Here is a 56743-nt window from a genome sequence, read left to right on the forward strand (position 1 = left end):
TCGCCCGCTGAGGACGCGGGCGCGGCGCACCCGGCCGCCGGCCTCGAGCCCGGGTGGGTCCGTCCCGCTCTGCGGACACCGAGTGTCGCGCGGTGGGACGGGCCGGGGCGCCGCGCTAGATTCGAGGCCAGCCGGGCCGCGCGGTCGCGCGGGCCCGACCCACCCTGGATCACGGAGGACCATGCCCCAGCACACCGACGCCCCCACCGCACTCAAGGTCGCCCTGCTGGGCGGCGGGACCGTGGGGTCCCAGACCGCCCGGATCCTCACCGAGGACGCCGACATCCTGCGGGACCGCGTGGGCGCCGACCTCGAGCTCACGGGCATCGCGGTGCGGGACACGGGCGCGACGCGCGACTGGCAGGCGGACCCGGCGCTCTACACGACCGACGCCGAGGCGCTCGTGGACGGCGCGGACGTCGTCATCGAGCTGATGGGCGGCATCGAGCCGGCCCGCACCCTGATCCTGCGCGCCCTGGCCGCCGGCACGTCCGTGGTGACCGGCAACAAGGCACTGCTGGCCCAGCACGGCGAGGAGCTGTACGCCGCGGCCGCCGCCACCGGCGCGCAGCTCAGCTTCGAGGCCGCCGTCGCCGGCGCCATCCCGATCCTGCGCCCGCTGCGCGACTCCCTGGGCGGCGACCGCGTCACCCGCGTGATGGGCATCGCCAACGGCACCACCAACTTCATCCTCGACCGGATGGACTCCGAGGGGGCGGACTTCGACGACGCCCTCGCCGAGGCCCAGCGGCTCGGCTACGCCGAGGCCGACCCGACCGCCGACGTCGAGGGCCACGACGCCGCCGCGAAGGCCGCGATCCTGGCGACCATCGCGTTCGGTGCGCCGTACACACTGGACCAGGTGGCCGTCGCGGGCATCACCGCGATCACGGCCGAGGACAACGCCGCCGCCGCGGAGGCGGGCTACGTCATCAAGCTGCTGGCGATCGCCGAGCGCGGCCGCGCCGCCGACGGCGCCGAGGGCGCGGTCCTGCGCGTGCACCCCACCCTGCTGCCGCGGGAGCACCCGCTGGCCTCCGTGCGCGGGGCGTTCAACGCCGTCTTCGTGGAGGCCGACAACGCCGGCGAGCTCATGTTCTACGGTCCCGGCGCCGGCGGCGCCCCCACCGCCTCCGCGGTGATGGGCGACGTCGTCTCGATCGCCCAGCGCATCGTGCGCGGCGGCCCGGCGCGCCTGCGCACCCCCGTCACCGCCCTGCCCGCCCTGGACCCGGCCGAGGCCCACACCTCCTTCATGGTCGTGCTGCGCGCGGCGGACCAGCCCGGTGTGCTGCGCCGCGTCGCCGGGGTGTTCGAGGAGCACGGCGTCTCCATCGAGACGCTGCGCCAGGTCCCGTCCGAGCGCGAGGACGCCCCCGGCGCGTCCCTGCGGCTGATCACCCACCGTGCGCGGCAGCGCGACCTCGACGCCACCGTCGGGGCGCTCGCCGCCCTGGACGTCGTCCACGAGGTGGCGTCCGTCCTCCGAGTCGAAGGGAACTGACCCATGGCCCACCAGTGGCGCGGCGTCGTCCGCGAGTACGCCGACCGCCTGCCCGTCACCGAGGACACGCGCGTGATCACCCTCGGCGAGGGCGGCACCCCGCTCATCCACGCCCCCCACCTCTCCGAGCTGGTGCAGGGCACCGTGCACGTGAAGTTCGAGGGCATGAACCCGACCGGCTCCTTCAAGGACCGCGGCATGACCATGGCGATCACCGCCGCCGTCGAGGACGGCGCGAAGGCCGTCGTCTGCGCGTCCACCGGCAACACGTCCGCCTCGGCGGCGGCCTACGCCGCGCAGGCCGGGATCACGTGCGCCGTGCTCGTGCCCGAGGGGAAGATCTCGATGGGCAAGATGTCCCAGGCCGTGGCCCACGGCGCGGAGATCCTCCAGGTGCAGGGCAACTTCGACGACTGCCTCGAGGTGGCCCGCAAGCTGGCCGAGAACTACCCCGTGTTCCTCGTGAACTCCGTCAACCCGGCCCGCATCGAGGGGCAGAAGACCGGCGCGTTCGAGGTCGTGGACACCCTCGGCGACGCCCCGGACTACCACCTGCTGCCCGTGGGCAACGCGGGCAACATCACCGCGTACTGGAAGGGCTACCGCGAGTACGCCGCCCCCTACGTGAACCCGCACGAGGGCGCCTCGGACGCCGAGCTGCCCGCGGTGGCCACGAAGACCCCCGTGATGTGGGGCTTCCAGGCCGCGGGCGCCGCCCCGATCGTCCAGGGCCACCCCGTGACCGACCCGGACACGATCGCCACCGCCATCCGGATCGGCAACCCGGCCTCGTGGGAGCAGGCCGAGGCCGCCCGCGACGAGTCCGGCGGGATGATCGACTCCGTCACGGACGAGGAGATCCTCGAGGCCCATCGCTGGCTCTCCGCGAAGGAGGGCGTGTTCGTCGAGCCCGCCTCCGCCGCCGGCGTCGCCGGGCTGCTCAAGCACCACGCCGCCGGGAACGTGCCGGCCGGCAAGAGCTGGGTCATCACCGTCACCGGCCACGGCCTCAAGGACCCGCAGTGGGCCCTGCGCGGCGCCGACGGCGCCGACGTGACCCCGCGCTCGGTGCCGTTCGACGTGGTCACCGTCGCCCAGGCCCTCGGCCTGAGCTGAGCCATGGCCGCACCGCAGCCGCTGGCGCCCGGGACCGCCGCGTCCGTCTCCGTCCCCGCCACCTCCGCCAACCTCGGCCCCGGCTTCGACTCGATGGGCCTGGCCCTGGAGCTGCGCGACGAGGTGACGCTCACGGTCGTGGCGGGCCCCGACGTCGCGGAGGTCGAGGGGGAGGGGGAGGCCACCCTGCCGCGGGACGGCGCGCACCTGATCCTGCGCCTGGCGCACGAGCACCTGCGGGACCGCGGGTTCACCGCGCCGGGGCTGCACCTGCGCGCCGTGAACCGGATCCCGCACGCCCGCGGACTCGGCTCGTCCGCGGCCGCCGTCGTCGCGGCCTACGCCGCGGCCGAGGCCCTGCTGCCGGCCGCGCTGCGCCGGGCGCCCGCGGACCTGCTCGAGGCGGCCACCCGCTTCGAGGGGCACCCGGACAACGTCGCCCCCGCGCTCGTGGGCGGGGCCACCGTCTCCTGGACCCGTGACGACGTCCCCGGCCCGGCCACGGCGCGGCTGCGGCTGCACGAGCGCGTGGTGCCGGTGGTCGCGATCCCGGACACCGAGCTGTCCACCCACGTCGCCCGGGGCGTGCTGCCCGCCGAGGTGCCCCACGCCGTGGCGGCGGCCCAGGCCGGCCGTGCCGCGCTGCTCGTCCACGCGCTGGCGGAGGACCCCGCGCTGCTGCCGGCCGCCACACGGGACTGGCTGCACCAGGAGCCGCGCGCCGTGACCATGCCGGCCAGCGCCGCACTGGTCGCGGGGCTGCGCGAGCGCGGCCACGCCGCCGTCGTCTCCGGCGCGGGTCCCACGGTGCTCGCTCTGTGCGACGGCGTCCAGGCGGCCGAGCACGCCGCGGAGGCGGCGCGTGCTCTGACGGCGGACGGGGCGGCCGCCTGGCGCGTGCTGGTGCCGTGCGTGGCCGTGGACGGTGTTAGGGTGGAATCACTCCACCACGGCTGACCCCACCGCCTCGCGCGGCCCGGGTCTCCGGTGCCCGGGCCTGTGACGGCCGGACGCACCGTGCGCCGTCGGCCGGAACCCCGCCGCGATCCATCCCGTGCTGCGCACGGCCGGCGTGCGGGACCCCCTCCGGCTCGGTCGAGTCCGGACGCCTCCGCCCCGTCACGCAGCGACTGCGCACGATCAGGGGAGGCGCCACTGCTGAGTTCACACCATGAAACCCGGTTTTCTGGGGCGCCGCTGCGCGGCCCGACCGGATGCACACCGCAGCCCGACGCGCCACGCGCCGCCGGGCCGCATTCGAGGGAGAAGGAACCTTCGTGACCGAATCCACGGAACAGACCACGCCGACGAACGGCGGTGGCCTGGCCTCGCTCAAGCTCGCCCAGCTCCAGGCCCTGGCCTCCCAGCTCGGCATCGCCGGCGGCTCGCGCATGCGCAAGGCCGACCTGGTGACCGCGATCTCCGACCACCAGCGCGGCGGCTCCGTGGCGGACCGCGACGCCGCCGAGCGCGCGGCCCAGGCCCCCGCGGCCCCCGCCGCCGAGACCGCCCCGGCGGCCGCGTCCTCAGAGGACGCCGCCGCGGCCGCCGAGCGCCCGGCCCGCCGCCGCTCGCGCCGCGCCGACGCCGACACCTCCGCTCCGGCCGCCGCCCAGGACGGGCAGCCCCAGGCCGAGGCCCGCGAGGCCCAGACCGAGCAGGCCCCCCGGGAGACCGCCTCGGACCAGGATCGGTCCGGGGGGTCCGAGACCCGCGACGAGGGCGAGGACCGCCCGCAGTCCGAGCGCCGTTCCCGCGGCCGCCGCCGCGCCGGCGACGACGACGCCCAGCAGGGTCAGGACCGTCGCTCCGACGGCGCCCAGGGCGAGGACGGCGCCGACGCGGACCGCCGCGGCGACCGGGAGGACCGTGACGACAACGGGCGCGAGAACGGCCGCGGCCGCAACGGCCGCAACGGGCGGGACCGCGAGAACGGCCGCGAGAACAACCGGGACCGTGAGAACGGCCGCGACGGCTCGCGCGAGCAGCGCGGCGACAAGTCCGAGGACGGTGGCCGGGGCGACGGCGGACGCGGGGACCGCAGCCGCCGCGACGACCGCGACGACGAGGGCGGCCGCAACCGTCGCAACCGCCGCAACCGCAACGAGCGCGGCCGCAACCGCCGTGGCCGCGGCGGCCCCGAGGTCGACGAGACCGAGCTGACCGAGGACGACGTCCTGCAGCCCGTGGCCGGCATCCTCGACGTGCTGGACAACTACGCGTTCGTCCGCACCTCCGGCTACCTGCCGGGCCCGAATGACGTCTACGTCTCCCTGGCCATGGTGAAGAAGTACGGTCTGCGCAAGGGCGACGCCGTCGTCGGCGCCATCCGCGCCCCGCGCGACGGCGAGAAGCAGCAGCACCACGGCGGCGGCTCCAACCGTCAGAAGTTCAACGCCCTGGTGAAGATCTCCTCGGTCAACGGTCAGCCCGCCGTCGAGCACCCGCAGCGCGTGGAGTTCGGCAAGCTCGTGCCGCTGTACCCGCAGGAGCGCCTGCGCCTGGAGACGGATCCCAAGCTGATCGGTCCCCGCGTGATCGATCTGGTCAGCCCCATCGGCAAGGGCCAGCGCGGCCTCATCGTCTCCCCGCCCAAGGCCGGCAAGACGATGATCCTGCAGTCGATCGCCAACGCGATCAAGACGAACAACCCCGAGGTCCACCTCATGATGGTGCTCGTCGACGAGCGCCCCGAGGAGGTCACCGACATGCAGCGGTCGGTGGACGGCGAGGTCATCGCCTCCACGTTCGACCGCCCGGCGGACGACCACACCACCCTCGCCGAGCTGGCCATCGAGCGCGCCAAGCGCCTCGTGGAGATGGGCCGCGACGTCGTCGTGCTGCTCGACTCCATGACCCGCCTGGGCCGCGCCTACAACCTGGCCGCCCCGGCCTCGGGCCGCATCCTCTCCGGCGGTGTTGACTCCTCGGCGCTGTACCCGCCGAAGAAGTTCTTCGGCGCCGCCCGCAACATCGAGAACGGCGGCTCGCTGACCATCCTGGCCACCGCGCTGGTCGAGACCGGCTCGCGGATGGACGAGGTGATCTTCGAGGAGTTCAAGGGCACCGGCAACATGGAGCTGCGCCTGTCCCGCCACCTCGCGGAGCGCCGCATCTTCCCGGCGGTGGACGTCAACGCGTCCGGCACCCGCCGTGAGGAGGCCCTGCTCTCGCAGGAGGAGGTCAAGATCATGTGGAAGCTGCGCCGGGTGCTCTCCGGCCTCGAGCAGCAGCAGGCCCTCGACCTGCTCACCAACAAGATCAAGGACACCGCGTCCAACGCCGAGTTCCTCATGCTGGTCTCCAAGACCACGCTGGGGTCCAAGGGCGACGACTGACCGTCCCGTCGCACGGCCCCGTCCCGCCCGGGGGAGCTCGTCTCCGCCGGACGGGGCGGGGCCGTCCGCGTCGGACAGCCCGGCCCGTTGAGGCCGGAGGAGGAGAGGCACGCACGTGTTCGATTCGGACCAGCGGCGCGAGGCCGTGGATCGGCTCCTGGCGGAGCATCGCGAGCTGACGGCGCGCCTGTCCGACCCGGCGGTGCACCAGGACCCGGCACTCGCCCGGCGGCTGAACCGGCGGTTCGCCGAGCTCGGCGCCGTGGTGACGGCCCACCGCGCCTGGTCGGCGGCCGCGGAGGAGCTGGCCGACGCGCGGGAGCTGGCCGCGGCCGGCGACGACGACGCGGCGGCCTTCGCGGCCGAGGTGCCCGGTCTGGAGGCGGCCGAGGCGGAGGCCGCCGAACGGCTGCGCCGGCTGCTGATCCCGCGCGACCCCGACGACGCCCGCGACGTGATCCTCGAGATCAAGGGCGGCGAGGGCGGCGAGGAGGCGGCCCTGTTCGCCGGCGACCTGCTGCGCATGTACCTGCGCTACTCCGAGTCCCGGGGCTGGAAGACGGAGGTCCTCTCCTCCACGCACTCCGACCTGGGCGGCTACAAGGACGTCCACGTGGCGGTGCGGGGGAGCGCGGCCGACCCGGCCGACGGCGTCTACGCCCGGCTCAAGTTCGAGGGCGGCGTGCACCGCGTGCAGCGCGTGCCCGTCACCGAGTCCCAGGGCCGCATCCACACCTCCGCCGCCGGTGTGCTCGTGCTGCCCGAGGTGGATGCCCCGGACGAGGTCCACCTCGATCCGAACGACCTCAAGGTGGACGTCTTCCGCTCCTCCGGGCCGGGCGGCCAGTCCGTCAACACGACCGACTCCGCGGTGCGTCTGACGCACCTGCCCACGGGGATCGTCGTCTCCATGCAGAACGAGAAGTCCCAGATCCAGAACCGCGAGGCCGCGCTGCGCGTGCTGCGGTCGCGGCTGCTCGAGCGGCAGCGGGCGGAGCAGGACGCCGAGGACTCCGCGGCGCGCGCCGCGCAGGTGCGCACCATGGACCGCTCGGAACGCATCCGCACCTACAACTTCCCGGAGAATCGGATCGCGGACCACCGCACCGGCTACAAGGCGCACAACCTCGACGCGGTCCTCGACGGCGACCTCGAGGCCGTGATCGCCTCCTGCCTCGCCCTCGACGAGGAGCGCCGGCTCGCCGCGCTGGGCGCGGACGCGTGAGCGCACCGGCCTGGTCCGCGCTGCTGCGCGACGCCGCCGCCCGCCTGACCGCGGCGGGCATCGACTCGCCGCGCGTGGACGCCGAGCTGCTGCTGGCCCACGTGCTCGGCCTCGACCGCGGCGCGCTGCTGGCCCGGGTGTTCGCCGGCGCCGTGGCCGAGCCCGCGCAGGCGGCGGCGTTCGAGACCCTCGTCGGGCGCCGCGCCGCCCGCGAGCCCGTCCAGCACCTGACCGGCGTCGCGCACTTCCACGGGCTCGACCTGGCGGTCGGCCCGGGGGTCTTCATCCCGCGACCGGAGACCGAGCTGCTCGTGGAGACCGTCGTGGCCGACCTGGCCGTGCGGCCCACGGCGGGCGTGGTGGTGGACCTGTGCACCGGCTCCGGCGCGATCGCCGCGGCCGTCGCGGCGTGGGGCGAGGCACGGGGCCGCCCACTCGCCGTCACCGCCGTCGAGCTCGACCCGACGGTGGCCGACTGGGCCCAGCGGAACCTCGCCCCGCGCGGGGTCGACCTGCGACAAGGCGATGCCCTTGTCGCATGCCCGGACCTCGAGGGCCGCGTGGACGTCGTCGTGAGCAACCCGCCCTACGTTCCCGAGGCCGAGGTGCCCGCCCAGCCCGAGGCCCGACTGGACCCGGCGCGGGCGCTCTACGGCGGGGACGCGCCCGGGCTGCGGGTCCCGCGGGCCATCGCGCACCGGGCGGCGGACCTGCTCGCCCCGGGCGGCCTCTTCGCCATGGAGCACCACGAGACGCAGGGCCCGGCGCTCCTGGCCACCCTCGGCGCGGACCCCCGGTTCACGGGCGTCCGCGTGCACCAGGACCTCACCGGACGAGACCGGTTCCTGACGGCGCGCCGGTCCTGCGACGCCGCGGCGGGCGCGGAGGTGGAAGAATGACCGACGTGAGTGACTTCATCGACGTCTCGGATCCGGCCGCCCTCGAGAATGCCGTGGCCCGCGCCCGCGAGGTCCTCGCGGACCGCGGCTGCGTGGTCCTGCCCACGGACACCGTCTACGGCATCGGAGCGGACGCGTTCTCCCCGCTGGCCGTGGCAGTGCTGCTGGCCGCCAAGGGCCGCAGCCGCACCATGCCGCCGCCCGTGCTCATCGCGGACCGCCGCGTCATGGCGGGCCTCGCGTACGACGTGCCGGAGGAGGCCGAGGCCCTCGCCGAGCGCTTCTGGCCCGGCGCCCTCACGCTCATCCTCAAGTCCCAGCCCACGCTGACCTGGGACCTCGGCGAGACCCGCGGCACCGTCGCCCTGCGCGTGCCGGACGACGCGGTGGCCCGCGAGCTGCTCTACGCCGTCGGCCCCATGGCCGTCTCCAGCGCGAACCGCACCGGCATGGACGCCGCCACCACCGCCGACGCCGCCCGCTCGATGCTGGGGGAGTCCGTGGCCCTCTACCTCGACGCCGGCCCCCGCGAGAGCCGGGATCCCTCGACGATCGTGGACTGCACCGTCACCCCGTTCCGGGTGGCCCGGCAGGGCTCCGTGCCCCTGGAAAAGCTGCGCGCGGTGGTGCCGGACCTGCTCGCCGAGGGCGAGGAGCCGCCGGTCGCCGCCGAGCGGATCGCGGCCGACGACGCCGCCGCGGCGCGCCCCGCCGACCGGGAGGCCTGACCGGCCCCCATGCGCGCGTATCTCGTCCTGGTCGTGGTCACGGCCGTCGCCTGCGGGGCCCTGACGCCCCTCATGCGCCGGCTGGGGCTGCGCGCGCGCGTGTTCACCCCGCTGCGCCAGCGAGACGTGCACCGGCACCCCGTGCCGAAGCTGGGCGGCGTGGCCATGGCCGCGGCCGTGCTGGTGGGATTCGCCGTCGGGGGAGTCGTGCCGTTCCTCCAGGGGATCTACGCGGACGACGCCGCGATGCGCGGGCTCCTGGTCGCCGTCGCCGTCGTGCTCGTCGTGGGCATCGCCGACGACATGTGGGACCTGCGCTGGTGGGTGAAGATGGCCGGCCAGGTGCTGGCCGGACTCGCGGTGGCCCTGGGCGGGATCCGCATCGAGGCGATGCCGGTGGGCTGGATCCCGGTGGGGAACGAGACCACGCAGGTCATCCTCACGGTGTTCGCCGTGGTGCTGACGATGAACGCGATCAACTTCGTGGACGGTCTGGACGGCCTGGCGGCGGGCGTCGCGCTGATCGGCGGCTCGGCCTTCTTCGTCTACTCGTATCTGCTGACGCGGACCATCAACCAGTTCGACTACGCCAACCTCGCCACCCTGCTCATGGCCCTGCTCGTCGGCGCGTGCGTGGGCTTCCTGCCGTGGAACCTGGCCCCGGCCCGCATCTTCATGGGCGAGGTGGGGGCCATGCTCATCGGCCTGCTGATGGCCGCGGCCGCGGTCGCCGTGACCGCGGACGTGAACGCCCTGGACGGGATGCGCTTCCGCAACGTCCCCGCCTACATGCCGATCCTGCTGCCCGTCGCCGTCCTCGCACTGCCGCTCGCGGACCTCGCCCTGGCCGTGCTGCGGCGGACGGCCAAGGGCACCAGCCCCTTCTCGGCGGACCGCGGGCACCTGCACCACAAGCTCGTGGACGGCGGCTACACCCAGGCGCAGGCCGTCGCGCTGCTCTGGCTCTGGGCGTTCCTCGTGGCCTGGGGCGCGGTGTCCCTGAACTTCGTGGACCACAGGATCGTCCTGCCCGTGCTCGCCGTGGCCCTGGCCGGAGCCGGCTACCTCACCCTGCATCCGCTCGTGGAGCGCCGTCGCGCGGTCCGGAACGACGCCGCGGCCCACCCGGACGAGCGGGGGGACGCGTGACCGGGGCGGGAGGTCGCCGACGCCGGCGCCGCTGGGAGAACCGCCGTGGCTGGTGGGGGATCCTCGGGTGGTCCCTGGCCGCGGCGGGGGCTGCCCTGGCGATCACGTGCGCCGCGTGGCTGCTCCCCGCCGGCGGGGAGGCGGCCGGGAGCGCCCTGCTGGGCGGCGGCGCGGTGCTCGCGCTCTCGGCGCTCACCGGGGCGACGACGGCACTCGTCTGGGACCGGGCGCGCGAGGCGGCGCTGCCGATCAGCGTGGGGCTGTTCGTGCTCAAGATCGCGGTGTTCGCGGTGCTGCTGGGGGTCCTGCCCCGCCCCGACTGGGTCCGGCCGGACGCGGCGGCGATCGCCGCCCTCGTGACGATCCTCGTCTGGCAGGCCGCGGAGGTCCTCGTCTTCGCCCGGACCCGCCGCGGGATCTACGCCGATTGACCCGCCCGAGGGGCGAAGACACGGAGCTGCGGGCCATGCCGTGGGCCCCTTCTGCGGTACGGAGCACGGGTCACCGTTTGGTATCGTTGGCGGCGAACACTTCGACGGCGCCCATATGCCGCCATCCGTGTCTCGCATCGCACCGGTACCCCCGCAATGTCGCGGCGCCCGCCTGTGGTCCGGGGACGAGGCTGCGGTCCCGTCGACTGCATCACTTCGGAGAGGAACCGCGTGCTGACCCTCGTGCTGGCCAACGCATCATTCGTGCCCCCCACCATCTCTGATGGTCACCTCCCGGAGATCTTCCCCTGGGGTGCGGAGTACGGCACCGGCTTCGGCAAGCAGATGCTGCTCGTCCTGCTCTCCGTGGTGCTCATCACCGCCTTCTTCGCGTGGGCCATGCGCCGTCCCCGGCTCGTGCCCGGCAAGGCCCAGTGGCTCGCCGAGTCCGGTTACTCCTTCGTCCGGAACGACATCGCGAAGGACATCCTGGGCGAGAAGAACTTCAAGCAGTGGGTCCCGCTGCTCTTCGCCATCTTCTTCTTCGTGCTGCTGAACAACCTGTTCGGCGCCATCCCGGTGCTGCAGCTGCCGACCTTCTCCCACGCGGGCGCCGCCTACGGCCTGGCCCTCATCGTCTACGCGATCTGGATCGGCGTCGGCATCAAGCGTCACGGCGTGCGCTACCTGAAGCTGGCCGTCGTGCCCTCCGGTGTGCCCGGCTGGATCCTGCCGCTGCTCGTGCCGCTGGAGATCATCTCCAACTTCATCGTGCGCCCCCTGACCCACTCCCTGCGTCTGATGGCCACCATGCTCTCCGGCCACATGATCGTGATGCTCGCCGGCGCCGGCGCCGCCTACCTGATCACGCAGACCGGCAGCCTGGCCCTGCAGGGCACCGGCATCCTGGTCATCCTCGGCTCGGTGGCCCTGTACTTCCTCGAGCTGCTGATCATGTACCTGCAGGCCTTCGTCTTCACGCTGCTGACCGCGATCTACATCCAGGGCGCGATCGACGCGAACGACCACTGATCTTCCGGGGCCGCCTCGGGCACGACCCAGGCGGCCGCGGTACGGCGGGAGAGCCCGCCACCAGTCTTCCCGGCCCTCCGCAGGAGGACCACCCGGGAGGCCGACCCTCCACAACCCGGCCGGACACCTCGGCCTCGTGAAAGGAACACCATGGAACTGCACGGTTCGCTCAACATGATCGGCTACGGCCTCGCCGCCATCGGCTCCGCCATCGGCGTGGGCCTGATCTTCGCCGCCTACATCAACGGCGTCGCCCGTCAGCCGGAGGCCCAGCGCATCCTGCAGCCGATCGCCCTCCTGGGCTTCGCGCTCGCCGAGGCCCTCGCCATCCTGGGCCTCGTCTTCGCCTTCGTCATCGGCGCCTGACGCGCCGCGTCCACGGAGCGCCCGCACGGTGAGACCGTCGGTGCTCCCTCTCCACAGGACTCTTGACCGAAGGATGGTTGAAACATGATCAGCAACGGACTGATCCTCGCGGCGGCTGAGGGGGCCAACCCCCTGATCCCCAACCCGTGGGAGATCCTCGTCGTCGTGGTGGGCTTCGCCCTGCTCATGTTCATCGTCATCAAGTTCATCGTCCCGACCCTCGAGAAGTCCTACCAGGACCGTGTCGAGGCGATCGAGGGCGGTCTGGCCAAGGCTGAGAAGGCCCAGGCCGAGGCGAACGCGATGATGGCGGACTACGAGTCGCAGCTGGCGGACGCCCGCACCGAGGCGAACCGCATCCGCGAGGATGCCCGCACCGAGGCCGCCGAGATCGTGGCCGAGGCGCGCGAGCGCGCGACCGCCGAGGCGACGCGCATCTCCGAGCAGGCGCAGGCGCAGATCGCCGCCGAGCGTCAGCAGGCCGCCGCGCAGCTCAAGGGCGAGGTCGGCTCGCTGGCCACGACCCTGGCCGGCAAGATCGTGGGCGAGTCCCTCGAGGACGACGCCCGCTCGCAGCGCGTGGTCGACCGCTTCCTGGCTGACCTGGACCGTCACCAGAGCGCAGGTGTCGCCGAATGATGACGGGCGCATCGAGGGACTCCCTGGCCGCCTCCCTGGAGGCCGTCGGTCCGGTGCTGGACGAGGGCGGCGTGGCCCTGGCACGCGAGCTGTTCGGCGCGCTGGACGTGGTGGACGAGCACGGCGCGCTGCGCCGCGCCCTGACCGACCCCGCCTGGACCACCGAGCGCCGTCACGGCCTCGTCGACTCGCTGTTCGGCGCCCGGGTGACCCCCGGTGCACTGCAGGTCCTCAAGGACCTGGCCGGCCGCCGCTGGTCGGCGGAGCGCGATCTCGGGGACGCCCTCGAGACGGTGGCCGCGCACGCGGCCGCCGCGGAGGCCGCACGCGGCGGACATGCGGGCCTGGCCGCCCTCTCGGGCGAGCTGCTGGCCTTCAACCGCACGGTGGAGGACTCGCACGAGGTGCAGCGGGCGCTCACCGATCAGCACGCACCCCTCGAGGCACGGGCCGCTCTGGCCGGTCGTCTCCTGGGCGAGTCGGCCAGCCCGGCCGGCCGACTGCTGGTCGAGCGCGCCGTCTCGGCCCCGCGCGGCCTGAAGCCGTCGGCCGCGGTCCGCAAGGCCGCAGACGTCGTCGCCGAGCGGCAGCGCCAGTGGATCGCCGAGGTGACCGTGGCCCGGCCGCTCGAGGCCGAGCAGCAGGAGCGGCTGGCCCTAGGCCTGCGCCGCGCCTTCGGCCGCGATCTCGTCATGGACGTGACGGTGGACCCCCACGTGGTGGGCGGCATCCGCGTCCAGGTCGGCGACGACGTCGTCGACGGGTCCATGGCCTCGCGCCTCCACGACCTCCAGCGGCGGATGGCCGGCTGACGCCGGCTTCCGCCCGCATCCGGAACACCCACGAACGTAAGCATCATCGTCACGTCGATGATCACCAAGCACAGAGAGCAGGGACTGCAGATGGCCGAATTGACCATCAACGCTGACGATGTCCGCAATGCCTTGAACGATTTCGCGGCATCGTACGAACCGTCGGGCACCGATCGCACCGAGGTCGGCCGTGTCATCTCCGCGGCGGACGGCATCGCTCGTGTGGAGGGTCTGCCCTCCGTCATGGCGAACGAGCTGCTGCGCTTCGAGAACGGCATCCAGGGCCTGGCCCAGAACCTCGACACCCGCGAGATCGGTGTCGTCGTCCTCGGCGAGTTCCAGGAGATCCGCGAGGGCATGGAGGTGCAGCGCACCGGCGAGATCCTCTCCGTCCCGGTGGGCGACGCCTTCCTGGGCCGCGTGGTGGACCCGCTGGGCCAGCCCATCGACGACCTGGGCCCGATCGAGGCCGAGGGCCGCCGTGCCCTCGAGCTGCAGGCGCCGACCGTGACCGAGCGCAAGTCGGTCCACGAGCCGCTGCAGACCGGCATGAAGGCCATCGACGCCATGATCCCGATCGGCCGTGGCCAGCGTCAGCTGATCATCGGTGACCGCCAGACCGGCAAGACCGCGATCGCCGTCGACACGATCCTCAACCAGAAGGCCAACTGGGAGTCGGGCGACGTCGAGAAGCAGGTCCGCTGCGTCTACGTGGCCGTGGGCCAGAAGGCCTCCACCATCGCCGGCGTCCGCGCCACGCTGGAGGAGCACGGCGCCCTGGAGTACACCACCATCGTGGCCTCCCCGGCGTCCGACCCGGCCGGCTTCAAGTACCTCGCCCCCTACGCCGGCTCGGCCATCGGCCAGCACTGGATGTACGGCGGCAAGCACGTGCTGATCATCTTCGACGACCTGTCGAAGCAGGCCGAGGCCTACCGCGCCGTCTCCCTGCTGCTGCGCCGCCCGCCGGGCCGCGAGGCCTACCCGGGCGACGTCTTCTACCTGCACTCCCGGCTCCTCGAGCGCTGCGCCAAGCTCTCGGACGAGATGGGCGCGGGCTCGATGACCGGCCTGCCGATCATCGAGACCAAGGCGAACGACGTCTCGGCCTACATCCCGACCAACGTTATCTCCATCACCGACGGCCAGATCTTCCTGCAGTCGGACCTGTTCAACGCCAACCAGCGTCCCGCCGTGGACGTGGGCATCTCGGTGTCCCGCGTGGGCGGCGCCGCCCAGGTCAAGGCCATGAAGAAGGTCTCCGGCACGCTGAAGCTGGACCTGGCGCAGTACCGCGACCAGCAGGCGTTCTCCATGTTCGCCTCGGACCTGGACCCGGCCACCCGCCGCCAGCTCGCCCGCGGTGAGCGCCTCATGGAGCTGCTCAAGCAGCCGCAGTACTCGCCCTACCCGGTCGAGGAGCAGGTCGTGTCCATCTGGGCCGGCTCCAAGGGCCACCTCGACGAGGTGCCGGTGCAGGACGTGCTGCGCTTCGAGCGCGAGTTCATCGACCACCTGCGTCGCCACACCTCCGTCCTGACCGACATCGCCTCCACCGGCAAGCTCGAGGACGGCACCGTGTCCGCGCTCGAGTCGGCCGTCGCCGAGTTCTCCAAGGGCTTCCAGTCCTCCGAGGACGGCGGCGTGCAGGCCGGCCACGAGGAGCACCGCGCGATCGAGCAGGACCAGGTCGCGCAGGAGCAGATCACCAAGCAGAAGCGCTGACCGCCGGTCGGTGAGGGAGCGGTCCGGCGTCGGACCCCACGGGGACGACGCCGGACCGCCCTCCCGCCAGGGAAAGGACCACCATGGGAGCCCAGATCCGGGTCTACCGTCAGAAGATCGCGTCGACGTCGTCGATGAAGAAGATCTTCAAGGCGATGGAGCTGATCGCCACGTCTCGCATCACCAAGGCACGTGAGCGCGTCAGCGCGTCGCTGCCCTACGCGAACGCGATCACCCGCGCCGTCTCGGCCGTGTCGAGCCAGCACGACATCGATCATGTCCTCACCACGGAGCCCGAGAACCCGACCCGGGCGGCCGTGCTCATCATGTCCTCGGACCGCGGCCTCGCCGGCGCGTACTCCGCGAACGTGCTGCGCAAGGCCGAGCAGCTCCTCTCCCGCCTCGGCGAGGAGGGCAAGGACGTGGACGTGTACGTCGTCGGCCGCAAGGCGCAGACGTACTTCGACTTCCGCGGCCGCGGCTACAAGAAGCTGTGGACCGGTCAGACGGACGCCCCCGTCGCCGAGCGCGCCGCCGAGATCGGCGAGGTGCTCGTGGACGCGTTCCTCACGGACACGGCGGACGGCGGCGTGGACGAGATCCACGTCGTGTTCACCGAGTTCGTCTCGCTCGTGAAGCAGAACCCCCACGTGGTGCGCCTGCTGCCCCTCGAGGTCGTCGAGGAGGAGGCCGCCACCGCCGAGGACGTGCTGCCGCTCTACGAGTACGAGCCGGACGCGGAGGAGGTCCTCGACGCGCTGCTGCCCAAGTACATCGAGTCGCGCATCTTCAACGCGATGCTGCAGTCGGCGGCCTCGGAGCTCGCCAACCGTCAGCGCGCCATGAAGTCGGCGGGCGACAACGCCACGAGCCTCATCAAGGACTACACCCTCCTGATGAACAACGCCCGTCAGGCCGAGATCACCCAGGAGCTCACCGAGCTCATCGCGGGCGCGGACGCGCTCAACAACTCCTGAGCCCGTTCGGGACTCACCAGACTCGCCATCCACACACGATAGAAGTGAGAGAGATGACTGCCACCATCACTGACCAGGGCACCGGGACCCCCACCGGCGGTGCCACCGGACGCGTGTCCCGCGTCATCGGCCCCGTGATCGACGCCGAGTTCCCGGCCAACGCGATGCCGGAGATCTACAACGCGCTGACCACCGAGATCGACCTCAACGGCCAGCGCCGCACGGTCACCTTCGAGGTCGCCCAGCACCTCGGCGACAACATGGTCCGCGCCATCTCCCTGCAGTCCACCGACGGCCTGGTGCGCGGCACCGACGTCGTGGACACCGGTGCCCCCATCTCGGTGCCGGTCGGCGACGCCGTGAAGGGCCACATCTTCAACGTGCTCGGCGAGACCCTGGACATGCCGACCTCGCAGCTGCAGGCCGAGGACCGCTGGCCGATCCACCGCCCGGCCCCGAACTTCGCGTCCCTCGAGGGCTCCACCGAGATGCTGGAGACCGGCATCAAGGTCATCGACCTGCTGACCCCCTACATCAAGGGCGGCAAGATCGGCCTGTTCGGCGGCGCCGGCGTGGGCAAGACCGTGCTCATCCAGGAGATGATCACCCGTGTGGCCCGCAACTTCGGCGGCACCTCCGTGTTCGCCGGCGTCGGCGAGCGCACCCGTGAGGGCAACGACCTCTGGGTCGAGATGGAGGAGGCGGACGTCCTCAAGGACACCGCCCTCGTGTTCGGCCAGATGGACGAGCCGCCGGGCACGCGTCTGCGCGTGGCCCTGTCCGCGCTGACCATGGCGGAGTACTTCCGCGATGTGCAGAACCAGGACGTGCTGCTGTTCATCGACAACATCTTCCGCTTCTCGCAGGCCGGCTCCGAGGTCTCCACGCTGCTGGGCCGCATGCCCTCCGCCGTGGGCTACCAGCCGAACCTGGCGGACGAGATGGGCGTGCTCCAGGAGCGCATCACCTCGACCCGCGGCCACTCCATCACCTCGATGCAGGCCGTGTACGTCCCCGCGGACGACTACACCGACCCGGCCCCGGCCAACGTGTTCGCGCACCTGGACGCGACCACCAACCTGACCCGTGACCTCGCGTCCCGTGGCCTGTACCCGGCCGTGGACCCGCTGGCCTCGACCTCGCGCATCCTCGACCCGCAGTACGTGGGCCAGGACCACTACGACGTGGCCATCCGCGTGAAGCAGATCCTCCAGAAGAACAAGGAGCTGCAGGACATCATCGCGATCCTCGGCGTGGACGAGCTCTCCGAGGAGGACAAGATCACCGTGGGCCGCGCCCGCAAGATCGAGCAGTTCCTCTCGCAGAACACCTACACCGCCAAGCAGTTCACCGGCGTCGAGGGCTCCACCGTGCCGGTCAAGGACACCGTCGAGGGCTTCAAGGCCATCGCCGACGGCGACCTGGACCACGTCGCGGAGCAGGCCTTCTACAACGTGGGCGGCCTGGACGACGTCGAGCGCGAGTGGGCCAAGATCCAGGCCGAGGGCTGATCGATCATGGCTGAGCTCAACGTCGAGATCGTCTCCGAGGAGCGGTCCATCTGGTCGGGCGCCGCGTCGGCCGTGTCGGCGCGCACCGTCAACGGTGAGATCGGCATCCTCCCGGGCCACACCCCGATGCTGGCCGTCCTCGGCGACGGCGAGGTCGTGGTGCGGACCACGGACGGCGGCACCGTCACCGCGCAGGCCCGCGGCGGCTTCTTCTCCGTGGACCACGACCGTGTCGTGATCGCCGCGACGTCCGCCCGGCTGGGCGACGCCGCGGCGGCCTGACGCGGCGCGGCAGGACCTGACGGTGGAGGGCCCGGTGCTCATCGCCTCGGCGACCGTGGTGGCAGTCATCGTGCTGTCGGCACTCGCCCTGGTGATGCGGCGCCGGGCCCTCGCCCGTGTCACGGCCGCCTTCCCGGCGGTCCTGGAGCGGGAGGGCCCGGGGCGTGAGCGCGTGATCGGCGTGTACGACGAGTCCCGCCTGCGCCTCACCGGGGGCTGGCGCCTCTCGCGGGAGCGCTGGAGCGCGGACCGGAGCCGCCTGCAGATCGACCGCCTCCCGGCGGACGAGGCCGGCCGGGCCGTCCTGGAGCTGAGCGCCGGCACACGTCCGGTGCGCGTCGTCGTCGACCCCGACGACGCCGGCGCCCTGCGCGCCTGGAGCGAGGCGGGGCCGTCCGCGGCGTCGTCCTTCTGGCGTCGCTGAGCCCGCCCGGCCCCTCAGAACAGGCGGGACTCGGCGTCGTCCACGCCGCGCATCGCGTCGTAGTCGAGGGTGACGCAGCGGATGCCGCGGTCCTCGGCGAGGGTGCGGGCCTGGGGCTTGATCTGCTGGGCCGCGAACACCCCGCGCACGGGCGCCAGGAGCGGGTCCCGGTTCATCAGCTCGAGGTAGCGGGTGAGCTGCTCGACCCCGTCGATGTCCCCGCGGCGCTTGAGCTCGACCGCCACGGTGCCGCCGTCGGCGTCGCGGGCCAGGATGTCCACGGGGCCGATCGCCGTCATGTACTCGCGGCGCACGAGGGTGTGGCCGTCGCCGAGCAGGCTGATCTGCTCGGCCAGCAGACGCTGCAGATCCGCCTCCACGCCGTCCTTGACGAGGCCGGGGTCCACGCCGAGCTCGTGGGAGTCGTCCGCCAGTACTTCCTCGATGAGCACGACGAGCCGGTCGTCGGACTTCTTGGCCTGAACGCGCCAGACCTGCGTCACCCCCTGGTCGGCCTGATCGGGGGAGGGCTCCTCCACGTGCAGGGTCGCGGGCGGCGACATCCAGTTGAGGGGCTTGTAGGAGCCGCCGTCGGAGTGCACCAGCACCGAGCCGTCCGCCTTCACCATGAGCAGGCGGGTGGCGGTGGGCAGGTGGGCGTTCAGGCGGCCCTCATAGGTCACGGAGCAGCGGGCAATGACGAGTCGCACCGGTCCATCCTAGGCGGACCGTGCCCACCGGCTCGTGTGTCAGCATGGGGGCATGCCCCGTTCGAACCGCCCCCGCCGCTCGTCCGCGCCTCGGCGGAGTGAGCGCGGGGCCTCCGGCGTCTCCCGGCGGTCCCGGCCGTCGCCGGGGCGGTCCGACCCGCTCGAGGAGCTCCTCGGCCTGGACGCGGGCTACTCGCGCCAGTCCGGGTCCGACGGCGGCTGGCACGTCCGGCAGATCCCCGCGTGGCGCGCGGTGAAGGACTACACGTGCCCCGGCTGCGGTCGGGTGATCCGGCAGGGCCAGGCGCACCTCGTGGCCTGGCGCGCGGACTGGATCATGGGGGACGAGGACGCGGGGGCGGACCGGCGGCACTGGCACCCGGTGTGCTGGCGCACCCGCCCGGGCCGCTGACCGCGACGGTCCGGGCCGCGCCGCCGTCGTGGGCCTACCGGGCGTCCTGGCGGGGGATGAAGACCTCGCGGACCAGCAGCAGCAGCGCGGCGGCGAGCGGGATCGCCATGAGGGCGCCGAGGACGCCCAGCAGCGCGCCTCCGGCGATCACCGCGATCACGGCCACGGCCGCCGGCACGGACACCGCGCGTGCCATGACGCGCGGCGAGATGACGTAGGCCTCGATCTGCAGGTAGGCGAAGTAGATGGCCGCGAACACGGCGGCGGTCTGCCACGAGGTCAGCAGGCTCACGAGGGTCAGCAGCGTGCCGCCGATCGCGGCGCCCACCAGCGGGATGAACGCCATGAAGGCGGCGATCGCGGCGAGCAGGACGGCGAAGGGGGCGCCGGCGATGGCCAGCGCCGTGAACGCCACCGCGCCGTTGAGGGCGGCCACGAAGGACTGGCCCATCACGTAGTGGCCGACCGAGGAGGTGATCTGCTCGGACAGCGCCTCGATCCGGGGCCGGCGCGAGCACGGTGCGAGCCGGTAGGCCCAGTACTTCATGTGCGGCAGGGAGGAGAGGAAGTACAGCGTCAGCACGACCACCACGAGCACCGAGAAGATGGCGTTCAGCACGGTCTGGCCGAAGCCGAGGAGCCCGCCGAACAGGTCGGTGACGGCGACGCCGTCGGCGGCGAGGCGCTCGGTCTGGGCGCGAACGGCCTCCTGGAGGTGGAACTCCTCGTCGAGCTGCACGAACCACTCGGCCCCCATCACCCCGTCGATGATGGCCGGCAGGTCCTGGACCAGCTGCGTGGACTGCTCGATCACCGTGGGGACCAGGAGGGCGACGAACGCCCCGGCCACGGCGGCCAGGCCGAGCGCGGCCGTGAGCACGCCGACCCAGCGGGGCGCGCCCCAGGACTCGACCCGGCGCACCAGCGGATCCAGGCCCAGGGCGATGAACAGGGCCGCGGCGATCCACACGATCAGCTGCCCGTTCGTGCGCAGCACCGAGACGACGCCGATGGCCAGGGCCACGCCGACCGCGAGCAGGAAGCCGGTCAGCACGGGGGGCGCGACGGCCACGGCCGCGACCGCCGGATCCGCAGCGCCGTCGGCGGGGACCGACTCGGGGTCCACCCGGTCCTCCTCGAGGAAGGGTCGGCGCCGCCGCAGGACGGAGCCCAGGCGGGGCAGTCGACGACGCCCGGCGGGCGTCGGCCCGTGCGACGGCGGCGCGGCGGCCACCCCGACCGGCTCCACGGGGATGCCGGCCACGGGCGGCTGCTCGGTGCCCTCGGGCTCGGCCGGGGCGCGGACGCCGGCGGCGTCCGGGCCGGATGCGGTCTCCTTCTCCTCCACGCGCTCAGCGTACGTCAGGGCCCCGGCCTGACCGCGCCGCGCCGGGGAGGCTACCGTGGGGCGCAGTGACAACGCCCCTCGCGCCGGCGACGGGGCGGACCCGGACCGGAAGGATCGTGACCGACGTGACCGCCCAGCCCCCCTCCGACGCCCCGTCCCACCTGCGCGGCGCCGTCGACCTGTCCTCGCTCGGCACCCCGGCCCCGGCCGGGCGGACCGCGCCGGGGGCCGACGCCGGCGGCGGCTCGTGGGTGATCGCGGACGCCGACCAGGGTCTGCTGCAGCAGCTGGTCCAGCTCTCCGCCCAGGTGCCGGTGCTGCTGCACCTGCACGTGCCCGGGGACGCGTCGAGCGAGGCGCTCTACCGGCAGTTCGCGGACGCGGTCGACGCCCAGGCGGGACGGCTCGTGCTCGCGCGTCTGGACGTGGCGAAGGAGCCCGCCGTGCTGCAGGCGCTGGGCCTGGGGGCCGCCCCCGCGGTCATGGCCGTGGTGGCGGGGCAGCCGGTGCCGCTGGTCAATCAGGAGGTGCCGGAGGAGACGCTGCGCCAGCTCATGGGGGAGATCCTCGAGGTGGCCCGTCAGAACGGCGTCGCCGGCACCGTGCCCCCCGTCGCCCCGGCGCGCCAGGACGCCGACGCCGCGGCTGCGGAGGCTCCGCCCGTGCCGCCGCTGCACCGGGCCGCCCATGAGGCCCTCGCCGCCGACGACCTGCCCGGGGCCGTCTCGGCGTGGGAGGCGGCGCTGGCCGACAGCCCCGCGGACGCCGTGGCCCAGCAGGGCCTGTCCGCGGCCCGCCTCATGCTGCGCACCCGTGACGCCGACGCCGCGGCGGTGCGCGCGGCCGCCGCGGACGGCCCGGACGACGTCGCCGCCCAGCTCGCCGTCGCCGACCTGGACGTGCTCGGTGGCCACGTGGAGGACGCCTTCGCCCGGCTCGTGCGGTTCATCGCCCTCCACCCCGGCGACGACCGCGAGACGGCGCGCGCCCACCTCGTGGACCTCTACACCGTGGTGGGCACGGACGATCCCCGTGTGCAGGCCTCGCGGCGTCGGCTGGCCGCAGCGCTGTTCTGAGGGACCCTCAGTTCATCCCTGAGGAGGACGCCGTGTCCGCCTGACGGTGGGTAACGTCCCAGGCATGACTCCGCATGCGTCCGAGCCTGCCCCCGCCCACCTGGCGGCCGCCGCCCGTCGGCGTGCGGCCGACGCCCCCGATCCGGACCTCGCCCTCGTCACGCGCGGGCTGACCCAGCGGTTCGGGGACAAGCTGGCGCTGGACGCGCTGGACCTGGACGTCCCGGCCGGATCGTTCTTCGGGGTGGTCGGGCCCAACGGGGCGGGCAAGACCACGGCCCTGTCGATGGCCACCGGGTTGCTGCGCCCGGACCACGGCCGCGCCTGGATCCACGGCGTCGACGTGTGGGAGCAGCCCCTCGAGGCCAAGCGACGGGTCGGCGTGCTCGCCGACGGCGTGCGCACCTTCGACCGCCTCACGGGCGCGCAGCTCGTGACCTACGCCGGGCTGCTGCACGGGCTCGACGCGGACACCGTGGCCGAGCGGACCGCGGACCTGCTGCGGGTGATGGACCTGGAGGACGCCGGCCGCAAGCTCGTGGCCGACTACTCCGCCGGCATGACCAAGAAGGTGTCCCTGGCGGCCGCCATGGTCCACGCCCCGGACCTGCTCGTCCTAGACGAGCCGTTCGAGGCCGTGGACCCGGTCTCCGCCGCGAACATCCGGGACATCCTGCACTCGTACGTGGAGCGGGGCGGCACCGTGATCGTCTCGAGCCACGTGATGGACCTCGTCCAGCGCATGTGCACCCACGTCGCCGTGATCGCGGCCGGGACGCTGCGGGCCGCCGGCACGCTCGAGGAGGTCCGGGACGGGCGCGACCTCGAGGACCGCTTCGTGGACCTCGTCGGCGGCCGCCACGGCTCGGAGGGGCTGGCATGGCTCTGACGCTCGTCCGACTGCGCTGGACGCTGACCCTGAACCAGTGGCGGCGGTCCCCGTTCACCCTGGTGATGAGCGTGCTCGGCGCGCTGTACGTGCTCGGCATGGCCGCCGTGGCGGTGACGCTGCTCGTCACGGGCCTGCCCGCCCTGCCGGACGAGGCCCGCGGCGCCACGACCGTGCTGGTCGCCGCCGTCGTGGTGCTCGCCTGGCTCGTCATCCCGCCGTTCGTCACGGGCGTGGACGCCACCCTCGACCCGCACAGCTTCGTGCTCTTCCCCGTCCCTGCCCGCACCCTCATCGCCGGGCTGGTCCTGAGCGCCTTCACGACGCCGGTCGGGCTCGCCACGCTGACCGTGCTGGTGGGCCTGGGGGCCAGCTGGTGGGACCGGCCGGCCGCGCTGGCGGCGGGCCTGGCCGGGGGCGCGCTCACCGCGGTGACCGCCGTGGCGATCGGCTCCGGCCTCGCCGGCCTCCTGGCCGCCTACGCGAGCCGGCGTCGGGTGCGGGACGTCGTCTCCGTCCTGCTGTTCATCCCGCTCATGCTCGGCGGCGTCGCCCTCTCGCAGGCCATCGCGTCGTTCGAGGACTTCCTGGCGATCGCGCCCCAGATCGCCCGCGGCGCGGCGTGGACCCCGTTCGGGGCGGGCCCCGCCGCGGCGTGGGCGGCCGCCGAGGGCCGCGGCGCCGCCGTCGCGCTCCACCTCGCGGTGGCGGCCGCCTGGTGCCTGGCCGCCCTGGCCCTGTGGCACCTGGCCGTGCGCCGCACCGTGGAGCCGGTGGCCGTGGGCGGCGGTCGGTCCCGTCGCGTCGCCGCGGGCGCGGACCCGACGCCGCTGCGCTGGCTGGGCCGACCGGCCACGGGCCCGCGCACCGCGATCGCGGCCCGCGCCCAGCGCTACTGGCTGGCCGACCCGCGGTACGCGGCCGGGCTCATCATCATCCCGCTCATGGCCGTCCTGCTGTGGTTCACCGGGGGCATGGCCGGGGAGGGGGGTCCCGGACTGGGCCTGCTGCTGGTCCTCGGGCCGATCACCGCCTGGTCCCTGGCCTACTCGATCTCCGCGGACATCGCCTACGACCACACGGCGTTCCACCTGCACGTCGTCTCGGGCGTGCGGGGCGTGGACGACCGCTGGGGCCGGGTCCTGGGCCTGGCGGGCTGGGGCGTGCCGATGATCCTGCTCGTGACGACGGCGACGGTGGCGGCGGCGGGGGACTGGTCCCTGCTGGCGCCGATGCTGGGCCTGGCCCTCGGCCTGTTCGGGACGACCGCCGGGCTGTCCGCGTTCGTCTCCGCCCGCTTCATCTACCCGGTTCCGAAGCCGGGGGACAGCCCGTTCGCGACGCCGCAGGGCGCGGCCATGCGCACGATGCTCGTCCAGGGCGCCGCGATGCTGGTCAGCCTGGCGCTCGCGGTGCCGTTCCTGGTGCCCTTCGTCGTCCGGCTCGTCACCGGGGCCGCCGTGTGGGGGTGGGTGACGGTGGCGCTCGGGCTCGCGTGGGGCGCCGTCGCGCTGTGGCTGGGCGTGCGCCTGGGGGCGCGCTGGTACGACCGCGCGCAGGCTGAGACCTACCAGGCCGTGGCCGCCTTCTGAGGGGCGCGGCTAGACTGGCCCGCATGAGTGTGACCGGCGAACCCGACCTGAACGACCCCTTCGCGCCCGCCGGCGGCGGCATGTCCGTCCTCGAGCGTGAGGAGCTGCGCCAGGAGATCGAGCCGGGCGACCACGAGCGCTTCGCCCACTACGTCCGCAAGGAGAAGATCACGGAGTCCGCCGTCACCGGTGCCCCCGTGATCGCCCTGTGCGGCAAGGTGTGGGTGCCGGGCCGGGACCCGAACAAGTTCCCCGTGTGCCCCACGTGCAAGGAGATCTACGAGGGCCTGCGCGAGCCGCAGGACGGCGGCGACGGCGACGGCGGCGGCAAGCGCGGTGGCTGGTTCGGAGGCCGCGGCCGTGGCTGACGGCCGCTCCCTGACGAGCGGCACCCCGGACGGCAGCGTCCAGCACGACCTGTTCCACATCGGCGAGGACCTTCCCCCCGCCATGCCCGAGCGCGCGGCGTGGGGGACGGCCCCCAAGCTGCGCCAGTGGCAGCAGGAGGCGCTGGAGCGCTACCTCCAGACCGCCCCGCAGGACTTCCTGACGGTCGCGACCCCCGGCGCGGGCAAGACCACGTTCGCGCTGCGCGTGGCCAAGATCCTCCTGGACTCCGGCGTGGTGCAGCGGCTGACCGTCGTCGCGCCCACGGACCACCTCAAGCGCCAGTGGGCGGACAACGCCGCGCGCGTGGGCATCGCGATCGACCCGAACTTCAAGAACGCCGACGGGCGGCACGGCGCCGAGTACCGCGGGGTGGCGCTGACGTACGCCCAGGTGGCGAACAAGCCCGTCCTGCACCGCAACCGCACCGAGGCCGCCAAGACGCTGGTGATCCTGGACGAGATCCACCACGGCGGCGACGCCCTGAGCTGGGGCGAGGGCATCCGTGAGGCGTTCGAGCCGGCCACGCGGCGGCTGTCCCTGACCGGCACGCCCTTCCGCTCGGATACCGCCTCCATCCCCTTCGTCCGCTACGAGCTCGGCCAGGACGGCATCGAGCGCTCCAAGGCCGACTACACGTACGGCTACGGGCCGGCGCTGCGCGACCACGTGGTCCGCCCCGTGATCTTCATGGCCTACTCGGGCCAGATGCGCTGGAAGACCTCCACCGGCGAGGTCATGGAGGCCCAGCTCGGCGAGGCCGCCACGAAGGACATCACCGCCTCCGCCTGGCGGACCGCGCTGGACCCGGCGGGAGAGTGGATCCCCTCGGTGCTGCGCGCTGCGGACCGCCGGCTCACCGAGGTGCGCCGCAACGTCCCCGACGCCGGCGGTCTCGTGATCGCCACGGACCACCAGGACGCGCGCGCGTACGCCGCGCAGCTCGAGGCGCTGACCGGCCAGCGGCCGGCCGTGATCCTCTCGGACGACAAGGGCGCCTCGGATCGCATCGAGGAGTTCGCCGCGTCGGACGAGCGGTGGATGGTGGCGGTGCGCATGGTGTCCGAGGGCGTGGACGTGCCCCGCCTGTGCGTGGGCGTGTACGCCACGTCCACGTCCACGCCCCTGTTCTTCGCCCAGGCCGTGGGCCGCTTCGTGCGCTCCCGCCGGCGTGGGGAGACCGCCTCGGTGTTCCTGCCGTCCGTGCCCGCGCTCATGCTGCTGGCCAACGAGATGGAGCTCGAGCGGGACCACGCGCTGGACCGCAAGGAGGGCGCCGTCGACGTCGAGGACCTCGAGGACGCCCCCGAGGAGGACCTCATCGCGGAGGCCAACCGGGCCGAGAGCGGCTCGGACGCGCTGACGCGGGAGAAGTTCGAGGCCCTCGAGTCCCGGGCGAGCTTCGACAAGGTGCTCTTCGACGGCGGCGAGTTCGGCCTCGGCGGCGCCGTCGGCTCGGAGGAGGAGCAGGACTTCCTCGGCATCCCGGGCCTGCTGGACGCCGAGCAGGTCTCCGCCCTGCTGCGGCAGCGGCAGGCCGAGCAGATCCAGCGCCGGCCGCGTGCGCAGGCGGCCGAGCCCGCCGACGTCGTGGACCACCGGCGGATGAAGGAGCTGCGCTCCGAGCTGTCCAAGACGGTGTCCGCCTGGGCGGCCCGTTCCGGCCAGCCGCACGGGGTGATCCACAACCGCCTGCGGGAAATCTCCGGCGGCCCCGCCGTGGCCCAGGCCTCCCGCGAGCAGCTGGAGAAGCGGCTGAGCACCCTGCGCGGGTGGTTCGTCGGCCGGACCTGAGGTCCGCCGGGAGCGCGGGGGCGCCCGCGGGCCGAGGTTCGCCTCCCCTGGCTGGCACCCGGCACGGGGACGGGCTGGAATGGGGGCACGATGTCAGGAGTCGCCATGCCCGTGTCCGCCCCGTCCCCGTCGTCGTCGCGCCCCGCCGTCCTCGGCTTCGCCGCGCGGTACCCGTGGGTGCTCGCGACGCTGGTCGTCGTCGCCCTCACCCTCGGCCTGCACCTGGCGGGGGCGGAGGATCCGGCGCGCTGGATCGCCTCGGCGTATGCCCTGGTGGTGGCCGCGTGGACCTCGGTGGGCATGGTCAGGGACCTGATGCGCGGGCACTGGGGTGTGGACATCCTCGCCGTCACCGCGATCGTCGCCACCGTGCTGGTGGGGGAGCACCTCGCCGCCGTGCTCGTCTGCCTGATGCTCACCGGTGGGGAGGCCCTCGAGGACTACGCGGCCGGCCGCGCTCGGCGGGATCTGTCCGCCCTGCTGGACCGCGCCCCGCAGCGCGCGCATCGCCTGGGCCCGGACGGCTCCGTGGAGGACGTGCCGGTGGAGGAGGTGCGTGCCGGCGACCGGCTCCTGGTGCGTCCCGCCGAGGTGCTTCCCGTGGACGGCACCGTGGCTTCCGCCGAGGACGGCGGGGAGGTCGCCGTGGACCTGGACGAGTCCTCCCTGACCGGCGAGTCCCTGCCCGTCACGCACCGCACCGGCTCGGCCGTGATGTCCGGCGCGCTCAACGGCACCCGCGCCTTCGTGCTCGAGGCGACCGCCTCCGCGGCCGACTCGCAGTACGCGGCCATCGTCTCCCTCGTGCAGCAGGCGGCCGAGTCCCGCGCCCCCATGGTGCGCCTGGCCGACCGCTACGCCGTGCCGTTCACCGCCGTCGCCTACCTGATCGCCGGCCTGGCCTGGTGGCTGTCCCAGGACCCGGTCCGCTTCGCCGAGGTGCTCGTGGTGGCCACGCCGTGTCCGCTGCTCATCGCCGCTCCGGTGGCCTTCCTCGGCGGCATGTCCCGCGCCGCCACGTCCGGGGTGATCGTGAAGTCGGGTGGGACCATCGAGGCCCTCGGCTCCGTGCAGACCGTGGGCTTCGACAAGACCGGCACCCTCACCGCCGGCCGCCCCGAGCTGGTCGGCGTGCGCCCGGCCGCCGGCTTCGCCCAGGACGAGCTGCTGCGCCTGGCCGCCTCCGCCGAGCAGTACTCCGTGCACGTGCTCGCCGACGCCATCCGCGCGGCGGCCGAGGAGCGCGGGCTGTCCCTGGCGACCGCGCAGGATGCCACGGAGGAGGCCACCCACGGGGTCGTGGCGGTGCTCGAGGGTCGGCGCGTCGTCGTCGGCAAGCGCGCCTACGTCACGCAGGCCGCCCCGGACACCGTCACCGCCGACCTCGCCCCCGGTCAGTCCGCCGTCTACGTGGCCGTGGACGGCGCCTTCGCCGGCGTCCTGCTGCTGGCCGACCGCATCCGCCCCGAGTCCGCCGCCACCGTGCAGGCGCTCCACCGCCTCGGCGCACGACAGGTCCTCATGCTCACCGGCGACGCCGAGGCCACCGGACGGCACATCGCCAGGGAGGCGGGCATCGACGAGGTCCACGCGGACCTGCTGCCCGCGGACAAGGTCCGCCTGCTCTCCGAGCGCCCGGAGCGCCCGGTGATGATGGTCGGCGACGGCGTCAACGACGTCCCCGTGCTCGCCGCCGCGGACGTGGGCGTGGCCATGGGCGCCCGCGGCTCGACCGCCGCCTCCGAGTCCGCCGACGTGGTGGTGCTCGCCGACGACGTCTCCAAGGTCGCCGTCGCCGTGGCCGCCGGCCAGCGCACCCTGCAGGTGGCCACGCAGTCGATCTGGGTCGGCATCGCGCTCTCCCTGGTCCTGATGGTCATCGCCGCCACGGGCGCCATCCCGGCTCTGGTCGGCGCGCTGTTCCAGGAGCTCGTGGACGTCGTGGCCATCGTCAACGCGCTGCGCGCCATGAAGCCCGGCCCGCACGAGGCCGAGCGGCTCGGCGATCTCGCCGCCGCCCCCGCCCGGGGGGAGCGGCAGGCCGTGTCGGCCTGAGCGCCGGGCTCAGCCGTCCCGGGACTGGAAGCGCACGAAGGCGCGCAGCTCGTCACCCTCCACGTCACGGGACTCGCGGAATCCATGGGCCTCGTAGAAGGCGCGCTGGCGCTCCTCGGTGTCCGTGAGCAGCACGTGCTGACGCACCTGGCCGAACCGGGCGAAAACGCGGCGCAGCAGCTCGGAGGCGATGCCGCGGCGCTGGTGCCCCGGATCCACGAGGATGTCCTGCAGGTAGGCGATGGTGTGGCCGTCGGAGACCACGCGGGCCAGACCGACCAGACGGCCGCCGTCGGCGGCGGGGATCACCCCGGAGAGGTAGCGGATGCCGTCCCGGTCTGCGGCGATGGGGGAGTCGGTCATGGCTGCTCTCCTCGTCTGCGTCGGGCACCGGCTCCGGCACGCCCGCCGGGGCCGCGTGCCTCCATCATGCCGCATCGAGTGACATTCGTCACTGTCTCGGCGTGCGGCGCCTCAGAGGCGACGCCGGTGCCGCTCGGGGCCGAACCCGCTCACGAGGTCGCCAGGATGGCCCCGGCGGCCTCCATCTCGTGGAGCGCGGCCTGGGCGGCCGCCTCGTCGACGCCGGCCACCAGGTCGGTCAGCACGGTGACCTCGTAGCCGGCGTCGAGGGCGTCGAGCACGGTGGCGCGCACGCAGTGGTCCGTGGCGATGCCCACCACGGTGATCGCGTCCACGCCCTGCTCACGGAGCCACTCGTCGAGGCCGGGGGCGCCGGACTCGACGGCGGCCGCGGCCACGGCGGTGGCCCCGTACGGGCCGACGGTCCCGGAGGGGCGCTCGCCCGCGGCCCCGGTCGGGACGGCGTCGGGCTCGCCGAGGGCGCCGTCGAAGCCGGAGTAGGCGTCCGTGTGCAGGCCCTTGAGGAACTCGGCGTCGAGGTGCTCGGCGTCCAGGTCGGGATGCAGCTCGGCGCCGGCGGTGCCGGACACACAGTGCACCGGCCAGGTGGTGCGGAAATCCGGCTCGGCGCCGGTGGCCGCGGCGAAGTGCGTGCCCGGGTCGACGTGCCAGTCGCGCGTGGCTGCCACGGACGCGTAGGCGTCCGCGTGCTCGGCCAGGTGCTCGCTGACCCCGGCCGCGACGGCGGCGCCGCCGGTCACGCCGAGGGCGCCGCCCTCGCAGAAGTCGTTCTGCACGTCCACGATCACCAGGGCGCGGTTCAGGTTCTCCATGGGTCAGTCCTCCAGGAAGATGGTCGGGATGGCGGGGTCGCCCGGCTGCAGGCGGCCCACCGAGGCGGGCAGCTCGCGCAGGGAGGCGGCGTGCCGCTCGGCGGCGCGGGTGACGGCCTCGGGGCCGGTCCAGCCCTCGGCCAGCTCGCCGGCGTGCACGAAACGGTGCAGCAGGGGACGGTCGTCGGCGTCGGGCGCGGCGCCGCGGTTGACGCCGATCACCTCGGCGGTGGCCCGGCCCCGCGGGTCGCGGCGGCGCGCGGCCTCCTTGCGGCCGCCCCGGCTGGCCTTGCCGGAACTGGCCTTGGCCACGTCCACCCACGTGCCGTCGTCGTCCTGGCGGGCCACGAGCTTGTAGACCATGGAGGCGGTGGGCGCGCCGGACCCGGTGACCAGGCGCGTGCCCACGCCGTACGAGCTGACGGGGGCGGAGCGCAGGGCGGCGATCGCGTACTCGTCCAGGTCCGAGGTGACCATGATCCCGGTCTCGGTGTTGCCCAGCTCGTCGAGCAGCTCGCGCACGCGGTGGGCCTGGATCACGAGGTCGCCGGAGTCGACCCGGACGTTCCGCAGGGCCGGGCCGGCAACCTCGACCGCGGTGCGCACGCCCTGCTCCACGTCATACGTGTCCACGAGGAGGGTGGTGTCCGCCCCGAGCGCGGCGACCTGGGCCTCGAAGGCGGCGCGCTCCGAGTCGTGCAGCAGGGTGAAGGAGTGGGCGGCGGTGCCGACGGTCGGGATGCCGTACCGGCGGCCCGCCTCGAGGTTCGAGGTGGCGGTGAAGCCCGCGATGGCCGCGGCGCGGGCGGCGGCCACGGCAGACTCCTCGTGCGTGCGGCGCGAGCCCATCTCGGCGCACGGGCGGCCGTCCGCGACGGCCGTCATGCGGGAGGCTGCGGAGGCCACGGCGGAGTCGTAGTTGTAGATGGAGAGCAGGTAGGTCTCCAGGATGCACGCCTCGGCGAACGTCGACTCCACCTGCAGGAGGGGGGAGTGCGGGAAGTAGGCCTCGCCCTCGGCGTAGCCCACGATGTCACCCGTGAACTCGTAGTCGGCCAGCCAGGCCAGCGTGGCGTCGTCGAGGGCGGTGGTGTCCGCGAGGAAGTCGAGCTCGGGCGTGTCGAACCGGAAGCGGGACAGGCCCTCCAGCGCGCGGCCCACGCCGGCCACCACGCCGTAGCGGCGGCCGCTGGGCAGGCGTCGGGTGAACAGCTCGAAGCGGGAGCGGCGGTGCGCGGTGCCGGCCTTCAGCGCGGCCTGGAGCATGGTCAGCTCGTAGTGGTCGGTCATCAGCGCCGTGGGGATCTGCCAGTCGTCGGCGGTCCGCGGGGCGCTGGGCACGGGGTTCTGGCTCACGCCCCCACCCTAGTGGACCGTGGCGGGGCCGGTCCTGGCCCGCCCGCCTCGTACACTGGGGCGCATGTCCGTGCTGACCCGCCACGATCCGTCCGCGCCGCGCGCCGTGCGTCCGGCGCCGGGTGAGTCCGTCCCCGCCGGCGCCACCGACACCGCCCTGCTGGAGCGGCCTCACGAGGACACAGCCCGGGACCGGCCGTGGAACGTGGTGGTGTGGAACGACCCGGTGAACCTGATGAGCTACGTGGCCTACGTGTTCCGCACCCACTTCGGCTACTCCGCGGCCAAGGCGCAGCGGCTCATGCTCGAGGTCCACGAGCGGGGCCGGTCCGTGGTGGCGACGGGCACCAAGGAGAAGGCCGAGCTGCACGTGGGCGCGATGCACGGCTACGGGCTGTGGGCCACGCTGGAGCAGGCGGAGGACTGAGGAGGGGCATGGCAGAACGGTTCCGCTGGACGCGGCGGGGGTACACGGCGCAGCTGGAGCTGCCGGAGGTGCGCCTGCTGCGCGGGCTGGTCAGGGACGTCGTCGCCCTGCTCGAGGGCCGACGCGCGGACGTGCGCCCCGCCGAGGCGGACCCCGCCGAGGCCCCGGCCGCCGAGGACGGCGTCGACACGCCCGAAGATCCCCCGGCGGCGCCGCCGTCCGTGTCCGCCGCGCAGGACGCGGGCCCCGTGGCCGGGCTGGACGCGTCCGACGCCGCGTTCTGGGGGCTGGTCTCCGGGCTGCACCTGAGCCAGGACCCGGAGCCGCAGCGTTCGGCCCCCACCGACCCGGCCGTCGCACGCCTCCTGCCGGATGCGATGCCCCAGGCCGGCGCCGCCGAACAGGGCGCCCACCGGGCCCTGACCGAGGACGCCCTGTCGGAGGGGAAGCTCGCGGACGCGCGCCTGGCCCTCGAGCTGCTGCGCTCGACGCGCGTGGAGGTCCCGCACGACCAGGCGCCGGCCTTCGGCCGCGCGCTCAACGACGTGCGCCTCGTCCTCGCGGCCCGCCTGGGCGTCGAGACCGAGGAGGACGCCGCCCGCGTGCACGCCGTGGACGACTGGCGCAGCGCGGAGGACGTCGAGTCCACCATGGCCCTGCTCTACAACTTCACCTCGTGGCTGCTGGAGACGCTCATGACGGAGATGCTCAGCGAGCTGCCCGAGGGCTCGGACGAGTCCGCGCCGGGCGCCGGGGACGCGGAGGGCGAGCAGTGAGCGGCCAGCGCGCCGCCGTGGACGCCGCCGCGCCGATCGGCGTGTTCGACTCGGGCGTGGGCGGGCTGACCGTGGCCCGGGCGATCATGGACCAGCTGCCCCACGAGTCCATCCTCTACGTGGGCGACACGGAGCACTCGCCGTACGGCCCGCGGCCCATCGCCGAGGTACGGGCCCTCGCCCTGGCGATCATGGACGAGCTCGTCGCGCGCGGCGTCAAGGCGCTCGTGATCGCGTGCAACTCCGCGTCGGCCGCCGTGCTGCGCGACGCCCGCGAGCGCTACACGGGAGGCCACGGCATCCCCGTGATCGAGGTGATCCAGCCCGCCGTGCGCCGCGCCGTGGCAGCCACCCGCACGGGCCGGATCGGTGTGATCGGCACCGAGGCGACCGTCGGGTCCCGCGCCTACGAGGACTCGTTCTCGGCCGCCCCGCACCTCGAGATCACCTCGGTCGCGTGCCCGCGGTTCGTGGAGTTCGTGGAGGCCGGCATCACCACCGGCCCCGAACTGCTGGAGACCGCCCGGGAGTACACGGCCCCGCTGCGTGCGGCGGGCGTGGACACCCTCGTGCTGGGATGCACCCACTACCCGCTGCTGACCGGCGCGCTCTCCCTCGTGATGGGGGAGGACGTCACGCTCGTCTCCTCCGCGGAGGAGACCGCCAAGGACCTCTACCGGGAGCTGGTCCGCCTCGGCCTCGAGCACCCCCACTCGGCCGCGGGCTCCGGCCAGGCCACCCGCCACCGCTTCGCCGCCACCGGCGACCCCGACCACTTCCAGGCCCTCGCGCGCCGCTTCCTCGGACCCGAGGTCGAGTCCGTGCGACGCCTGGAGACGATCGGCGCGCCCCGCCCCGCGGCCGCGCCGGTCCCGACGCGCTCGGCGGCCTCCGTCCGGCCGGGCCCCGAGCAGGAGGGTGTGACGTGAAGCTGACCATCATCGGGGCCTCCGGGTCCTTCCCCGGCCCGGGCTCGCCCGCCTCGTGCTACCTCCTCACCGCCGAGGGCGTGGCCGAGGACGGCGTCACCCCGCGCACGTGGCGGATCCTGCTCGACCTCGGCAACGGCGCCCTCGGCGTGCTGCAGCGCTACGTCGAGCTCGAGGACCTGGACGGCATCCTGCTCTCCCACCTGCACCCGGACCACTTCATGGACCTGTGCGGGATGCACGTGGCCATCCGCTGGAACCCGGCCGGCTGGGGACGCGGCCGGCTGCCCGTCTACGGACCCGCCGGCACCGCCGACCGCATCGCCGAGGCGTACGGGATGGACCCCGAGCCGGGGATGCACCAGGACTTCGAGTTCCGGTGCTGGGCCGCCGGCCGCACCGAGCGGCTCGGTCCGTTCCGGTTCACCCCGGTCCCCGTGCGCCATCCCATCGACGAGGCCTACGCGATCCGGGTCGAGGTGGACCGCGTCGACGACGACGGCGACGTCACCACCCGCGTGCTCACCTACTCCGGGGACACCGACGCATGTGAGGGGCTCGTCGAGGCCGCGCGGGACGCGGACGTGTTCCTGTGCGAGGCCGCCTTCCACGAGGGCCGGGACGACGGCATCGACGGCGTCCACCTGACCGGCCGACGGGCCGGCGAGACGGCGGCGCAGGCCGGGGCCCGGAAGCTGCTGCTCACACACCTGCCGGTGTGGAACGATCCGCAGCGCGCCGTCCAGGAGGCCCGCGAGGTGTACGACGGCCCGCTGGCCGTCGCCGTCTCGGGGCTGAGCTACGGCGTCTGAGGGCGTGCCTAGACTGGAGGCCATGAGCTCTCCCGCCCCCACCGCCCCCCGCCCGGACGGCCGCGCCGTCGACGAGCTGCGCCCCATCACCATCACCCGGGGCTGGTCCCGGCAGGCGGAGGGCTCGGCCCTGATCGAGTTCGGGAACACCCGCGTGCTGTGCACCGCCTCCTTCACCGAGGGCGTGCCGCGCTGGCTCAAGGGCGAGGGGACCGGCTGGGTCACCGCCGAGTACGCGATGCTCCCGCGGGCCACCAACGAGCGCAGCCAGCGCGAGTCCGTCAAGGGCCGGATCGGCGGGCGCACCCACGAGATCTCCCGCCTGATCGGCCGGTCCCTGCGCGCCGTCATCGACCTGTCCGCCCTGGGGGAGAACACCATCGTCCTGGACTGCGACGTCCTCGACGCCGACGGCGGCACCCGCACCGCCGCCATCACGGGCGCCTACGTCGCCCTCGCCGAGGCGGTGGCCTGGGCGCGGCGCGAGGGGATCCTCGCGAAGGGCGCCGCCGTCCTCAAGGACTCCGTCGCCGCGGTGTCCGTGGGCATCGTGGACGGGGTGCCCGTCCTCGACCTGCCGTACGTGGAGGACGTGAAGGCGGAGACGGACATGAACGTGGTCGTCACCGGGGCCGGGGAGTTCGTGGAGGTGCAGGGCACCGCCGAGGGCGCGCCGTTCACCCGCGCCGAGCTGGACACCCTGCTGGACCTGGCCCTGATCGGCACGGGCGAGCTGGCCCGCATCCAGGCCGAGACCCTGGCCGCCGCCACGGAGGACCGGGCGTGAGCGCGCCCGCCGCCTCGTCGCCGGGCCTGCCGGAGGGCGCCCGCGTCGTGCTCGCCACGCACAACGCGGGCAAGGTGCGCGAGCTGCGCCAGCTGATCGCCGGTGCCGTGCCCGGCCTCGAGGTGGAGACCGCGGTGGTGGACGCGGGCGCCGTGGGCGCCCCGGACGTCGTCGAGGACGGCGTCACGTTCGCCCAGAACGCGCTGAAGAAGGCCCGCGCCGTGGCCGCACACACCGGGCTGATCGCCGTCGCGGACGACTCCGGTCTGGCCGTGGACGTGCTGCACGGCGCCCCCGGGATCTTCTCGGCCCGCTGGGCCGGGCGCCACGGGGACGACCGTGCCAACCTCGAGCTGCTGCTGGCCCAGCTGGCCGACGTGCCGGACGAGCATCGGGGTGCCCAGTTCGTGTGCGCCGCCGCGCTCGCGGTCCCCAGCGGCCCGGACGCCGCGGGCGCCCGGGCCATCCACGTCGAGCACGTCGAGCACGGCCGCCTGCCCGGCACGCTGCTGCGCGAGCCCGTGGGGGACGGCGGCTTCGGCTACGACCCGATCCTGCGGCCCGAGGGCCGGGACATGTCCACCGCGCAGCTGAGCCCCGAGGACAAGAACGCGATCAGCCACCGGGGGCACGCCTTCCGCGCCCTGCTGCCCTACCTGGTGGACGCGCTCGACGCGCGCCCGTGAGCGGCGGGCGCGCCCCCGTGCCGGGGCTGGACTTCACCGCGATCGACTTCGAGACCGCCAACGGCTTCCGCGGCTCCCCGTGTGCCGTGGGCGCCGTCCGGGTGCGGGACGGGGTCATGGTGGACCGTGCCGAGTGGCTGATCCGTCCGCCCGTCGGCTTCGACCGGTTCGATCCCCGCAACGTGCGCATCCACGGCATCACCGAGGACCGCGTCCTGGACGCCCCCCGGTTCGCGCAGGTGTACGACGAGCTCGCGGACTTCGTGGGGACGGACGTGCTCGCGGCGCACAACGCGGGCTTCGACGTCGGCGTCATCGAGTCCGGCCTCGAGGTCTCCGGCCGGGACGTGCCGGGCCTGGAGTTCGTGTGCACCCTGGTGCTGGCGCGCCGCGTCTACGACCTGCCCTCGTACGCCCTGCCCTCCGCGGCGCGCGAGGCCGGCTTCACCCCGGGACGCCACCACGACGCACTGGCCGACGCCGAGGCCTGCGCGGCCATCCTCGTGGACATCGGCCGGCGCGTGCTGGGAGCGCCGCCGGCCGACGCGGACGTTCTGCCCGGGCTGACCGACGCGCCGGCCGGCCGCGGCGTCGACCGCCTGATGCGGGCCCAGGGGCTGAGCGTCAGCGTCCTCGCCCCCCGGGCGGCGGGATCGGGCGCCGAGTCGAAGGCCACCCGCCAGGCCCGGCGCACCGAGGGCGTCTTCGACGCGCGGGTCCCGCTGCGGGACGAACGCGCCATGCCCGACTTCATGCGCTGGCCGGACGAGGGCGTCAATCCGCTCCCGAACCCGGCCGCCGACCCGGGCCACCCCCTGTTCGGCCAGACCGTGGTGTTCACGGGCGGCATCGGCATGTCGCGTCAGAGTGCCAAGACGCGCGCGGCCGCGCACGGAGCGCAGACCGCGAACCGGGTGGGCGCGGCCACCACGATGCTCGTCGTGGGGGACGGCTTCGAGGCCGCGGACCTGCACCGCCCGCGCGCCGAGGACGGGGCACCGCAGGCCGTGACCACGGCGCTGGCGCACCGCAAGACGCGGGACGCCCTGCGCCGGCGGGACCGGGGGCAGGCCATCGCCCTGGTCTCCGAGGGGGAGTTCCTGCAGATGCTCGACGGGAACTGGCCGGACGCCGCGCGCTGAACCGCTCAGGTGGTCGCGGCGCTCCAGCGCCGGGCGGCCTCCAGGACGACCTCGCGCTCGGCGATCCACCCCGGGACGGAGGCCTCGGCCGCGGGGTCGTGCGCGCCGAACACGGCGGTGCCGTGCGCGGCGCCGAGCACCTGCCCGGCCAGCGAGGCCGTGGAGTCGGAGTCGCCGTCGTGGTTCACGCCGATCCGCAGCGCCAGGGCGAGCGCCGCCGCCGGATCGGCCGGGTGCGCCGCCTGCGCGGTGAGCGCGGCATACAGTGCGATGGCCAGGGCCTCCTCCGCGACCCAGCCCTCGCCGAGCGCGGTGGGGAGGGCGCCGGGGGCGCCGGGGTCGGCGTCGACGGTGCCGGCCAGGTCGATCGCCGCGGCGACGGCGGCGCGGGTCTCCTCGGCCTCCTCGCCCAGGCTGTCGAGCCACGCGCGGGCGTGCGCGACCGCGGCGGCCAGGTCCAGGCCGCGCAGCAGAGCCGCGATGACGAGGGCGTACGCGGCCGCCGCGACCCACGCGGTGGGGTGGCCGTGCGTGAGGACGGCCCCCTGGCGGGCGAGGGACACGACGTGCGGGTCCTCGAGCCCCGGCACCATCCCGTACGGGGCCGAGCGCATGACCGTCCCGCAGCCCTTCGAGCCCGGGTTGTGCGGTTCGCCCGGCAGGCCCATCCCCGGTTCGGCGAGCCCGCTCAGGCACGCGGTGCCCGGCGCGCGGCGCACCTTCAGCTCCGCGTGCGCGTCGATCCAGCGGGGCGGGGCCGGGGGAGCGCCCTCGGGCAGCGCGCCGTCCTGCGTGGCGAACCAGCGCAGGCACGCGAGCCACACGCACGCGGCGGGATCGGCCGGGACGCCGTCGTTCTGCCACTCGATCCACTCGAGCAGGCCGTCGAGCACGTACAGCGTCAGCTGCGTGTCGTCGGTGATCGGCAGGGCGTGGGCGCCCTCCTGGGCGAGCAGGTCCGCGGCGTCGGTGACGCCGGCGGGGCCGTGCACGGCCGCGATCCCCGACGCGGGGGTGAACTCGACGACGCCGCCCAGCGCGTCCCCGGCGGCGCCGGCCGCGAGGAGGGCCAGGACCCGGTCGGCGTGCTCGGGGCCGGGCAGGGGCGTGGACGAGGAGGCGGGGGGTTCGGGCGCGGTGGCGGACATGCCGCCATCGTACGAGCCGCGCCGCGCCGCGCTTATCCCGTCCGCACCCTCCCTAGAGTGGGCCGCATGATCCTGCTGCACACCTCGGACTGGCATCTGGGCCGGTCGTTCCACGGCACCGGGCTGCTCGAGGCCCAGGAGGAGGTCCTGGACGCCCTGGTCGCGACCGTGACGGAGCGCGGCGTGGACGCCGTCCTGCTGGCCGGGGACGTGTACGACCGCGCGCTGCCGCCGGCGGACGCCGTCCGGCTGCTGGACCGGACGCTCTCCCGGCTGCACGCGGCCGGCGCCCAGGTGGTGCTCACGAGCGGCAACCACGACTCGGCGGTGCGCCTCGGCTTCGGCGGCGGACTCCTGGCGGCCGCGGGCGTGCACGTGCGCGCGGACGCCGCGGACCTGGACCGCCCGGTGCTGCTCACCGAGCCCGGGATCGACGGCGGCGCAGGCCAGACCGTGGCCGTCTACGGCATCCCCTACCTCGAACCGCGTCACCAGGGACCTGCCTGGGGCGTGGCGCCCCACCACACGGCCGTGCTGACGGAGGCGGTCCGCCGTGTCCACGCCGATCTGGCCGCCCGCCGCGCCGAGGCGCCGGAGCCGGTGGCCGGCGTCGTGCTGGCCCACCTGTTCGCGGCCGGGGGCCACGGCTCCGAGTCCGAACGGGACATCGGCGAGGGCGAGCACGTCGAACCGGACGCCCCGCCCGAGATGCTGGTGGGCACGCTGGGGCAGGTGCCGGTCTCCGTGTTCGACGGGCTCGACTACGCGGCCCTGGGCCACCTGCACGGCCGGCAGCGGCTGGCCGAGCACGTGCGGTACTCCGGCTCTCCGCTGCCGTACTCCTTCGCCGAGGCGGGCCACCGCAAGGGCGGCTGGCTCGTCCACGTCACGGGCGGGGCCGTCACCGACGTCGAGGCCGTGGACTGGGACGCCGGACGGCGCCTGGCGGTGCTGTCCGGGCCGATCGAGGACCTGCTGGAGTCCCCGGAGTTCGCGTGGGCGGAGCAGTGCTGGGTGCAGGTCACCGTCACCGACGACGAACGCCCCGAGCGGGCCCTGGAGCGCCTGAAGACCCGGTTCCCCTCCGTGCTCGTCTTCCGCCACGAACCGGCCGGCGGGAGGCGAACCCGGGAGCGGACCTACGCCCAGGTCCTGCGGCAGGCACCCTCGGACCACGCGCTCGCGGTCGGTTTCGTGGACCACGTCCGGCAGCGGCCGGCCAGCGGGGCCGAGCAGGACCTGCTGCGGGACGCCCTCGAGGCCGCCCGCGCGGCGGAGGTGCGCGCATGAGGATCCATCGGATGCGCCTGGAGGGGCTCGGGCCCTACGCCCAGGCGCAGGACGTCGACTTCGACCGGCTCAACGCGGCCGGCCTGTTCCTGCTGGACGGGCCCACCGGCGCGGGCAAGTCCACGGTGCTGGCCGCGCTGTGCTTCGCCCTCTACGGGACCGTGCCGGGCGGACGGTCGGCCGAGTCGCTCGTGACCACGCTGCGCGAGCCGGGCGCGGTGATCCCCGAGGTGCAGGTCGAGTTCACCGTGCAGGGCCGGCGCTTCGAGGTGGTCCGCTCACCCAAGCACGAGCGGCCCCGCCGGCGACGCAGCGCGGCGGGAGGCGCCACCGTCACCACGCCGGCCACGGTCTCCCTGCGGGAACGCGTGGCCGGGGAATGGACGGCGCCGCTCACCCGGGCGGACGAGGTCGGCCAGCAGATCGCGGCCGTCCTGCACCTGGACGCCGAGCAGTTCATGCAGGTGGTCCTGCTGCCCCAGGGGCAGTTCGCCCAGTTCCTCACCGCGAAGTCGGATGAGCGCCGCGTCCTGCTGCGGCGGCTCTTCGGCACGCAGCGCTTCGACGGCGTCGAGGAGCACCTGCGCGGCGAGACGGCCCGGCTGGACACCGCGGTGGCCGTGGACGCGGACGTGGCCCGGACTGCGCGGGCGCAGCTGGCCGAGGCGCTCCACGAGGCGCTCGGCCCGGACTGGCATGCGCCGGAGCCGTCACCGGACACGGACGAGCGGCTGCTCGCCCTCGCCGCTGAGCGCGCGGGTCGCGCGCACGAGGACGCACGGGCCGGCCTCGCCACGGCCCGCGCCGCCGAGCAGCAGGCTCGGGTGACGGCGCGTGAGCTGGAGACCCGCGGGCGGGACCTGGCCGCGGCCGAGGCGTGGGGGCGCCGTCGACGCGACCACGACGCCGAGGCTGAGACCGCCGCCGCGCGGCGCCGCGCCGTCGACGCCCATGAGCGCGCCGGGCGGGTGCTCACCGCCGCGCAGCGGGCCACCGCGGCGGCGGACGCCGCCGGCACCGCGTCGGAGGCGGTGACGCAGGCCCTGGCGCACGTCGAGGACGAGCCGACCGCGGCGGCGTGGCTCGCCGCCGCCCGGGCGGACGGGGCCGCCGACACGCCCGCCTCCCGCCAGGCGCTGGGGGAGGCCGAGCGCGCCGCGGAGGCGGTGGCGCGCGCGGTTCGGGACCGTGACCGGATGCGCGAGCTGGAGCAGGAGGCGGCCGCCGCGGCGGAGCGGCGGGCCGAGATCGACCGCGACCGTGCCGCCCTGGTCGAGTCCCGCCCCGAGCGTGAGGCGGCCGTCGCGGCACTCCGCTCGGCCGTCGAACGCGGCACCGAGCGTCTCGGTGTCCGGGAGGCCGTGGACCGCGCCGTGTCCGAGGCCGCCGCGCGCCGCACGGCCGCCGAGGCCGCGGCCGCCCGCGCCGTCGAGGTCGAGACCGCGGCCCGGGCCCACCGAGAGGCACAGGAGCGGCGGAGTGAGGCCGCCGAACGACACGTCGGTCTGCTGCATGCCCGGTACGAGCAGGCCGCCTCCGAACTGGCGGAGCGGCTCGTGCCCGGCGAGCCGTGCGCCGTGTGCGGCTCGCCCGAGCACCCGGCCCCGGCCGCCACCGCGGACACCACGGTGACCGAGGCGGACGTGCGGGACGCCGAGCAGGCCCGCACCGCGGCCGACCGGGCCGTGACCGACGCCGAGACCACCCTGCGCGCCGCCGAGCAGACCCTCCGCACGGCGCGCGAGGCCGCCGCCGGGCTCGCACCCGAGGCCGCGCGAGAGGCGCTCGAGCGCGCCGAGGCCGAACGGGCCGCGCTGGACCAGGCGGCGAAGGACCTCGCCGCGGACCGCCGCCGGCTGACCGCCGCCGAGAAGGAGCACGCCGGGGCCGACGAGACCGCCGCCGCGCTCGCGGCCGAGGACGGCCGGCTCGCCGAGGCCGCCGCCCACCGCGCCGCCCGACTGAGCGAGCTGCGGGACGCCGTCGAGGCCGCCCGCGGCGACGCCGAGAGCCTCGACGCCCGCGGCGACCAGGTCACCGCCGCACGCCGGGTCCTGGCCGCCCTCGCTGCGGCGCAGGACGAGGACGCGCGCGCCCGGGCGGTCGCCGACGAGACCGGCCAGGCGCTCGCCGCCACGCTGGCCGAACAGCACTTCGACGACGTCGACGCGGCGCGCGCGGCCCGCCTCGAGGAGACGGACGCCGCCGCCCGCACGGCCGCCGTGCAGGAGTGGGATGCCGAACGGGCCCGCCTCGCCGAGCTCGAGGCGAGCGAGCCCGTCCGCCGGGGCCGCGCCCTCGCCGAGGCGGGCGTCGAGCCGCCGACCGAGGAGCAGACCCGCGCCGTCGCCGAGGCGCTCGCCGCGGCCGAGGCCGCGAGCTCGTCCCGGGCGACGGCGGTCGGGCGGCTCGATTCGCTCGTCGCCACGGTGCGCCGGCAGTCGGCCGCCCTGACCGAGGTCCTGGAGCGGTCCGCCGGGCTCATCGCCGAACACACGCGGGTGCGGGGGCTGCTCGACCTCGTCCGCGGCGGCGGGGAGAACCTGCTCAAGATGCCCCTGACGAGCTACGTCCTCGCCGGGCGGCTCGAGGAGGTCGCCGCCGCGGCCACCGAGCGTCTGCTCGCCATGACGGACCAGCGGTATTCGATCGAGTACTCCGACGCCGTGGGCGGGCGCGGGAACAAGGGCCTCGAACTCGTCATCCGGGACCACTACGTGGACGAGACGCGCCACCCGGCCACGCTCTCGGGCGGCGAGACCTTCATGGCCTCCCTCGCCCTCGCCCTGGGGCTCGCGGACACCGTGCAGGCCGAAGCCGGCGGCATCGAACTGGACACGCTCTTCGTGGACGAGGGCTTCGGCTCGCTCGACGCGGACACCCTCGACGACGTCCTGGACGTCGTGGACACCCTGCGGACCGGTGGCCGGACCGTGGGCCTCGTCTCCCACGTCGAACGGATGAGGCAGGAGATCGGCGTGCGCCTCGAGGTGCGCAAGGACCGGCGCGGCTCGAGCCTCGCGGTGCACGACGGCGCCTGAGCGGCGGGGGTGCGCCCCGCCGCCCCGGCCCGCGCCACGCGTGAGCGGTCAGGCCCGGCGCCACCGCCGGCGGAGGCGCTGCCGGAGTCGGCCGAGGCGTCCGGCGTCGAGCTCGGACGGGGCCGCGCTTCCCTGCTCGTCCCGGCGCTCCTGCTTGGCCGCCCGCTCGGCCGCGACGCGCTGCGCCTCCCGCTCGGCCGCGACACGGCGCTCCTCCTGCAGGCGGCGCTCCCCGCGGACCTCGGTGAGCCGGTACAGCACGGGCACGAGCACGAGGGTGAGCAGGGTGGAGGAGACCAGGCCGCCCACCACGGCCACCGCGAGGGGCTGGGAGATGAACCCCGCGTGCCCCGTGACGCCCAGGGCCATCGGGGTCATGGCCAGGACGGTGGCCAGGGCCGTCATCACCACCGGGCGCACGCGGTTGAGCGCGCCCACCTCGATGGCCTCGTCCAAGGGCATTCCGCGGTCGCGTCGGTACTGGTTGATCAGGTCGATCAGCACGATCGCGTTCGTCACCACGATGCCCACCAGCATGAGCAGCCCGATCATCGTGGACAGTCCCAGGGGCGTGCCGGTGGCCAGCAGCGCCAGGAACACGCCCGTGGCGGCGAAGGGGATCGACACGAGCAGCACGAGCGGCTGGCGCAGCGAGTTGAACGTCGCCACCAGCACGACGTACACGGTCGCCACGGCGGCCAGCAACGCCAGCCCGAGGTCCCGGAACGTCTGCGCCTGCTGCTCCGCCGCGCCGCCCACGGCCGCGGTGACGCCCTCGGGCAGGTCCAGCTCCGCCACGGCCTGCGTGACCCGGCGTGAGACGGCCCCGAGGTCCTCGTCGTCCGGGGTCACCGTGACGACGGCGGTCCGCTCGCCGTTCGAGGACGTCACCCGGGCGGGCACGGACACGCGCGAGACCTCGGCGAGGTCCGCCAGCGGCACGGGTCCCTCCGCCGTCTCCACAGGCACCTGGCGCAGGGCGTCGAGGGACTCGACCGGCTCCGGGTCACCCAGCTGCACTGCGAAGCTCTCGAACCCGAAGCGGACCTCGCCCACGGGCACGGCCTGCAGGGCGGCGGCGGCCTGGCCGGCCACCGCCTCCTCGGTCAGGCCGAGCCGGGCGGCGGCGACGGTGTCCACGTCCACCTGGAACGTCGGGCGCAGGTCCGAGGCCGGCGTCGTCACCTCGCGGGCACCCTCGACGGGCCGCAGCGCCTCGGCGACCTGATCGGCGGCCGCAGTGAGGGCCTGCGGGTCGGGGGCGGAGACGGCCACCTCGATGTCCTGGCCGCCGCTCGGCCCCTGCTGTGTGGAGACGGACACGTCGCCCACGCCGTCGAGACCCGTGAGCTCGGCGCGCACCCCGTCCTGAAGGGCCACCTGGTCCGCATCCGGGTCGGTCACCACTGTGAACCGCGCCCGGTCCGCCGAGGAGCCGCCGAAGGCCCCCATCGGACCGGCGGCAGTGCCGGCCGTCCACTGGACGGTTTCGACGCCGTCGGTGTCCAGCAGCACGCGCTCGATGCGCTCGGCGGCGGCGGCCGTGGTCTCCAGCGACGCCCCCGGCTCCTGCTCCGCCGTGACGACGAACGAGTTCTGTCCCGAGTCGCCCAGGAGGTTCGTGGGGATCAGCGGGACCAGCGCGGCCGTGCCGGCCAGCAGCGCCAGGGCGGCGGCGAGGGTGACCACGGTGTGTCGCTGCGTCCAGCGCAGCACCGGGCGGTAGGCCCGGGTGAGCCATCCGCCGGCCGCCACGGGCCGGTCGCCGGCGACGGCGGGCGCGGGCTCGGCCCCGTGCCGTGGCGCGCGCAGGAACCACCAGCACAGCACCGGCACGATCGTCAGGGCGACGAGGAGGGAGGCCAGCAGGGCGACCGTGGCGGTCACGGCGAAGGGCCGGAACAGCTCGCCGGCCAGGCCGCCCACGAAGGCGATGGGCAGGAACACGGCCACGGAGACCAGGGTGGAGGCGGTGATCGCGGTGGCGACCTCGCGCGTGCCGTCCAGGATCGCGGTGCGCCGGTCGGCGCCCAGGCCGAGGTGCCGGCGGATGTTCTCCACCACCACGATCGCGTCGTCCACGACCCGGCCGATCGAGATCGTCAGCGCCCCGAGCGTCAGCGTGTTGAGGGAGTAGCCGAAGGCCGCCACCCCGATGAGGGCGGCCAGCAGGGACAGCGGAATGGACACGGCGGTGACGAGGGTGGAGCGCACCGAGAGCAGGAACACGGCGATCACCAGCACGGCGAACGCCAGGCCCAGCAGGCCCTCCTGGAACAGCGTGTCGATGGACTGCTGGATGAACGGGGCCTGGTCGAACACCACGGTCAGGTCCGCGCCGCCGCCGACCACGGACGCCAGCTCCGGCAGGGCGTCGCGCACGGCCTGAGAGACCGCCACGAGGTCGGCGTCCGGGGTTGCGGTCACGGAGACGGACAGCGTCGGCACCCCGTCGGTGCGGGTCAGGGACGTGGGGGCCGCGGCCACGAGGGTGACGTCGGCGACCTCGTCCAGGGTGCGCGGTTCGCCGTCGCCGGAGGGAGCGACGACGATCCCCCGCAGGCCCTCGAGGTCCTCGACGGCGGCGCCCGCCTGGACGGGATAGGTGGTCGCGCCCTCGGTGACCTGGCCGACGGGGAAGAGGCCGGCGTTCTCCTCGAGCGCGTCGGTGATGTCGGAGGTGGTCAGCCCGGCGGCGGCGAGCGCGGCCGGGTCCGGGACCACGGAGACGTTCTCGTCCGTGCCGCCGAGCACGTCGGCGCCGCGGACGCCGTCGATCTTCTGCAGCCGCGGGGCCAGGACGTCCTCGGCGCGGCGGCGCAGGGTGTTGAGGTCCTCGTCCCCGGACAGGGCGAGGAAGACCACCGGGAAGTCGGAGACGGAGCCCGCGAAGGACGAGGTCTCCGCCTCCTCCGGCAGCTGCGGCCCGAGGTTGGCGACCACCCGGTCCACCTGGGACCGGGCCCGGTTCAGGTCTGTGCCGTAGGCGAACTCCAGCTGGACCGCGTTGAAGCCGGACTGCGACGTGGACCGCGAGGATTCGAGCCCCTCCACGGCCTGCAGGGCCGTCTCGAGGGGCTCTCCCACCTGCGCGTCCACGACCTCGGGGGACGCCCCCGGGTAGAGCGTCGACACGGAGATGACGGGCAGCTCGAGCGGGGGGATCAGCTCCCGCTTGAGCTGCCCGGCGGAGAGGACGCCGAACACCGCGATGAACACGGTGACGAGCGCCACGAGCGCCCGCCGGCCGAGTGAGAACCGTGCGAGCGCTCCCATCGCGGCGTCAGGCCAGCTTCAGTGCGGCGTCGGTGACGGTGCGGACCTCGTCCAGCAGCGCCGGGTCGTCGTTGAGCGTGTGGCCCAGGGACGGGATGAGCTCCTTGAGCGTGCCGTCCCAGCCGGCCATCTTCGCGGGGAAGCAGCGCTCGAGCAGCTTCACCATGATGGGGGCCGCGGTGGAGGCGCCCGGGGAGGCGCCGAGCAGGCCGCCGAGCGAGCCGTCCGCGTGCGTGACGACCTCGGTGCCGAACTGCAGGACGCCGCCGAAGCGGCCCTTGCGCTTCATCACCTGCACGCGCTGGCCCGCGGTGATCAGCTCCCACTCGCCGCCGTCGGCCTCCGGGTAGAACTCGTGCAGCGCGTCGATCTTCTTGTCCCGGGACTTCAGCACCTCGGTCACGAGGTACTTGGTCAGGTCCATGTTGTCCTTGGCCACGTCCAGCATCGTGCTGAGGTTGTGCGGGCGCACGGACAGCGGCAGGTCCAGGTAGGAACCGGTCTTGAGGAAGTTCGTGGAGAACCCGGCGTAGGGGCCGAACAGCAGGGACCGCTTGCCGTTCACGAAGCGGGTGTCCAGGTGGGGCACGGACATCGGCGGGGCGCCGACGGCGGCCTGGCCGTACACCTTGGCCATGTGCTGGTTGACCACGGACTCGTCCGTGCAGCGCAGGAACTGGCCGGAGACGGGGAAGCCGCCGAAGCCCTTGGCCTCGGGGATGCCGGACTTCTGCAGCAGGGGCAGGGCGCCGCCGCCGGCACCGACGAAGACGAAGCGGGCGCGGTCCACGAGCTCGGAGCCGGCGGCCTTGTTCTTGACCTTGACCTCCCAGCGGCCGTCCGTGCCGCGGGTGAGGCCGGTGACCTTGTGACCGAAGCGCACCTCGGCGCCGGCGCCGGCCATGGCCGTGATGAGCTGGCGGGTGAGGGAGCCGAAGTCCACGTCGGTGCCGCCGGTGTTGCGGGACGCCGCCAGGCGCTGGCCCGGCTCACGGCCCTCGATCAGCAGCGGGGCCCAGGCGCGGATCTGCTCCGGGTCCTCGCTGTGCTCCATGCCGGCGAACAGCGGCTGGGCGGACATGGCCTCGTAGCGGGCGCGGAGGTAGTCCGCGTGGTCGTCACCCCACACGAAGGACATGTGCGGCAGCGGGTTGATGAAGGACTTGGGGTCCTTGAGCGTGCCGTCCGCCACCAGGGAGGACCAGAACTGGCGGGTGGTCCAGAACTGCTCGTTGATGCCCAGCGCCTTGGTGACGTCCACCCGGCCGTTCTTGTCCATGGGCGAGTAGTTCAGCTCGCAGAGGGCGGCGTGGCCGGTGCCCGCGTTGTTCCACGGGTCGGAGGACTCCAGGCCGGCCTGGTCGAGGCTCTCGTACAGGGCGATGGACCAGGTGGGCTCGAGCTTCTGCAGCAGCACGCCCAGGGTGGCGCTCATGATGCCGCCGCCGATCAGGACGACGTCGTGGGTGGCGGTGGACGAGGTGGTGGGCACGGTCAACTCCTGAAGCAGAACGACGGCGGGTGGGCGCAGTGGAACCGGGCCGAGCAGAGGCGGTCGGGCCGAGCGCCGTGATCTCCCACTGTACTACCGGTGGGTTCAGCCTTCGGTCAGCCTGACGCGCGAGAAGGGCTCGTCCAGCTGCGGCGACGTCGGGTAGGAGGCCACGCGCGGGCCGGTGGCCAGGGCGGAGATCGGGTAGACCAGCGGCAGCGCCGGCAGGTCGAGGGCCATGGCCCGGACGACACGGCGGAACAGGCCGCGGCGCGCGTCGTCGTCGTTCTCGGCCGCCGCCGCGTCCACGTCCTCGACGACGCGCGGGTTGCGGTAGCCGGTCTCGGCGCGGCCCGAGCGCGCGAAGGGCTCGAGGAACGCGTGCGGGTCGCGGTAGTCGCCGGTGCGGCCCATCAGGTGCAGGGCTCGGGTGGGCCGGGAGACGACGGCGTGCAGGTAGTCCTGGTCCTCCGGCACGGGCACGGGCACGATGTGCATCCCCACCGCGCCGAGGTCGTGGGCGACCATCGCGTAGACCCGCTCCGGCTCGGGCAGGGAGGGGCGGGCCGTGCCGGCCGGGTAGAGGAACTCCAACGGCTCCCCGTCGTATCCCGCCAGGCCGAGGAACTCGCGGGCCCGGCCCGGGTTGACGTCGTAGCGCCGCGCCTCCTCGTCGCCGACGCCGAGGGAGGGGGGGACGAGGTCGTGGGCCAGGCGGGTGCCCTCGAGGAAGACGTCGCTGCCGGCGATGCGCGGGCGGTCCACCGCGTACGCGATCGCCTGGCGCAGGTACTGCGAGCGCACGCTCGGGTGGTCCAGGTTCATGCCCACGTAGAGCACGCCCAGGGGGTCCCGGGGCAGCACCTGGGTGCCGGCCTCGACGAGGGGGCGCAGCTGGCCGGGGGCGACGACGTCGATCACGTCCGCCGTGCCGCGCCGCAGCTCCCGCAGGCGCACGGAGGCCCGACCCCACGCCTGCACGGCCACCGGGTACGCCGCCGGATCGGAGCCGCGGTGGCCGGCGCTGGGGACCAGGATCGTCGCGCCCGAGGCGCCCGGGTGGGCGCGCGTGAGCTCGGCGGTCTCCGCGGCGTCGGCCCAGCGGTAGGGGCCGGTGCCGGCGGGGGTGGTGACCTCGGAGCCGTCCACGTCGACCGTGCGGTCCCACGAGGCCGGCGAGGAGATCGCGAAGGCCGGCGAGGCCAGGGCGGCCGCGAGGTGACGGCGGGGGGAGTGCAGGCGCAGCCGCACCTCGAGCTCGCCGTGGGCCTCGACGCCGGCGAAGGCGGAGTCCGCGTCGCCGGCGTATCCGCCGAAGGCCGAGACGAACGAGGAGGGCGGGGCGACGGTCCCGTCCACGGGCGCGGGGGCGGCGGCCCACCGCTCGATGTTCGCGACCACGGCGGCGGCGTCGCACGGCTCGCCGTCGTCGAACACCACCCCGGAGACCAGGTGGAACGTGTGGAGGCGGCCGCCGTCGGACTCCTCATGCCGCTCGGCGAGGCGGGGCGTGGGGGCGCCGGTGTCCGCGTCCACGCCGAGCAGCGTCTCGAAGACCTGGCGGACCAGACGGAAGGACTCGACGTCCAGCGCGCGGGCCGGGTCCCGCGTCAGCGCCCGCGCCGGGGCGCCGACCACGAGCAGCCGGCCCGGGCCCGAGGAGCTCGGGGCGGCGGAGGACGGCGCCGCGGGCGACGTCGCGCAGCCGGCCACGCCCAGGCCGAGCAGGCCCAGGCCCCCGCCGAGGAAGGCGCGGCGAGTGGGCTGCATGGCGGCCTCCTCTGGCGGGTGACGTCGGGGTCGGGCGGGTCCGGGGAGTGCGGGCGGGGGGACTCGAACCCCCACGTCCAGGACACTGGAACCTAAATCCAGCGCGTCTACCAGTTCCGCCACGCCCGCGCACACCCCGCGCGGGCGGGGCGAGCCCCGATCCTACCGTGCGGCGCCCGGGCGCGGCGGGCGCGGATCAGGCCTCGTCGAGGCCGAGGGTGCGGCGCAGTCGGGCCACGTGGCCGGTCGCCTTCACGTTGTACTGCGCGTGGGTGACCTTCCCGTCCGGGCCGACGACGATCGTGGAGCGGATCAGACCCTCGAAGGTCCGCCCGTAGTTCTTCTTCTCACCCCAGGCGCCGTAGGCCTCGGCCACCGCGTGGTCCTCGTCCGAGAGCAGGGGGAACGTCAGGCCCTCCTGCTCGGCGAACCGGATGATCCTGCCGATCGGGTCGGGGGAGATCCCCAGGACGACGTAGCCGGCCGCGGTCAGGGAGGCGAGGCTGTCCCGGAAGTCGCAGGCCTGCGTGGTGCAGCCGGGCGTGGACGCGGCCGGGTAGAAGTAGACGATCGTGTGCTTGCCCGCGCTGTCGCGCAGCGAGACGGGCCGGCCCTCCTGGTCCTGGAGGGTGAACGCGGGCGCCGTGTCGCCGGGCTGGAGGCGGTGCTGGGTCGTGTCGGTCATGGGCCCCAGCCTACGGTGGGCCCGGACGGGGAGCGGGGACGACGAAGGCCCCGTCTCCGTGGAGACGGGGCCTTCGCTCCGGTGGGTGCACCCCCCGGGACTCGAACCCGGAACCTGCTGATTAAGAGTCAGATGCTCTACCGGTTGAGCTAGAGGTGCAGATGCCGCACCGCCTCTCGGATCTCTCCGGTGCGCCGTGCAACGAGGTGAAACCCTACCAGGGGTTTCAGACGCCGTGCAAATCGGGGGGCGTGACGTCCGTCGCGTCCGTCTCCGGGGTCGCGTAGAGGCGGTCCAGCTCGTCCATGAAGGCGGTCATGAAGGCGTGGAAGTCGGTGGCGTCCTCGGCCTGGTCGAGCTCCGCGGTGCCGTCCTCCGTGAGGTCGCCCACCGGCACCCGCGTGTGCTCCGGGACGTCGAACCACGTCCGGAAGCCCGTGACGGTCTCCACCTGATAGCCGCTGCCCGTGTCCGCCACGGTGGCCACGTTGGCCAGCCCCACCTCGACGACGTCGGCGCGGTCCGCGGAGGCCTCGGTCACCGGGCCGTGCGGATCGTCCTCGGCCACGCCCGGCGCGCGGCGGTCGTGGTCGTCCGGGGTGGAGGTGGGGTCGAACGGGCACAGCAGCATCTCGAGCGGCTGGTGGCGGTAGCCGATCACGAGGGGAAAGGAAGAGCCCGAGGGCTGGCCGTAGACGACGTTGTAGTCGCCGTGGTTGAACACGCGCGCATCGAAGACGCGGCGCAGCCGTCTGTGCAGGGTGGGCGTGTCCATGGCCCCAACGTACGCGGACCCGTCCGCACGTGTCATGCCGCGGCACCCGTCACACGGGGACGTCGCGTCGGCCCGGTGGCGCCGTGCTCACTAGACTCCGCGGCATGGACTCCGCCGCGTCGACTCCCAGCACCCCGTCCGCCGCTCCCGACATCAAGCCGCGCTCGCGCGACGTCACCGACGGGATGGAGCGCACCGCCGCCCGCGGCATGCTCCGCGCGGTCGGCATGGGGGACGAGGACTTCGGCAAGCCGCAGATCGGCATCGCCTCGTCCTGGAACGAGATCACCCCCTGCAACCTCTCCCTGGACCGCCTCGCCCAGGCCTCGAAGGACGGCGTCCACGCCGCCGGCGGATATCCGCTGGAGTTCGGCACGGTCTCCGTCTCGGACGGCATCTCCATGGGCCACGAGGGCATGCACTTCTCCCTCGTCTCCCGCGAGGTGATCGCCGACTCGGTGGAGACCGTGATGATGGCCGAGCGCCTGGACGGCTCCGTCCTGCTCGCCGGCTGCGACAAGTCGCTCCCGGGCATGCTCATGGCCGCCGCCCGCCTGGACCTGGCCTCCGTGTTCGTCTACGCCGGCTCGATCATGCCGGGCGTGGCCCGCCTGACCGACGGCACCGAGAGGCAGGTGACCATCATCGACGCCTTCGAGGCGGTCGGCGCCTGCGCCCGCGGTCTCATGTCCGAGGAGGACCTGCTCCGCATCGAGAAGTCCATCGCCCCGGGCGAGGGCGCCTGCGGCGGCATGTACACCGCCAACACCATGGCCTCCATCGGTGAGGCCCTCGGCATGTCCCTGCCCGGTTCCGCCGCCGCCCCCTCCGCGGACCGCCGCCGCGACGCCTTCGCGCGCCGCTCCGGCGAGGCCGTGGTGAACATGCTCCGCCAGGGCATCACGGCCCGGGACATCATGACCAAGCCCGCGTTCGAGAACGCGATCGCCGTGACCATGGCGTTCGGCGGCTCCACCAACGCCGTGCTGCACCTGCTCGCCATCGCCCGGGAGGCGGGCGTGGACCTGCAGCTGTCCGACTTCAACCGCATCGCCGACCGCACTCCGCACATCGCCGACCTCAAGCCGTTCGGCCAGTACGTCATGACGGACGTGGACCGCATCGGCGGCGTCCCGGTGGTCATGAAGGCCCTGCTGGACGAGGGCCTGCTGCACGGGGACACCCTCACCGTCACCGGCAAGACGCTCGCCGAGAACCTGGCCGCGCTCGATCCGGACCCGGTGGACGGCAAGGTCATCCGCACCATGGACGACGCGATGCACCCCAACGGCGGCATCGCGATCCTCCACGGCTCGCTGGCCCCGGAGGGCGCCGTCGTGAAGTCCGCCGGCTTCGATGCGGACGTCTTCGAGGGCACCGCGCGCGTCTTCGACCGGGAGCGCGCCGCCATGGACGCCCTCGAGGACGGGACCATCGCCGCCGGCGACGTCGTGGTCATCCGCTATGAGGGCCCGAAGGGCGGCCCGGGCATGCGCGAGATGCTCGCGATCACCGGCGCCATCAAGGGCGCGGGCCTGGGCAAGGACGTCCTGCTGATCACCGACGGGCGCTTCTCCGGCGGCACCACCGGCCTGTGCATCGGCCACATCGCTCCCGAGGCCGCCGAGGGAGGGCCGATCGGCCTGGTGCAGGACGGCGACCGCATCCGCGTGGACATCGCCGGACGCACCATGGACCTGCTCGTGGACGAGGCCGAGCTCGCCGCCCGCCGCGAGTCCTGGGAGCCGGTGGAGCCGAAGTTCACCACGGGCGTGCTGGGCAAGTACGCCAAGCTGGTGCACTCCGCCGCCGAGGGCGCCTACCTGGGCTGAGGCCCGGTCGGCCCGCACGCCGAGACGAGCAGAGGATGAGCATGCACGAGACCGACGCCCGGGTCGGGGGACCCGCGCCTCGTCCCGGGCGGGAGGCGCGCTGATGGAGGTCGTCATCCTGCCCGACGCCGCCGCCCTGGGCCGGCACGGCGCGGACGCGGTGGCCGCCCACGTGGCGGCCCGTCCCGAGGCCGTCCTGGGGCTGGCCACCGGCTCCTCGCCCCTGCCCGTCTACGACGAGCTCGCCCGCCGGGTCCGGGACGGGGAGCTGTCCCTGCGCTCCTGCCGCGCGTTCCTGCTGGACGAGTACGTCGGCCTGCCCGCGGGACACCCCGAGTCCTACCGCACCGTGATCGAGCGGGAGTTCGTCGCGCGCACGGACATCGCCCCGGAGGCCGTGCACGGTCCGGACGGCGGGGCGGCGGACGTCCCGGGCGCCTGCGCCGCCTACGAGGAGGCGCTGCGCGAGGCCGGCGGCGTGGACGTGCAGCTGCTCGGCGTGGGCACGGACGGGCACATCGCGTTCAACGAGCCCGGCTCCTCCCTCGCCTCCCGCACGCGCATCAAGGTGCTCGCCGAGCAGACCCGGCGGGACAACGCCCGCTTCTTCGACGGCGACCTCGACCAGGTCCCGACCCACTGCCTCACCCAGGGCGTGGGCACGATCCTCGACGCCCGACACCTGGTCCTGCTGGCCCGGGGCGAGGGCAAGGCCGAGGCGGTGCGGCAGCTCGTGGAGGGCCCCGTGAGCGCGCGCTGGCCGGTCACGGCCCTGCAGCTGCACCCGCATGTGACCGTCCTCGTGGACGAGGCCGCCGCCGGGCGACTCGAGCTCGCGGGGGAGTACCGCCACATGTGGGAGGCCAAGCCGTCCTGGCAGGGATTCTGAGCGCCCCTCGTCCATCGACCCGCCCACCCCGGAAGGTGCATCCGTGTCCGCCTCGGTCCCTCACCGGCCGCGCGCCGAGCAGGCGCCGCAGGCCGCCGCGTCCCCGTCGGTGCTGCGCGCGGACCGCGTCCATGACGGCGAGCGCCTCGGCGGCCCCGGCTGGATCGCCCTGGCCGAGGGCCGGGTGGTGGCCGTCGGGACCGGGGACCCGCCGCGCACCCACGGCCCCGTCCATGACCTCGGCGACGCCCTCCTCGCTCCCGGCTGCGTGGACGTGCACTGCCACGGCGGCGGCGGACACGCCGTCGAGTCCGGCGCGGCCGCGGCACGCGCGGCGGCCGCGGCCCACGCCCGCGCGGGCACGACCACGGTCGTGGCCTCCCTCGTCACGGACGAGGTCGACGCGCTCGCGGCGCAGCTGACGGCCCTGACGCCCCTGTGCGCAGAGGGGGTGCTGGCCGGCGTGCACCTCGAGGGTCCCTGGCTCTCGCCCCTGCACTGCGGCGCGCACCGGGCCGCGTCCCTGCGCGCCCCGGCCCCCGACGACGTCGCGCGCCTCGTCGAGGCCGGCGCGGGCAGCCTCGCGATGGTGACGCTGGCCCCCGAGCTGCCGGGCGCCCTCGACGCGGTGGGCCGGCTGGCGGAGGCGGGCGTCCTCGTCGCGATCGGCCACACCGACGCGTCCTACGAGACCACGCGCGCGGCGATCGACGCGGGGGCGCGGATGGCCACGCACCTGCACAACGCGTGCCGGCCCACCCACCATCGCGAGCCCGGGCCGGCCGTCGCCCTGCTGGAGGACCCGCGCGTGGGGATCGAGACCATCGTGGACGGCGTCCACCTGCATGCGGCCACGGTGCGGCGGGTCGCCCGGGAGGCCGGGGAGCGGTGGATCCTCGTCTCGGACTCCATGGCCGCCGCCGGCTGCGGCGACGGCGAGTTCCCCCTCGGGCCGCTGCGGGTCCGGGTCCACGACGGCGTCGCGCGGGTGGTCGGCGCGGACGGCGCAGCCGGGGCCATCGCCGGGTCCACGGCCACGGTCACCGGCTCGGTGCGCTCCGCCGTCGTCGCCGGGGTCGACCTCGACGCCGCGCTGCGGGCGGCGACGGCCGCGCCCGCGGACGCCCTGGGGCTCCCCGACGTCGGCCGGCTCCGAGTCGGGAGCCGAGCGGACGCCGTCGTCTTCGGCCCCGAGCTCGAGGTGCGCGGGGTGCTCCATCACGGAACGTGGGTGGACGCGGCCGCCCCCTCGGCGGCTGACTAGGGTGGGCGCAGGCCCGGGATCCGACCCCGACCGCCCGGTCGTCTCACGATGTGACGCTTTATCTCACATTGCGAGACAGGCGGGTGGTCGATGGCGGACGGGGCGCACGGCTGTCGATACTGAGACCACCCCGAAGGACCCGGCGGCCCGTGTCCCCACCTCAGACTCCGCCACGCCGGCCCGATCCGTCATCGACGCGGCCACGGTCCCCGACGCCCGACGGATCCGAACGACGACCGTCCGACGCGCCCGCGACGGACACGCAGCGACGAACGCAGTGAGGTGACCCCATGAGCACGACCCCCCGCGACGCCCGCGCGGCGGTCCCGCAGGTCCCGACGCCGGCCTCCCGCCCGACGGAGACCGCCCGGGTCCAGGAGCGCCGTCCGGCCCCCCGGCCCGAGATCGTCGAGCCGCGGGTGCCCGGCGAGGGCTCCCGCGTCGAGCCGACCCGGATGACCGGCTCCGAGGGCATCATCCGCTCCCTGGAGGAGCTGGGGGTCACGGACGTGTTCGGGCTGCCCGGCGGCGCCATCCTGCCGACCTACGACCCGCTCATGGACTCCGATCGGATCCGCCACATCCTGGTGCGCCACGAGCAGGGTGCCGGTCACGCGGCGCAGGGCTACCACCTGGCCACCGGCAAGGTCGGCGTGGCCATCGCCACCTCCGGTCCCGGCGCCACCAACCTGGTGACCGCCATCGCGGACGCCCACATGGACTCCCAGGCGGTCGTGTTCATCACCGGCCAGGTCTCCTCCGCCGCGATCGGCACGGATGCCTTCCAGGAGGCGGACATCGTGGGCATCACGATGCCCATCACCAAGCACTCCCGGCTCGTGACCCGGCCCGAGGACGTCCCCCAGGCCCTCGCCGAGGCGTTCCACATCGCCGCCACGGGCCGGCCCGGGCCCGTGCTCGTGGACGTCACCAAGGACGCCCAGCAGGGCGAGTTCGAGTTCGCGTGGCCGCCCCGGATCGACCTGCCCGGCTACCGCCCCGTCCTGCGCGGCCACCCCCGGCAGATCCGCGAGGCCGCTCGGCTGATCCGCGAGGCCCGGCGCCCCGTGCTGTATGCGGGCGGCGGCGTGGCCCGCGGCGAGGCCCACGAGGAGCTGCGCGCCCTCGCCGAGCTCACGGGCGCCCCGGTGGTCACCACCCTCACCGCCCGCGGCGTCTTCCCCGACTCGCACCCCCAGCACCTGGGCATGCCGGGCATGCACGGCGGCGTCCCCGCCGTGGCCGCGCTCCAGCAGGCCGACCTGCTGATCACGCTCGGCGCCCGCTTCGACGACCGCGTGACCGGTCACCTGCCCTCGTTCGCCCCCGGCGCCCGCGTGATCCACGCGGACATCGACCCGGCCGAGATCTCGAAGAACCGCACCGCGGACGTGCCGATCGTCGGCCACGTCAAGGAGATCATCCCGGACCTGGTGGCCGAGCTCGCGACGGACACCGAGGCGCTGCCCGACCTCGCCGACTGGTGGGCGGTGCTGCGGCGCCTGCAGGACACCTACCCGATGGGCTGGACCGAGACCGAGGACGGCCTCCTCGCGCCCCAGGAGGTGATCTCGCGCCTGTCGGCCCTGTCCGGTCCCGAGGCCACCTACGTGGCCGGCGTCGGCCAGCACCAGATGTGGGCCAGCCAGTTCGTCGCCTACGAGCGCCCGCGCCAGTGGCTCAACTCGGCCGGCCTCGGGACGATGGGCTTCGCCGTCCCCGCCGCGATGGGGGCGCAGGTGGGCGAGCCCGACCGCGTGGTCTGGGCCATCGACGGCGACGGCTGCTTCCAGATGACCAACCAGGAGCTCGCCACGTGCGTGATCAACCGCATCCCCATCAAGATCGCGGTGATCAACAACTCCTCGCTGGGCATGGTGCGTCAGTGGCAGACCCTCTTCTACGACGGGCGCTACTCGAACACGGACCTGAACACGGGCCACGACACCGCCCGGGTGCCGGACTTCGTCAAGCTCGCCGACGCCTACGGCGCCGCGGGCCTGCGCTGCGACCGTCGGGAGGACCTGGACGACACCATCCGCCAGGCGCTGGCCATCGACGACCGACCCGTGATCGTGGACTTCGTGGTCTCCCGCGACGCCATGGTCTGGCCGATGGTCCCCGCGGGGGTCAGCAACGACGCGATCCAGGTGGCCCGGGGCATGACGCCCGACTGGGACCAGGAAGACTGAGGAGGGCAACCGATGGAACGCCACACCCTGTCCGTGCTCGTCGAGGACGTGCCCGGCACCCTGACCCGCGTGGCCGGCCTCTTCGCCCGGCGCGCGTTCAACATCCACTCGCTGGCCGTGGGCGTCACGGAGGTCGAGGGCCTGTCCCGGATCACCGTGGTCGTCGACGCCGACACGGACCTGCTCGAGCAGGTCACCAAGCAGCTGAACAAGCTGATCAACGTGATCAAGGTCGTCGAGCTCACGCCCGACTCCTCCGTTCAGCGCGACCACCTGCTCGTGAAGGTGCGCGCCGATGCCGCCACCCGCGGTCAGGTCGTCCAGGCGGCCGACCTGTTCCGCGCCCACGTCGTCGACGTGGCCCCGGAGTCCCTGACCCTCGAGGCCACCGGCACCCGTGACAAGCTCGAGGCCTTCCTCGAGATGATGGAGCCCTACGGCGTGCGTGAGCTCGTCCGCTCGGGCACCCTCGCCCTCGCCCGGGGGCCGCGGTCCATGACCGACCGCGCCCTGGCCCGCTGACCCGTCCCGATCCACCCATCCCGTGAGGAGAACAG

Annotated in this window: 51 protein-coding genes and 2 tRNA genes (1 of these 53 only partly in view); 40 read left to right on the plus strand and 13 right to left on the minus strand. The window is 74.3% G+C overall.

Going from position 1 to position 56743, the window contains the following annotated elements:
• The 19 genes from lysA to AC0VX0_RS03750 form a co-directional block, all read left to right on the plus strand.
• Positions 1-11 carry the 3' portion of a diaminopimelate decarboxylase gene (gene lysA, locus AC0VX0_RS03660; protein ID WP_221848106.1) on the plus strand. The gene continues 1462 nt to the left of window position 1, outside the view, so 11 of the gene's 1473 nt are visible here — the last part of the coding sequence; its start codon lies off the left edge, out of view; its stop codon occupies positions 9-11.
• Between the two features lie 170 nt (positions 12-181).
• Complete coding sequence (locus AC0VX0_RS03665) at positions 182-1504, plus strand: homoserine dehydrogenase (protein WP_049147165.1); 1323 nt, start codon at positions 182-184, stop codon at positions 1502-1504.
• A gap of 3 nt (positions 1505-1507) precedes the next feature.
• Positions 1508-2620, plus strand: coding sequence for a threonine synthase (gene thrC, locus AC0VX0_RS03670; protein ID WP_135039734.1), 1113 nt, complete (start codon positions 1508-1510; stop codon positions 2618-2620).
• A gap of 3 nt (positions 2621-2623) precedes the next feature.
• A complete protein-coding gene (gene thrB, locus AC0VX0_RS03675) occupies positions 2624-3577 on the plus strand; it encodes a homoserine kinase (protein ID WP_135039733.1) in 954 nt (317 codons plus the stop codon).
• A 320-nt stretch (positions 3578-3897) separates the two neighbouring features.
• Entirely contained in the window at positions 3898-5958 is a 2061-nt protein-coding gene (gene rho / locus AC0VX0_RS03680) for a transcription termination factor Rho (protein ID WP_336633747.1), read from the plus strand.
• 115 nt (positions 5959-6073) lie between these two features.
• Positions 6074-7183 (plus strand): peptide chain release factor 1, encoded by a 1110-nt coding sequence (gene prfA / locus AC0VX0_RS03685; RefSeq protein WP_285140181.1) that lies wholly within the window; start codon positions 6074-6076, stop codon positions 7181-7183.
• Positions 7180-8082 carry a peptide chain release factor N(5)-glutamine methyltransferase gene (gene prmC / locus AC0VX0_RS03690; RefSeq protein ID WP_221848314.1) on the plus strand — a complete coding sequence of 301 codons (903 nt, stop codon included), beginning with the start codon at positions 7180-7182 and terminating at the stop codon, positions 8080-8082. Before prfA ends, prmC begins: the two co-directional genes overlap by 4 nt.
• Positions 8079-8810, plus strand: a complete 732-nt coding sequence (locus AC0VX0_RS03695; protein WP_221848316.1) for an L-threonylcarbamoyladenylate synthase — start codon at positions 8079-8081, stop codon at positions 8808-8810. The genes prmC and AC0VX0_RS03695 overlap by 4 nt, the downstream gene beginning before the upstream one ends.
• Before the next feature lie 9 nt (positions 8811-8819).
• Positions 8820-9959 (plus strand): MraY family glycosyltransferase, encoded by a 1140-nt coding sequence (locus tag AC0VX0_RS03700; RefSeq protein WP_060775726.1) that lies wholly within the window; start codon positions 8820-8822, stop codon positions 9957-9959.
• A complete protein-coding gene (locus AC0VX0_RS03705) occupies positions 9956-10390 on the plus strand; it encodes a hypothetical protein (protein WP_221848317.1) in 435 nt (144 codons plus the stop codon). The genes AC0VX0_RS03700 and AC0VX0_RS03705 overlap by 4 nt, the downstream gene beginning before the upstream one ends.
• A gap of 231 nt (positions 10391-10621) precedes the next feature.
• Positions 10622-11422, plus strand: coding sequence for a F0F1 ATP synthase subunit A (gene atpB, locus AC0VX0_RS03710; RefSeq protein WP_002857266.1), 801 nt, complete (start codon positions 10622-10624; stop codon positions 11420-11422).
• A gap of 150 nt (positions 11423-11572) precedes the next feature.
• Positions 11573-11788 (plus strand): ATP synthase subunit C, encoded by a 216-nt coding sequence (locus AC0VX0_RS03715; protein ID WP_002857264.1) that lies wholly within the window; start codon positions 11573-11575, stop codon positions 11786-11788.
• Between the two features lie 84 nt (positions 11789-11872).
• The gene (locus tag AC0VX0_RS03720) at positions 11873-12427 is read left to right on the plus strand and encodes a F0F1 ATP synthase subunit B (protein ID WP_002857262.1); all 555 of its coding nucleotides are present in this window, start codon (positions 11873-11875) and stop codon (positions 12425-12427) included.
• A complete protein-coding gene (locus tag AC0VX0_RS03725; RefSeq protein WP_052833434.1) occupies positions 12424-13239 on the plus strand; it encodes a F0F1 ATP synthase subunit delta in 816 nt (271 codons plus the stop codon). Before AC0VX0_RS03720 ends, AC0VX0_RS03725 begins: the two co-directional genes overlap by 4 nt.
• A 90-nt stretch (positions 13240-13329) precedes the next feature.
• Positions 13330-14964 (plus strand): F0F1 ATP synthase subunit alpha, encoded by a 1635-nt coding sequence (atpA, locus tag AC0VX0_RS03730; protein WP_036334989.1) that lies wholly within the window; start codon positions 13330-13332, stop codon positions 14962-14964.
• Between the two features lie 83 nt (positions 14965-15047).
• Positions 15048-15941: a F0F1 ATP synthase subunit gamma gene (locus tag AC0VX0_RS03735; RefSeq protein ID WP_044659203.1), complete on the plus strand. Its 894-nt coding sequence runs from the start codon at positions 15048-15050 to the stop codon at positions 15939-15941.
• Between the two features lie 53 nt (positions 15942-15994).
• Complete coding sequence (atpD, locus tag AC0VX0_RS03740; protein WP_070708778.1) at positions 15995-17452, plus strand: F0F1 ATP synthase subunit beta; 1458 nt, start codon at positions 15995-15997, stop codon at positions 17450-17452.
• A gap of 6 nt (positions 17453-17458) precedes the next feature.
• Entirely contained in the window at positions 17459-17734 is a 276-nt protein-coding gene (locus tag AC0VX0_RS03745; RefSeq protein WP_036313044.1) for a F0F1 ATP synthase subunit epsilon, read from the plus strand.
• A gap of 34 nt (positions 17735-17768) precedes the next feature.
• The gene (locus AC0VX0_RS03750; RefSeq protein ID WP_230259842.1) at positions 17769-18158 is read left to right on the plus strand and encodes a DUF2550 family protein; all 390 of its coding nucleotides are present in this window, start codon (positions 17769-17771) and stop codon (positions 18156-18158) included.
• Positions 18159-18172: 14 nt separating this feature from the next.
• On the opposite strand, the gene nucS is transcribed toward AC0VX0_RS03750, so the two are convergent.
• A complete protein-coding gene (gene nucS, locus AC0VX0_RS03755) occupies positions 18173-18868 on the minus strand; it encodes an endonuclease NucS (RefSeq protein ID WP_061867881.1) in 696 nt (231 codons plus the stop codon).
• A 52-nt stretch (positions 18869-18920) separates the two neighbouring features.
• Between nucS and AC0VX0_RS03760 the strand changes: the two genes are divergently transcribed.
• Complete coding sequence (locus tag AC0VX0_RS03760) at positions 18921-19280, plus strand: hypothetical protein (RefSeq protein ID WP_221844893.1); 360 nt, start codon at positions 18921-18923, stop codon at positions 19278-19280.
• Positions 19281-19314: 34 nt separating this feature from the next.
• Here the strand turns inward: AC0VX0_RS03760 and AC0VX0_RS03765 are convergent, their stop codons facing one another.
• Positions 19315-20628 (minus strand): AI-2E family transporter, encoded by a 1314-nt coding sequence (locus tag AC0VX0_RS03765; protein WP_221844894.1) that lies wholly within the window; start codon positions 20626-20628, stop codon positions 19315-19317.
• Positions 20629-20753: 125 nt separating this feature from the next.
• Between AC0VX0_RS03765 and AC0VX0_RS03770 the strand changes: the two genes are divergently transcribed.
• The 6 genes from AC0VX0_RS03770 to AC0VX0_RS03795 all read left to right on the plus strand — a co-directional run bounded on the left by AC0VX0_RS03770 (position 20754) and on the right by AC0VX0_RS03795 (position 28421).
• Entirely contained in the window at positions 20754-21704 is a 951-nt protein-coding gene (locus AC0VX0_RS03770) for a co-chaperone YbbN (protein WP_312026041.1), read from the plus strand.
• A 64-nt stretch (positions 21705-21768) separates the two neighbouring features.
• Positions 21769-22593, plus strand: a complete 825-nt coding sequence (locus AC0VX0_RS03775; RefSeq protein WP_221844896.1) for an ABC transporter ATP-binding protein — start codon at positions 21769-21771, stop codon at positions 22591-22593.
• Positions 22584-24185: a Tat (twin-arginine translocation) pathway signal sequence gene (locus AC0VX0_RS03780; protein WP_336638593.1), complete on the plus strand. Its 1602-nt coding sequence runs from the start codon at positions 22584-22586 to the stop codon at positions 24183-24185. The genes AC0VX0_RS03775 and AC0VX0_RS03780 overlap by 10 nt, the downstream gene beginning before the upstream one ends.
• Before the next feature lie 23 nt (positions 24186-24208).
• On the plus strand, positions 24209-24553 hold the full coding sequence (locus AC0VX0_RS03785) for a DUF3039 domain-containing protein (protein ID WP_221845045.1): 345 nt from the start codon (positions 24209-24211) through the stop codon (positions 24551-24553).
• Complete coding sequence (locus AC0VX0_RS03790) at positions 24546-26366, plus strand: DEAD/DEAH box helicase (RefSeq protein WP_221845043.1); 1821 nt, start codon at positions 24546-24548, stop codon at positions 26364-26366. The genes AC0VX0_RS03785 and AC0VX0_RS03790 overlap by 8 nt, the downstream gene beginning before the upstream one ends.
• A 105-nt stretch (positions 26367-26471) precedes the next feature.
• Entirely contained in the window at positions 26472-28421 is a 1950-nt protein-coding gene (locus tag AC0VX0_RS03795; RefSeq protein WP_036313024.1) for a heavy metal translocating P-type ATPase, read from the plus strand.
• Between the two features lie 9 nt (positions 28422-28430).
• Here the strand turns inward: AC0VX0_RS03795 and AC0VX0_RS03800 are convergent, their stop codons facing one another.
• The 3 genes from AC0VX0_RS03800 to AC0VX0_RS03810 form a co-directional block, all read right to left on the minus strand.
• Positions 28431-28784 (minus strand): GNAT family N-acetyltransferase, encoded by a 354-nt coding sequence (locus tag AC0VX0_RS03800; protein WP_036313021.1) that lies wholly within the window; start codon positions 28782-28784, stop codon positions 28431-28433.
• Positions 28785-28933: 149 nt separating this feature from the next.
• A complete protein-coding gene (locus AC0VX0_RS03805) occupies positions 28934-29617 on the minus strand; it encodes an isochorismatase family protein (RefSeq protein ID WP_221845041.1) in 684 nt (227 codons plus the stop codon).
• A gap of 3 nt (positions 29618-29620) precedes the next feature.
• Complete coding sequence (locus AC0VX0_RS03810) at positions 29621-30973, minus strand: nicotinate phosphoribosyltransferase (RefSeq protein WP_036313014.1); 1353 nt, start codon at positions 30971-30973, stop codon at positions 29621-29623.
• 64 nt (positions 30974-31037) lie between these two features.
• Between AC0VX0_RS03810 and clpS the strand changes: the two genes are divergently transcribed.
• The 7 genes from clpS to AC0VX0_RS03845 are packed head-to-tail and all read left to right on the plus strand — an operon-like array spanning position 31038 to position 36532.
• The gene (gene clpS, locus AC0VX0_RS03815; protein WP_002857236.1) at positions 31038-31400 is read left to right on the plus strand and encodes an ATP-dependent Clp protease adapter ClpS; all 363 of its coding nucleotides are present in this window, start codon (positions 31038-31040) and stop codon (positions 31398-31400) included.
• Between the two features lie 8 nt (positions 31401-31408).
• Positions 31409-32176 (plus strand): DUF2017 family protein, encoded by a 768-nt coding sequence (locus tag AC0VX0_RS03820; RefSeq protein WP_036313009.1) that lies wholly within the window; start codon positions 31409-31411, stop codon positions 32174-32176.
• On the plus strand, positions 32173-33105 hold the full coding sequence (murI, locus tag AC0VX0_RS03825; protein WP_041103213.1) for a glutamate racemase: 933 nt from the start codon (positions 32173-32175) through the stop codon (positions 33103-33105). Before AC0VX0_RS03820 ends, murI begins: the two co-directional genes overlap by 4 nt.
• Positions 33102-33917 carry an MBL fold metallo-hydrolase gene (locus AC0VX0_RS03830; RefSeq protein ID WP_115165143.1) on the plus strand — a complete coding sequence of 272 codons (816 nt, stop codon included), beginning with the start codon at positions 33102-33104 and terminating at the stop codon, positions 33915-33917. The genes murI and AC0VX0_RS03830 overlap by 4 nt, the downstream gene beginning before the upstream one ends.
• A gap of 22 nt (positions 33918-33939) precedes the next feature.
• Positions 33940-34704 (plus strand): ribonuclease PH, encoded by a 765-nt coding sequence (gene rph, locus AC0VX0_RS03835; protein ID WP_036382145.1) that lies wholly within the window; start codon positions 33940-33942, stop codon positions 34702-34704.
• The gene (locus AC0VX0_RS03840; protein WP_221845038.1) at positions 34701-35390 is read left to right on the plus strand and encodes a non-canonical purine NTP pyrophosphatase; all 690 of its coding nucleotides are present in this window, start codon (positions 34701-34703) and stop codon (positions 35388-35390) included. The genes rph and AC0VX0_RS03840 overlap by 4 nt, the downstream gene beginning before the upstream one ends.
• Positions 35387-36532: a 3'-5' exonuclease gene (locus AC0VX0_RS03845; protein ID WP_180537277.1), complete on the plus strand. Its 1146-nt coding sequence runs from the start codon at positions 35387-35389 to the stop codon at positions 36530-36532. The genes AC0VX0_RS03840 and AC0VX0_RS03845 overlap by 4 nt, the downstream gene beginning before the upstream one ends.
• Positions 36533-36537: 5 nt before the next feature.
• On the opposite strand, the gene AC0VX0_RS03850 is transcribed toward AC0VX0_RS03845, so the two are convergent.
• Complete coding sequence (locus tag AC0VX0_RS03850) at positions 36538-37680, minus strand: ADP-ribosylglycohydrolase family protein (RefSeq protein ID WP_377635796.1); 1143 nt, start codon at positions 37678-37680, stop codon at positions 36538-36540.
• Between the two features lie 66 nt (positions 37681-37746).
• On the opposite strand from AC0VX0_RS03850, the gene AC0VX0_RS03855 reads away from it, so the two are divergent.
• Together AC0VX0_RS03855 and AC0VX0_RS03860 are read left to right on the plus strand one after the other, a co-directional pair.
• Positions 37747-38970 carry an exonuclease SbcCD subunit D gene (locus AC0VX0_RS03855; protein WP_101965556.1) on the plus strand — a complete coding sequence of 408 codons (1224 nt, stop codon included), beginning with the start codon at positions 37747-37749 and terminating at the stop codon, positions 38968-38970.
• Complete coding sequence (locus AC0VX0_RS03860; protein ID WP_101965555.1) at positions 38967-42011, plus strand: AAA family ATPase; 3045 nt, start codon at positions 38967-38969, stop codon at positions 42009-42011. Before AC0VX0_RS03855 ends, AC0VX0_RS03860 begins: the two co-directional genes overlap by 4 nt.
• Before the next feature lie 48 nt (positions 42012-42059).
• Here AC0VX0_RS03860 and AC0VX0_RS03865 read toward each other — a convergent pair whose 3' ends face one another.
• The 7 genes from AC0VX0_RS03865 to AC0VX0_RS03895 form a co-directional block, all read right to left on the minus strand.
• Complete coding sequence (locus AC0VX0_RS03865) at positions 42060-45287, minus strand: efflux RND transporter permease subunit (protein WP_377635794.1); 3228 nt, start codon at positions 45285-45287, stop codon at positions 42060-42062.
• Between the two features lie 7 nt (positions 45288-45294).
• Positions 45295-46779: a malate:quinone oxidoreductase gene (locus tag AC0VX0_RS03870; protein ID WP_070708809.1), complete on the minus strand. Its 1485-nt coding sequence runs from the start codon at positions 46777-46779 to the stop codon at positions 45295-45297.
• 105 nt (positions 46780-46884) lie between these two features.
• Positions 46885-48549 carry an ABC transporter substrate-binding protein gene (locus tag AC0VX0_RS03875; protein ID WP_102708338.1) on the minus strand — a complete coding sequence of 555 codons (1665 nt, stop codon included), beginning with the start codon at positions 48547-48549 and terminating at the stop codon, positions 46885-46887.
• 48 nt (positions 48550-48597) lie between these two features.
• Positions 48598-48678, minus strand: a tRNA-Leu gene (locus AC0VX0_RS03880).
• Between the two features lie 67 nt (positions 48679-48745).
• Positions 48746-49234, minus strand: a complete 489-nt coding sequence (gene bcp / locus AC0VX0_RS03885; protein WP_036382122.1) for a thioredoxin-dependent thiol peroxidase — start codon at positions 49232-49234, stop codon at positions 48746-48748.
• 86 nt (positions 49235-49320) lie between these two features.
• Positions 49321-49393, minus strand: a tRNA-Lys gene (locus AC0VX0_RS03890).
• A gap of 67 nt (positions 49394-49460) precedes the next feature.
• Positions 49461-50009 (minus strand): hypothetical protein, encoded by a 549-nt coding sequence (locus tag AC0VX0_RS03895; RefSeq protein ID WP_070709704.1) that lies wholly within the window; start codon positions 50007-50009, stop codon positions 49461-49463.
• Positions 50010-50113: 104 nt separating this feature from the next.
• On the opposite strand from AC0VX0_RS03895, the gene ilvD reads away from it, so the two are divergent.
• The 5 genes from ilvD to ilvN all read left to right on the plus strand — a co-directional run bounded on the left by ilvD (position 50114) and on the right by ilvN (position 56708).
• Positions 50114-51841 carry a dihydroxy-acid dehydratase gene (gene ilvD, locus AC0VX0_RS03900; RefSeq protein WP_049145205.1) on the plus strand — a complete coding sequence of 576 codons (1728 nt, stop codon included), beginning with the start codon at positions 50114-50116 and terminating at the stop codon, positions 51839-51841.
• A gap of 103 nt (positions 51842-51944) precedes the next feature.
• Positions 51945-52730 (plus strand): glucosamine-6-phosphate deaminase, encoded by a 786-nt coding sequence (gene nagB / locus AC0VX0_RS03905; protein ID WP_098093123.1) that lies wholly within the window; start codon positions 51945-51947, stop codon positions 52728-52730.
• Between the two features lie 43 nt (positions 52731-52773).
• The gene (locus AC0VX0_RS03910) at positions 52774-53994 is read left to right on the plus strand and encodes an N-acetylglucosamine-6-phosphate deacetylase (protein ID WP_144819463.1); all 1221 of its coding nucleotides are present in this window, start codon (positions 52774-52776) and stop codon (positions 53992-53994) included.
• A gap of 290 nt (positions 53995-54284) precedes the next feature.
• Positions 54285-56186: an acetolactate synthase large subunit gene (locus tag AC0VX0_RS03915; protein WP_144819464.1), complete on the plus strand. Its 1902-nt coding sequence runs from the start codon at positions 54285-54287 to the stop codon at positions 56184-56186.
• Positions 56187-56198: 12 nt separating this feature from the next.
• Positions 56199-56708 (plus strand): acetolactate synthase small subunit, encoded by a 510-nt coding sequence (ilvN, locus tag AC0VX0_RS03920; RefSeq protein ID WP_002854209.1) that lies wholly within the window; start codon positions 56199-56201, stop codon positions 56706-56708.
• Positions 56709-56743: the final 35 nt, after the last annotated feature.

This window comes from Micrococcus sp. iso_26, assembly GCF_056172975.1.

Bases quoted from the DNA above. Each gene is read 5' to 3' on its own strand.
- AC0VX0_RS03665 (WP_049147165.1), top strand. From the start codon at position 182: ATGCCCCAGCACACCGACGCCCCCACCGCACTCAAGGTCGCCCTGCTG.
- thrC (WP_135039734.1), top strand. From the start codon at position 1,508: ATGGCCCACCAGTGGCGCGGCGTCGTCCGCGAGTACGCCGACCGCCTG.
- thrB (WP_135039733.1), top strand. From the start codon at position 2,624: ATGGCCGCACCGCAGCCGCTGGCGCCCGGGACCGCCGCGTCCGTCTCC.
- AC0VX0_RS03695 (WP_221848316.1), top strand. From the start codon at position 8,079: ATGACCGACGTGAGTGACTTCATCGACGTCTCGGATCCGGCCGCCCTC.
- AC0VX0_RS03700 (WP_060775726.1), top strand. From the start codon at position 8,820: ATGCGCGCGTATCTCGTCCTGGTCGTGGTCACGGCCGTCGCCTGCGGG.
- AC0VX0_RS03715 (WP_002857264.1), top strand. From the start codon at position 11,573: ATGGAACTGCACGGTTCGCTCAACATGATCGGCTACGGCCTCGCCGCC.
- AC0VX0_RS03720 (WP_002857262.1), top strand. From the start codon at position 11,873: ATGATCAGCAACGGACTGATCCTCGCGGCGGCTGAGGGGGCCAACCCC.
- AC0VX0_RS03725 (WP_052833434.1), top strand. From the start codon at position 12,424: ATGATGACGGGCGCATCGAGGGACTCCCTGGCCGCCTCCCTGGAGGCC.
- atpA (WP_036334989.1), top strand. From the start codon at position 13,330: ATGGCCGAATTGACCATCAACGCTGACGATGTCCGCAATGCCTTGAAC.
- AC0VX0_RS03735 (WP_044659203.1), top strand. From the start codon at position 15,048: ATGGGAGCCCAGATCCGGGTCTACCGTCAGAAGATCGCGTCGACGTCG.
- atpD (WP_070708778.1), top strand. From the start codon at position 15,995: ATGACTGCCACCATCACTGACCAGGGCACCGGGACCCCCACCGGCGGT.
- AC0VX0_RS03745 (WP_036313044.1), top strand. From the start codon at position 17,459: ATGGCTGAGCTCAACGTCGAGATCGTCTCCGAGGAGCGGTCCATCTGG.
- AC0VX0_RS03760 (WP_221844893.1), top strand. From the start codon at position 18,921: ATGCCCCGTTCGAACCGCCCCCGCCGCTCGTCCGCGCCTCGGCGGAGT.
- AC0VX0_RS03775 (WP_221844896.1), top strand. From the start codon at position 21,769: ATGACTCCGCATGCGTCCGAGCCTGCCCCCGCCCACCTGGCGGCCGCC.
- AC0VX0_RS03780 (WP_336638593.1), top strand. From the start codon at position 22,584: ATGGCTCTGACGCTCGTCCGACTGCGCTGGACGCTGACCCTGAACCAG.
- AC0VX0_RS03785 (WP_221845045.1), top strand. From the start codon at position 24,209: ATGAGTGTGACCGGCGAACCCGACCTGAACGACCCCTTCGCGCCCGCC.
- AC0VX0_RS03795 (WP_036313024.1), top strand. From the start codon at position 26,472: ATGCCCGTGTCCGCCCCGTCCCCGTCGTCGTCGCGCCCCGCCGTCCTC.
- AC0VX0_RS03800 (WP_036313021.1), bottom strand. From the start codon at position 28,784: ATGACCGACTCCCCCATCGCCGCAGACCGGGACGGCATCCGCTACCTC.
- AC0VX0_RS03805 (WP_221845041.1), bottom strand. From the start codon at position 29,617: ATGGAGAACCTGAACCGCGCCCTGGTGATCGTGGACGTGCAGAACGAC.
- clpS (WP_002857236.1), top strand. From the start codon at position 31,038: ATGTCCGTGCTGACCCGCCACGATCCGTCCGCGCCGCGCGCCGTGCGT.
- AC0VX0_RS03820 (WP_036313009.1), top strand. From the start codon at position 31,409: ATGGCAGAACGGTTCCGCTGGACGCGGCGGGGGTACACGGCGCAGCTG.
- rph (WP_036382145.1), top strand. From the start codon at position 33,940: ATGAGCTCTCCCGCCCCCACCGCCCCCCGCCCGGACGGCCGCGCCGTC.
- AC0VX0_RS03850 (WP_377635796.1), bottom strand. From the start codon at position 37,680: ATGTCCGCCACCGCGCCCGAACCCCCCGCCTCCTCGTCCACGCCCCTG.
- AC0VX0_RS03855 (WP_101965556.1), top strand. From the start codon at position 37,747: ATGATCCTGCTGCACACCTCGGACTGGCATCTGGGCCGGTCGTTCCAC.
- AC0VX0_RS03860 (WP_101965555.1), top strand. From the start codon at position 38,967: ATGAGGATCCATCGGATGCGCCTGGAGGGGCTCGGGCCCTACGCCCAG.
- AC0VX0_RS03865 (WP_377635794.1), bottom strand. From the start codon at position 45,287: ATGGGAGCGCTCGCACGGTTCTCACTCGGCCGGCGGGCGCTCGTGGCG.
- AC0VX0_RS03875 (WP_102708338.1), bottom strand. From the start codon at position 48,549: ATGCAGCCCACTCGCCGCGCCTTCCTCGGCGGGGGCCTGGGCCTGCTC.
- bcp (WP_036382122.1), bottom strand. From the start codon at position 49,234: ATGACCGACACGACCCAGCACCGCCTCCAGCCCGGCGACACGGCGCCC.
- AC0VX0_RS03895 (WP_070709704.1), bottom strand. From the start codon at position 50,009: ATGGACACGCCCACCCTGCACAGACGGCTGCGCCGCGTCTTCGATGCG.
- ilvD (WP_049145205.1), top strand. From the start codon at position 50,114: ATGGACTCCGCCGCGTCGACTCCCAGCACCCCGTCCGCCGCTCCCGAC.
- nagB (WP_098093123.1), top strand. From the start codon at position 51,945: ATGGAGGTCGTCATCCTGCCCGACGCCGCCGCCCTGGGCCGGCACGGC.
- AC0VX0_RS03915 (WP_144819464.1), top strand. From the start codon at position 54,285: ATGAGCACGACCCCCCGCGACGCCCGCGCGGCGGTCCCGCAGGTCCCG.
- ilvN (WP_002854209.1), top strand. From the start codon at position 56,199: ATGGAACGCCACACCCTGTCCGTGCTCGTCGAGGACGTGCCCGGCACC.